35 protein-coding genes and 1 pseudogene (2 of these 36 only partly in view) are annotated in these 57,671 nt (G+C 73.2%); 11 read left to right on the top strand and 25 right to left on the bottom strand.

Annotated features, from left to right (window positions below):
* The 9 genes and pseudogenes from ACFQ6X_RS12930 to ACFQ6X_RS12890 all read right to left on the bottom strand — a co-directional run.
* Positions 1-223, bottom strand: the beginning of a protein-coding gene (locus tag ACFQ6X_RS12930) for an acyl-CoA dehydrogenase family protein (RefSeq protein ID WP_383180266.1). The gene continues 392 nt to the left of window position 1, outside the view; 223 of the gene's 615 nt are visible here — the first part of the coding sequence; its start codon is at positions 221-223; its stop codon lies off the left edge, out of view.
* Positions 220-975 carry a thioesterase II family protein gene (locus ACFQ6X_RS12925; protein ID WP_383180263.1) on the bottom strand — a complete coding sequence of 252 codons (756 nt, stop codon included), beginning with the start codon at positions 973-975 and terminating at the stop codon, positions 220-222. Before ACFQ6X_RS12925 ends, ACFQ6X_RS12930 begins: the two co-directional genes overlap by 4 nt.
* Entirely contained in the window at positions 972-2,048 is a 1,077-nt protein-coding gene (locus ACFQ6X_RS12920) for an HAD-IIIC family phosphatase (protein ID WP_383180260.1), read from the bottom strand. The genes ACFQ6X_RS12925 and ACFQ6X_RS12920 overlap by 4 nt, the downstream gene beginning before the upstream one ends.
* The gene (locus ACFQ6X_RS12915) at positions 2,045-3,199 is read right to left on the bottom strand and encodes an acyl-CoA dehydrogenase family protein (protein WP_383180257.1); all 1,155 of its coding nucleotides are present in this window, start codon (positions 3,197-3,199) and stop codon (positions 2,045-2,047) included. Before ACFQ6X_RS12915 ends, ACFQ6X_RS12920 begins: the two co-directional genes overlap by 4 nt.
* 3 nt (positions 3,200-3,202) lie before the next feature.
* A complete protein-coding gene (locus ACFQ6X_RS12910) occupies positions 3,203-3,460 on the bottom strand; it encodes an acyl carrier protein (RefSeq protein ID WP_383180254.1) in 258 nt (85 codons plus the stop codon).
* Between the two features lie 62 nt (positions 3,461-3,522).
* On the bottom strand, positions 3,523-4,371 hold the full coding sequence (locus ACFQ6X_RS12905; protein WP_383180251.1) for a 3-hydroxyacyl-CoA dehydrogenase family protein: 849 nt from the start codon (positions 4,369-4,371) through the stop codon (positions 3,523-3,525).
* A 58-nt stretch (positions 4,372-4,429) separates the two neighbouring features.
* Positions 4,430-9,328 (bottom strand): SDR family NAD(P)-dependent oxidoreductase, encoded by a 4,899-nt coding sequence (locus tag ACFQ6X_RS12900; protein WP_383180249.1) that lies wholly within the window; start codon positions 9,326-9,328, stop codon positions 4,430-4,432.
* Positions 9,325-14,775, bottom strand: a pseudogene (locus tag ACFQ6X_RS12895) (SDR family NAD(P)-dependent oxidoreductase); the annotation flags it as partial. The gene ACFQ6X_RS12900 and the pseudogene ACFQ6X_RS12895, both read right to left, overlap by 4 nt.
* Before the next feature lie 64 nt (positions 14,776-14,839).
* On the bottom strand, positions 14,840-21,616 hold the full coding sequence (locus ACFQ6X_RS12890; RefSeq protein ID WP_383180246.1) for a type I polyketide synthase: 6,777 nt from the start codon (positions 21,614-21,616) through the stop codon (positions 14,840-14,842).
* A gap of 358 nt (positions 21,617-21,974) precedes the next feature.
* Between ACFQ6X_RS12890 and ACFQ6X_RS12885 the strand changes: the two genes are divergently transcribed.
* A complete protein-coding gene (locus ACFQ6X_RS12885; RefSeq protein ID WP_383180243.1) occupies positions 21,975-23,261 on the top strand; it encodes an NAD(P)/FAD-dependent oxidoreductase in 1,287 nt (428 codons plus the stop codon).
* A gap of 4 nt (positions 23,262-23,265) precedes the next feature.
* Entirely contained in the window at positions 23,266-24,504 is a 1,239-nt protein-coding gene (locus ACFQ6X_RS12880; protein WP_383180240.1) for a saccharopine dehydrogenase family protein, read from the top strand.
* A 58-nt stretch (positions 24,505-24,562) separates the two neighbouring features.
* Here the strand turns inward: ACFQ6X_RS12880 and ACFQ6X_RS12875 are convergent, their stop codons facing one another.
* The 6 genes from ACFQ6X_RS12875 to ACFQ6X_RS12850 form a co-directional block, all read right to left on the bottom strand.
* Positions 24,563-26,074 carry an AMP-binding protein gene (locus ACFQ6X_RS12875; RefSeq protein WP_383180237.1) on the bottom strand — a complete coding sequence of 504 codons (1,512 nt, stop codon included), beginning with the start codon at positions 26,072-26,074 and terminating at the stop codon, positions 24,563-24,565.
* 59 nt (positions 26,075-26,133) lie between these two features.
* Positions 26,134-26,970: a 4'-phosphopantetheinyl transferase family protein gene (locus tag ACFQ6X_RS12870; protein WP_383180234.1), complete on the bottom strand. Its 837-nt coding sequence runs from the start codon at positions 26,968-26,970 to the stop codon at positions 26,134-26,136.
* Positions 26,967-27,917 (bottom strand): hypothetical protein, encoded by a 951-nt coding sequence (locus tag ACFQ6X_RS12865; protein ID WP_383180231.1) that lies wholly within the window; start codon positions 27,915-27,917, stop codon positions 26,967-26,969. The genes ACFQ6X_RS12870 and ACFQ6X_RS12865 overlap by 4 nt, the downstream gene beginning before the upstream one ends.
* A 7-nt stretch (positions 27,918-27,924) precedes the next feature.
* Positions 27,925-28,203, bottom strand: coding sequence for an acyl carrier protein (locus tag ACFQ6X_RS12860; RefSeq protein WP_383180228.1), 279 nt, complete (start codon positions 28,201-28,203; stop codon positions 27,925-27,927).
* Between the two features lie 72 nt (positions 28,204-28,275).
* Positions 28,276-29,205 carry a 3-oxoacyl-[acyl-carrier-protein] synthase III C-terminal domain-containing protein gene (locus tag ACFQ6X_RS12855; protein WP_383180225.1) on the bottom strand — a complete coding sequence of 310 codons (930 nt, stop codon included), beginning with the start codon at positions 29,203-29,205 and terminating at the stop codon, positions 28,276-28,278.
* A complete protein-coding gene (locus ACFQ6X_RS12850; RefSeq protein ID WP_383180222.1) occupies positions 29,202-31,157 on the bottom strand; it encodes a condensation domain-containing protein in 1,956 nt (651 codons plus the stop codon). The genes ACFQ6X_RS12855 and ACFQ6X_RS12850 overlap by 4 nt, the downstream gene beginning before the upstream one ends.
* Before the next feature lie 274 nt (positions 31,158-31,431).
* Here ACFQ6X_RS12850 and ACFQ6X_RS12845 point away from each other — a divergent pair, with 274 nt between their 5' ends.
* Positions 31,432-32,562, top strand: a complete 1,131-nt coding sequence (locus ACFQ6X_RS12845; RefSeq protein WP_383180219.1) for an acyl-CoA dehydrogenase family protein — start codon at positions 31,432-31,434, stop codon at positions 32,560-32,562.
* A gap of 78 nt (positions 32,563-32,640) precedes the next feature.
* Here ACFQ6X_RS12845 and ACFQ6X_RS12840 read toward each other — a convergent pair whose 3' ends face one another.
* From ACFQ6X_RS12840 to ACFQ6X_RS12825, 4 genes are all read right to left on the bottom strand, one after another.
* The gene (locus ACFQ6X_RS12840) at positions 32,641-36,444 is read right to left on the bottom strand and encodes an SDR family NAD(P)-dependent oxidoreductase (RefSeq protein ID WP_383180216.1); all 3,804 of its coding nucleotides are present in this window, start codon (positions 36,442-36,444) and stop codon (positions 32,641-32,643) included.
* 92 nt (positions 36,445-36,536) lie between these two features.
* Entirely contained in the window at positions 36,537-37,289 is a 753-nt protein-coding gene (locus tag ACFQ6X_RS12835; RefSeq protein WP_383180213.1) for an ABC transporter permease, read from the bottom strand.
* Positions 37,282-38,112 (bottom strand): ABC transporter ATP-binding protein, encoded by an 831-nt coding sequence (locus tag ACFQ6X_RS12830; protein WP_383180210.1) that lies wholly within the window; start codon positions 38,110-38,112, stop codon positions 37,282-37,284. Before ACFQ6X_RS12830 ends, ACFQ6X_RS12835 begins: the two co-directional genes overlap by 8 nt.
* A 139-nt stretch (positions 38,113-38,251) precedes the next feature.
* Positions 38,252-40,807 (bottom strand): BTAD domain-containing putative transcriptional regulator, encoded by a 2,556-nt coding sequence (locus tag ACFQ6X_RS12825; RefSeq protein ID WP_383180207.1) that lies wholly within the window; start codon positions 40,805-40,807, stop codon positions 38,252-38,254.
* 744 nt (positions 40,808-41,551) lie between these two features.
* On the opposite strand from ACFQ6X_RS12825, the gene ACFQ6X_RS12820 reads away from it, so the two are divergent.
* The gene (locus ACFQ6X_RS12820; protein WP_383180204.1) at positions 41,552-42,826 is read left to right on the top strand and encodes a hypothetical protein; all 1,275 of its coding nucleotides are present in this window, start codon (positions 41,552-41,554) and stop codon (positions 42,824-42,826) included.
* A 54-nt stretch (positions 42,827-42,880) separates the two neighbouring features.
* Here ACFQ6X_RS12820 and ACFQ6X_RS12815 read toward each other — a convergent pair whose 3' ends face one another.
* Positions 42,881-43,900: a hypothetical protein gene (locus ACFQ6X_RS12815; protein WP_383180201.1), complete on the bottom strand. Its 1,020-nt coding sequence runs from the start codon at positions 43,898-43,900 to the stop codon at positions 42,881-42,883.
* 325 nt (positions 43,901-44,225) lie between these two features.
* On the opposite strand from ACFQ6X_RS12815, the gene ACFQ6X_RS12810 reads away from it, so the two are divergent.
* Genes ACFQ6X_RS12810 through ACFQ6X_RS12800 form a run of 3 tightly spaced genes read left to right on the top strand, consistent with a single transcriptional unit; the run spans position 44,226 to position 47,342 of the window.
* Complete coding sequence (locus ACFQ6X_RS12810; RefSeq protein ID WP_383180198.1) at positions 44,226-44,495, top strand: phosphopantetheine-binding protein; 270 nt, start codon at positions 44,226-44,228, stop codon at positions 44,493-44,495.
* Positions 44,488-46,074: an acyl-CoA ligase (AMP-forming), exosortase A system-associated gene (locus tag ACFQ6X_RS12805; protein ID WP_383180195.1), complete on the top strand. Its 1,587-nt coding sequence runs from the start codon at positions 44,488-44,490 to the stop codon at positions 46,072-46,074. Before ACFQ6X_RS12810 ends, ACFQ6X_RS12805 begins: the two co-directional genes overlap by 8 nt.
* Before the next feature lie 44 nt (positions 46,075-46,118).
* Positions 46,119-47,342, top strand: a complete 1,224-nt coding sequence (locus ACFQ6X_RS12800; RefSeq protein ID WP_383180193.1) for a pyridoxal-dependent decarboxylase, exosortase A system-associated — start codon at positions 46,119-46,121, stop codon at positions 47,340-47,342.
* Positions 47,343-47,388: 46 nt separating this feature from the next.
* Here the strand turns inward: ACFQ6X_RS12800 and ACFQ6X_RS12795 are convergent, their stop codons facing one another.
* On the bottom strand, positions 47,389-48,783 hold the full coding sequence (locus tag ACFQ6X_RS12795) for an FAD-binding oxidoreductase (RefSeq protein ID WP_383180190.1): 1,395 nt from the start codon (positions 48,781-48,783) through the stop codon (positions 47,389-47,391).
* Between the two features lie 127 nt (positions 48,784-48,910).
* On the bottom strand, positions 48,911-50,593 hold the full coding sequence (locus ACFQ6X_RS12790) for a LuxR C-terminal-related transcriptional regulator (RefSeq protein WP_383180187.1): 1,683 nt from the start codon (positions 50,591-50,593) through the stop codon (positions 48,911-48,913).
* 215 nt (positions 50,594-50,808) lie between these two features.
* On the opposite strand from ACFQ6X_RS12790, the gene ACFQ6X_RS12785 reads away from it, so the two are divergent.
* A complete protein-coding gene (locus ACFQ6X_RS12785) occupies positions 50,809-51,990 on the top strand; it encodes a hypothetical protein (RefSeq protein WP_383180184.1) in 1,182 nt (393 codons plus the stop codon).
* Positions 51,991-52,125: 135 nt separating this feature from the next.
* Here ACFQ6X_RS12785 and ychF read toward each other — a convergent pair whose 3' ends face one another.
* A complete protein-coding gene (gene ychF, locus ACFQ6X_RS12780; RefSeq protein WP_329207796.1) occupies positions 52,126-53,214 on the bottom strand; it encodes a redox-regulated ATPase YchF in 1,089 nt (362 codons plus the stop codon).
* Positions 53,215-53,456: 242 nt separating this feature from the next.
* On the opposite strand from ychF, the gene ACFQ6X_RS12775 reads away from it, so the two are divergent.
* Positions 53,457-54,056: a DUF6542 domain-containing protein gene (locus ACFQ6X_RS12775; protein ID WP_383180181.1), complete on the top strand. Its 600-nt coding sequence runs from the start codon at positions 53,457-53,459 to the stop codon at positions 54,054-54,056.
* Between the two features lie 6 nt (positions 54,057-54,062).
* On the opposite strand, the gene ppgK is transcribed toward ACFQ6X_RS12775, so the two are convergent.
* Positions 54,063-54,800: a polyphosphate--glucose phosphotransferase gene (ppgK, locus tag ACFQ6X_RS12770; protein WP_383180178.1), complete on the bottom strand. Its 738-nt coding sequence runs from the start codon at positions 54,798-54,800 to the stop codon at positions 54,063-54,065.
* A 75-nt stretch (positions 54,801-54,875) separates the two neighbouring features.
* Positions 54,876-55,865 carry a 4-hydroxy-3-methylbut-2-enyl diphosphate reductase gene (locus ACFQ6X_RS12765; RefSeq protein ID WP_383180175.1) on the bottom strand — a complete coding sequence of 330 codons (990 nt, stop codon included), beginning with the start codon at positions 55,863-55,865 and terminating at the stop codon, positions 54,876-54,878.
* Positions 55,866-55,951: 86 nt separating this feature from the next.
* On the opposite strand from ACFQ6X_RS12765, the gene ACFQ6X_RS12760 reads away from it, so the two are divergent.
* A complete protein-coding gene (locus tag ACFQ6X_RS12760) occupies positions 55,952-57,295 on the top strand; it encodes an APC family permease (RefSeq protein WP_383180172.1) in 1,344 nt (447 codons plus the stop codon).
* An 88-nt stretch (positions 57,296-57,383) separates the two neighbouring features.
* On the top strand, positions 57,384-57,671 hold the start of the coding sequence (gene xseA, locus ACFQ6X_RS12755) for an exodeoxyribonuclease VII large subunit (protein WP_383180169.1). The gene runs 924 nt beyond the window's last position; 288 of the gene's 1,212 nt are visible here — the first part of the coding sequence; it begins with the start codon at positions 57,384-57,386; the stop codon falls past the right edge of the window.

Raw genomic sequence — 57,671 nt, 5'->3', positions numbered from 1 at the left:
GGAACACCACCCCCTCCAGGGCAGCCATCGGGTGCGGGATCCGGGTGCCCGTCCCGGTCACGGCCGCCGCGGGACGTGCCACCACACCGCCCGGTGCGCCGTGGGCCGGGGCCCGTGCGAGAGCGGCGGCCAGTCCGGCGGCCGGCCCGGCGGTGCGACCCGCGTGTTCGCAGGTGTCGATGGCGTCCCGGGTGAGGGTGGGCGTTCGGCTCGCCGTCGTCATGGGTGCAGCGCCTCACTGATGTACCGGTGGGTCGGGGCCGTCTGCTGGAGGGCCGCGAAGTGGCCGCCCTCCAGGAGGTGCCGCCGGAATTCCGCGCGCGTCTGCCGGTGCCAGCCCGCCGTCGACTCCAGGGGTACCTGTGGATCGCGGGTCGCGGCCAGGACCGTGACCGGAAGGTCCAGGGGCGGTTCCGGAAGGTAGCGGTGGCTCTCCTTGACGGCGAAGTCGCTCCTGAACGGCGGCAGGATCATGCCGAGGGCGGAGGGGTCCCGGAGCACCCACTCCGGTGTGCCGCCCAGCCGGCGCAGCACCTCCACCGTCCGCGGGTCGTCGAGGTCCGCCACGGAGGGGGTGTCGCCGGGGTCGTGGTCGGGGGCGGCGCATCCCGAGACGATGAGGTGGGAGGGCTGCGGCGCGCCGCGGCGGCGGATCTCCCGGGCCACCTCGAAGGCGACCAGTCCGCCGAGGCTGTGCCCGTACAGCGCGTACGGGGCGCTGCCGCCGCAGAGCACCACGTCGGCCAGCTCGGCCACCATGGGTCCCAGGGCGCGGAACGGCTCCTCCCTGATCCGGGTCTCCCGGCCGGGCGGCTGGAGCGGGTACAGGGCGACGCCCGGGATGCGTCCGGTCCACGTCCTGAAGGTCGACGCGGAGCCGCCGGCGTGCGGGAAGCAGTACAGCCGCACCCCGTCGTCGGAGGGCGGGAAGGGGAGCCAGCGGGCGAGCGGTCCGGCCTCGGCGGGCGCCGTCACGTGGTCACCTCCAGGCGGACGTGGGCGGGCGGTTCCCGGTGGTGGCCGAGATCCGCCGCCAGGACGACGTGCGCGCCGTCCCGGGCGATCTCGCGGAACCCGCTGAAGGCGTAGGTGATCTGCATCATCCGGTTGCGTCCGGTCTCCACGAAGTCGGCCTGGAGACCGGCGCCGGCGTCCCGGGCGAGGCCCATGATGTGGTGGAGCAGGACCATGCCGACCCCGCGCGACATCACCCGGCACGACATCAGCAGCATGTTCAGCCGCCAGTCGGGGGCGGACTTCTCCACCAGTGCCAGACCGATCTTGCCGTAGCTCCCGAACCGGTCGGTCAGCGAGGCCACGAGGAGGAGGTGGTCCGGTGACCTGCGCAGGGCGTCGAGGTCGTCGTACGAATAGGTGCGGCCGGTGGAGTTGAGCTGGTTCGTACGGACCGTCAGCTCCTCCGCGCGCTGGAGGTCGTCCCGTTCGGCGCGGGCGATGGTGAACCGCATGTCCAGGGTGGCCAGGAACTCGTCGCCTGTGCCGACGAATTCGCGCTCCAGTTCTTCGCGGGCGAGCTGTTCGCGGTACATGATCCGCCGCTCCGCCGACTCCCCGGTGACGAACCGGGGGGTGAAGGCGGGACCGACGAGGACCTCGTCGATGTCGGCGTCCCGGACCAGGGTCACCTCCGGAAGGACGTGCCCGACCTCCGCGAGCTCGAACTCCTGGTCGTCGACGAAGGCGAACGCGTCCGTCCCGAGATTGAGCCGGCGCGCGAGGTGCCGGATCGAGTCGGACTTGGCGTTCCAGCCGATCTGCGGGCAGAGGAACAGCTCGTCCAGCCCGAACTCGCGCAGCTTGGCCATGGCCGTGTCGTGGTCGTTCCTGCTGGCGACGGAGTGCAGCACGCCCATCGCGTCCAGTCTGCGGATGTGCGCGACGACCGCGGGCCGGGGCACGACCTCACCGTCCTCCAGCAGGATGCCGTCCCACAGGGTGCGGTCCAGGTCCCACACCACACACTTGATGCGGCCGCGCGCCGGTTCCCCGCCCGGGGACAGCGCGTCGGGCTCCGTGGTCACTGTCATCGTTCCCCGTCCCTCCGCGCCTGCTCCGCGATGGTGATCCGCTGGATCTCGTTGCTGCCCTCGATGATTTCCATGACCTTCGCGTCCCTGTAGTAGCGGGCGACCGGGAAGTCCGGGCTGCACCCGTTGGCGCCGTGGAGCTGCACCGCCTCGGACGCGTGCCTGGCCGCCGCCGTGGAGGCGAAGTACTTCGCCACCCACGTCGCCATGATCGTCTCCGGGTCGCCGGCGTCCTTGAGGCGGCCCGCCTCGGCGCACAGCAGACGTGCGGCACGGGTGTCGGTGACCATGTCGGAGAGTTTCGCCTGGATGAGCTGGTGGTCCCCGAGACGCCGGCCGCTCGTGCGGCGCCGGTCGGTGTAGGCCGCTCCCGCCTCCAGGCAGGCCTGGAGGATGCCGACGGAGCCGCAGGCCACGCTGTACCTGCCCAGGTCGAGGGTGCCGGTGAGCACCATGCCGGAGGTGAACCCGGTCGGACCCAGCAGCGCCTCGGGACCCAGTTCCACGTCGGTCAGGGTGAGGGTGGCCAGGAGCGAGGCGCGGGTGCCGAGCATGTCGTGCAGGGGCTCCACGCGCACGCCCGGGTGGTGGCGGGGGACGAGGAAGGCCGCGTTGCCCGTCGCCGTCCTCGCGAACACCAGGAACACATCGGCGCGCCGGCCCCCCGTGATCCACGTCTTCACGCCGTCGAGCCGCCAGCCGCCGCCGAACTTGGTGGCGGTCGTGGCGAGGTTCGCGGTGTCGCTGCCCGCGCCGGGCTCGGAGAGGCAGAACGCGCCGAGCACCTGGCCCGAGGCCATCGGCCGGGCCCAGCTCTCGATCTGTTCCTCGGTCCCCCAGCGCCGCAGCGCCCAGGCGACCATCGTGTGGACGGTGAGCAGGCTGCGCACGGACGAGCAGCCGCGGCCCACTTCCTCGTGCACGGCGCCGAGGGTCACCATGTCGGTTCCCGCACCGCCCAGTTCCGGCGCGAGGAACGGTGCCCAGAGCCCTTCCTCGCCGAGCCGGGCCGGCAGTTCCTCCGGGAGTGTGCCGAGCCGGTCCCACTCGTCGGCGTACGGGGCGATGTGCGTGTCGACGAAGGACCGGGCCGACGCCCGGCCGGGTGCGGCCGGCGCCGTGCGTACCGTCTGCTGACGGGTCGTGGTCATGGGTTACGCGACCGTGGCGTCGACCGGGCGCAGCCGTCCCACGAGGTCGGCTATCGCCTCCACCGTGCGGAAGTTCTCGATGCGCAGCTCCTCGTTGGGGATGGCGACGGCGAACGTCTTCTCGACGAACATCACGAGCTCCATCGCGAAGAGCGAGTTGATTTGGCCGAGGGAGAAGATGTCGTCGGTGTCGGCGATGTCGGCCTGGGGGTACCTGCTGCCGATGAACGCGGTGATCTGCTGGCTGACGGTGCTGGCCATGTCGGTGGTGTCCTCGTCTCCTGCGGAGTTGTGGGTGGTGGGCCGCCGCGGCTGCGGGGCGGTCAGCTGGGGTCGTAGCGGTAGAAGCCCCGGCCGGTCTTGCGGCCGTGGAGCCCGGCGTCGGTCATCTGCTTGAGCAGCGGGCACGGCCGGTACTTGCTGTCCGCGTAGTGGTCGTAGAGGACCTGGACGCTCTGGAGGATGGTGTCGACGCCGATGAGGTCGGCGGTCTCCAGCGGGCCCATGGGGTGTCCGAAGCAGCCGCGGAACACCTCGTCGACGTCCTCGGCGGTGGCCACTCCCTCGTGGACGAGGAACGCCGCCTCGTTCACCGTGAGCATCAGGACCCGGTTGGAGACGAACCCGGACGAGTCCTTGACGTGGACGGCCTTCTTGCCGATGCCGCGCAGGAGTTCCCCGGTCCGTTCCACCGTCCGTGCCGAGGTGTGGAATCCGGGGATGAGCTCGACGACCGGTTTGGCGGGGACGGGGTTCATGAAGTGCACCCCGATCACCCGCTCCGGGCGGGCGTGGAGGGACGCGACCTTGGTGATCGGGATGGCCGAGGTGTTCACCACGACGACCGTGTCCGGGGCGCAGACGGCGTCGAGTTCCTGGTGCACCTGGCGTTTGACGTCCCAGTCCTCCGTGACGTTCTCGATGACGAAGTCGGCCTTGTCCAGGGCCGCCACGCCCACCACGGTGGTGATCCGCGCCAGGATCTCGTCCGGGTCCAGCGCGGGTCCGCCCAGCAGGCGGCTCATCCGGCAGTTGCGTGCGATGGCGTGGCGTGCCCCGGACAGGATCTCGTCCGTGCGGTCGACGAGGATGACCTCGTATCCGTCCTGGGCCAGGTTCTGTGCGACCCCCACTCCCATCACGCCGCTGCCCACGACTCCGACGACGGTCATGACGTCTCCTCTTCTCTCGGTGATGCGTTGTGCACGTGACCGGCCGTTCCGGGCCGGTTCAGCGGCGGCGGCGGGCCGCGGCCTGCAGACCGGACCGGCGCAGGCGGGCCCGGTCCTGCGACCCGGTGCCGGGTCCGGTCCGCGCTCCCCCGTCCTGCGGGGGGTCCACCGTCCGGGCCAGCGCGGCGATGTTCGGCGCCTCGAAGAGGATGTGCGGCGGCAGTTCGACCCCGCCGAGCGTCTCCCGCAGCGTCGCCAGGATCCTGATGCCGAGCAGGGAGTTGCCTCCCAGCTCGAAGAAGTTGTCGTCGACGCCGACGCGTTCCAGGCCCAGCGCGTCGCACCAGACCTCGGCGATCCTCGTCTCGGTCGGCCCGGACGGCTCCTGGTAGGGCGTCATCAGCTCCGGCCGGGGATAGCGGGCTCCCTGCCCGGTCCCCTCGCCGAGGGGGGCGGTCAGGGCGTCCACGGTGTACCAGTCGCTGAAGCGCACCATGGTCGGCAGGTCCTGGGTGGACACCAGCACCTGGGGTTCGCCGGTCGCCAGCGACCGCAGCAGGCTGCGCCAGCCCTCCGCGAAGCCGATGCCGACCTCGGCCCGGTGCGTGCGGAAGAACGCCTCCAGGCTCCGGTCGTACGATTCCAGGCCCTCGTCCCAGGCGTTCCAGGTCCACTCGCCCCAGTTGACGGACAGGACCCTGCGGCCGGGGGCGGCGCATCGCTGCGCGTAGGCGTCCAGGTAGGCGTTGGCCGCACAGTAGGCGACCTGTCCGGGGCCCCCGCCGGTCGCGGAGGTGATCGAGGAGAACAGGACGAGGAAGTCCAGGGGCTGTTCGTCGGGCTCGCCGATCTGCAGGGCGGCGGCGATGGCGCGGGTTCCGGCGAGTTTGGGCGCGAGGACCCGCTCGATGTCGTCCCGCTCCTTGAACTGCATCAGTCCGGTGCCGGCGACGCCCGCGGCGTGCAGGACCCCGTGCAGGGCGCCGAACTCGGTGCGGGCCACGTCCACGGCACGGCGTACCGCGTCGGGGTCGGCGACGTCGCCGACGACGATCTCGACCTCCGCGCCCAGTGCGAGCAGCTCCGTGACCCGGGTGACGCGTTCGCGTACGACCGGGTCGCTCTCCTCCTCGCCGGACGCGACGGCGGCCCAGCGCTCGCGCGGCGGCAGCCCGTTGCGGCCGAGGAGCACCAGCCGGGCGCGGCAGTCCCTGGCCAGGTGTTCGGCCATGCCGAGCCCGATGCCTCCCAGGCCGCCGGTGACGAGGTAGACCCCTCGTTCGCGCAGCACACCGCGGGCGGTGTCGAGGGGGGCGGGCGGGACCGTCCCGTACCCGGACACCCAGCGGCGGCCGGAGTGCAGGGCCACGACCGCAGCGGTGCGCGGGCCCCGGAGTTCCGCCACCACCTGGGCCGCCGCCGTGCCGGGCCGTACGTCGACGAGCCGGGTCCGGACGCCGGGGTACTCCTGGGGGACGACCAGCAGCGGACCGAGCAGGGTCGCGGCCGCGGGGCGCAGCCCGGCCTCGTCGAGCACCCGCTGGGTGCCGGCGGTCACCAGGTCCAGGGACCAGGAGTCCAGGGCGAGTTCACCCGCGGCCCTGGCCAGCGCGAGCACCGTGTGCAGGCCGTGCGCGAGGACCGTGTCGTGGTCCTCCTCGCGGCTCCCGCCGTGCGCGGGCACCGCGGTGCCGTCCTCGGCCCGGTCCGTGAGGGTCCACAGGTGGACGGCGCGCTCCAGGGGGAGACCGTCGGCGCGCAACGCGGTCAGCAGGGCGACCATGTCCTCGGCGCTGCCGGGCCGGACCGTGTAGCCCCCGGGGGTCTGCCGGAAGGCGGTTCCCGGGCGGACGACGGAGACGCGGGCGCCGGACGCCCCGCCGGCGGTGAGGAGCCCGGCGAGGATCTCGTCCGCGGCTCCCTCCTTGCTGAGGACCAGCCAGTGGCCGGGCTGCCGGGCGTCCGGGGCGGGCGGGACGGTCTGCCGCCACACCGGCAGGGACAGCCACTCCTCCTCGGGCAGCCGGGGTATCCGGGTGATGTCCTCCAGCGAGGCGGGCCGCAGCGGGACGGTGTCCGGGGACTCCGTCGTCCCGGTCGTCCCGCCCGCCCCGTCCTCGATCCAGTAGCGCCTGCGCTGGAAGGGGTAGGCGGGCAGCGGGACCGGTGGCGTCGTACCGGCGGCCGCCGCCGGGTCGCCGCCGTGGTGGGCGGGCCAGTCGATCGTGACGCCGGTCAGCCACAGGCGGGCCAGGCAGTCGGCGAGCGTCTCGTCGGCCGGGCGGGGGTCGGTGGCGGCCGGCAGGGTGGCGGTGATGAGCGGCCAGATCTCCGGCGGGCAGCCGAGGCCCCGGACCATGGCGCCGAGGGACGGGCCGGGGCCGATCTCGACGAGGGCGAGTCCGGGGTCGGCCAGGAGGGTGTCGGCGCACTCCGCGAACCGTACGGTTTCGCACATGTGGCGTGCCCAGTAGGCCGGGTCGCACACGAGTGTCCCGTCGACGGGACGCCCGGTGACGTTCGACAGGTAGGGCAGGACCGGCGGGTGCAGCGTGATGTTCTCGGTGACCCACGCCGTGAGCTGACCGCTGAGCGGGGCGAGCATCCGGGAGTGGAAGGCGTGGGTCGTCGCCAGCGGCCGGCAGGGCGTTCCGGCGGCCCGCAGTTCCTCGACGAGTTCCCGTACGGCGCTCTCCGCCCCGGCCACCACGACCGATTCGGGTCCGGCGGCCACCGCGATGTCCACGCCTCGCCGGTCGAGGTCGAAGCGGTCGCCCAGGGCCTTCGGGGAGAGCGGCACAGCGGCCATGGCTCCGGGCGCCACGGTGGCGATGAGCTGTGCGCGCCTGACCACGAGGGCCAGTGCGTCGTCCAGGGAGAACACTCCGGCCAGGCAGGCCGCGACGTACTCGCCGAGGCTGAAGCCGAGCATCGAGGACGGTGTCACGCCCCAGGCCATGAGCGTACGGGCCACGGCGTAGTCCACCGCGAACATCAGCGGCTGGACCACCTCGGTGCGCTGCATCTCCTTCTCCCGCGGATCGACAGTCGTCGCCCGGCCGAGGAGCGCCGCCAGATCGCCGCCGCCGCCGATGCGCGGGCCGACGAGCAGGTCCGCGTGGTCGACGTGGGGCATCAGCCGGGAGAGCCGGTCCAGGCACGCGTCCAGGTGCTCCCTGAACACCGGTTCGCGCCGGTGGAGCTCGCCGACCATGCCCGGGTACTGCTCGCCGACCCCGGCGAGGAGGAACGCCGCGCGTCTGCCCCGGGTGGTGTCGGTCCTGCCCAGCAGGGGCGCCGAACCCTTCTCGCCCGAAAGGGACGCGGCCGCCGCGGCGGTGCTCGCGGCCACCGCGACACGGCGGTGCTCGAAGGTCTTGCGGCCCGTCTGGAGGGTGCGCGCGACCGAGGACAAGGGTGTGCCGGGGGCGGCGGCGAGATGCGCGCCGAGCCGCCGAGCCGCCTCGTCGGCCGCGGCGGGCGCATGGGCCGAGAGCGGGAGGACCCGGTAGCGGCGGCTGCCGGCCGCCGGCCCCGGTGCGGGCCCGTCGGTGCCGGAGGGGGCCGCGGCCAGCACGACGTGCGCGTTCGTGCCCGACCAGCCGAAGGAGCTGACCCCCGCGACCAGGGACCGTCCGGTCTCCGGCAGCCGGAGGAGCCCGTCCGCCGGGCGCAGCGCACCGCTGGGGGGTACGGCCGTGCTGGGCTCCGTCACGTTGAGGTTCGGCGGCACGGTCCCCTTCTCCAGGACCAGCACCGTCTTGATGAGCCCGGCCATGCCCGCCGCCGCCTGGGTGTGGCCGATGTTGGTCTTCACCGCACCGATGTGCAGGGGCCGGGCGGGGGATCTGCGGCCGAACACGTCGTCGAGGGCGCCGAGTTCGATGGCGTCGCCCAGCGCGGTGCCGGAGCCGTGCGCCTCGACGTAGTCCACGTCGTCGGGGGCGACCCGCGCCGCGTCCAGCGCCCGCCGGATCACCTCCACCTGGGCGCTGCGGCTGGGCGCGGTGAGGCCGTTGCTCCGGCCGTCCTGGTTGACGGCGGAACCGGTGAGGACCGCCCGGACGCGGTGGCCGGCACGGCGCGCGTCGGACAGCCGGGTCAGCGCGACCATGCCGCCTCCCTCGCCGAGGAGGTATCCGTCGGCGTTCGCGTCGAACGTCCGGCACATGCCCTGCGGGGAGAGCATCGAGGTCGCGCAGCCGGTGGCGTACACGTCCGGGTGGATCACCAGCGAGCCGCCTCCCGCCAGGGCGACGTCGCACTCGCCGCGGCGCAGGGCCGCTGCGGCCAGGTGCACGGCGACCAGGGAGGACGAGCAGGCGGTGTCCAGGGTGACCGTGGGGCCGTGCAGGTCGAAGTGGTAGGCGAGCCGGCCGGCGACGACGCTCGCGGCGCTGCCCTGCCCGAGGAAGGGGTCGGTGACGACGCCTGCTCCTTGGCGGTCCCCCTGGAGCCGCCCGTACTGGAGGCTGTCGGAGAAGCCGACGAGTACACCCGTCCGGCTGCCCGCGACGGCGGAGGCGTCCAGCCCGGCGCTCTCCAGCGTCTCCCAGAGCAGTTCCATGAGGAGCCGCTGCTGCGGGTCCATGCGGACGGCCTCGCGCGGGGAGACCCCGAAGAAGTCGGCGTCCCAGCCGGCGATGTCGTCGAGGAACGCCCCCCTCTGCGTGTACACGCCGTGCCGGTCCACGTACGGGGTCAGGTCGAACCGTCCGTCCGGCACCTGGTCGGCGGCGGCGCTGCGGCCCTGGGCGAGCAGGTCCCAGTACGCGTCGGGGGTGTCCGCCCCGGGGAACCGGCAGGCCATGCCGATGACCGCGATCGGCTCGTCGCCGGCCGTCTCCGCCTCCGCGAGCCGGCGGCGGGCGTCGGCCAGTTCGGTGGTCGCGCGCCGGAGGTACTCGCGCAGCCGCTTCTCGTCCGTCATCTGTACGCCTCTCGTGGGGCCGCTCATTCGCCGGATCCCTCGGTGAGGTGCTGGTCGATGAAGGCGAAGATCTCTTCGTCGGACGCGGCTCCGAGCTCGACGGGAGAGGGGCCTCCCGCGGAGTCGGCCCTGATGCGGCCGGCGGCGGACTGCAGCGCGGCCGCCAGGCGTTCGCGCTGTCCCGTGTCGTGCTCGTCGAGCAGGGCGGTGACCTGGGCCAGGGCCTCGCGCAGGACGTCCTCCGCGCTCGGCGGGGGCGGGGCCAGCTGTTCGAGGAGGTGTCCGGCGAGAGCCGTGACCGACGGATGGTCGAAGACCAGCGTCGGCGGGAGCTGGAGCCCGGTGTCCGCGTTCAGCCGGGCACGTAGTTCGAGCGCCGCCAGCGAGTCGATGCCGAGTTCGCTGAAGCTCCGCTCGACGTCGAGCGCCTCCGGGTCCCCGTGTGCCAGCACGGCCGCCACGTGCGCGCAGACCGCGGCGACGACGGCCGGGCCCGCTTCCGCGGCGGGCAGCCCCGTGACCTTCTCGGCCAGGCCGGCCCGGCCCCGTCCGGCGGCGGTGGCGCGGCGTGTCCTCACGAGGTCCCGGAGCAGCGCCGGGACGTCGTCGCCTGCCTCGGACCGGGCCCGCAGGGCCGCCTGGTCCCACCGCGTGGCCACGAGCAGCGGATCGCTCATGCCGGACTCGGTGAGCGCCGCGTCGAACAGGGCGAGCCCCTGCTCTGGGGTGAGCGCGGCCACTCCTGCCCTGGCGAGCCGGCGTTCGTCGGCGGCCGTCAGCCCGGCGGCCATTCCGGCCGGGCCCGACCACATGCCCCAGGCGACGGACACGGCGGGCAGCCCTTGGTCGCGCCGGTGGCGCGCCAGGGTGTCGAGGAAGACGTTGCCGGTCGCGTAGTTCGCCTGTCCCGCGTTGCCGAGCACTCCGGCGAGCGAGGAGAACAGGACGAACCTGCGGACGGGGAGGTCCGCCGTCAGCTCGTGGAGCAGCCACGCCGCGTCGACCTTGGGGGCCAGTACCGTGGCGAGGCTCTCGGGGGTCAGCTTCTGCACCATGGCGTCGTCCAGGACGCCCGCCGCGTGGACGACGCCGACCAGGGGCCGGTCCTCGGGCAGCGAGGCGAGCAGAGCGGCCAGGGAGGAGCGGTCGGTGACATCGCAGGCGGCGATCTTCACCGTGGCTCCCGACTCCGTGAGACGCGCGGCCAGTTCGCGCGCGCCGGGGGCGTCCGCGCCGCGCCGCGAGGTCAGCACGAGGTCCCGGACGCCGAACCGCTCGACCAGGCGGGCCGCCACGAGGGCGCCGAGCCCACCCGTGCCCCCCGTCACCAGCACCGTCCCGGTGTCGAGTCCCGCGTCCCGTGCGTCGTCGCCGCTCTCCGGGGTGCGGCGCGCGATCCGCGGGACGACGAGGTTCCCTTCGGCGTCGAGGGCGAACTGCGTCTCGCCCGCGGCGACGCCGGCGGCGAGCGGCCCCCAGGCCCCGAACTCGGGCCCGAGGTCGGCGAGTACGAAGCGCCCGGGGTGCTCGGCCTGCGCGGCCCGCACCATTCCCCAGACGGGGCCCGAGGTGAGCGCGGCCCGTTCGGCGCGCACCACCAGGCGTACGTCCGCGAGGCGTTCGTCGGCCAGCCAGTCCTGCAGCGTGCGCAGTGTCCGGGCCGCGGTGCCGTGTACCCGGGCGGCCAGGGTGTCGTCCTCCCCGGCCTCGGCGGGACAGGTGAGGACCACGAAGTCGGGCCGCTCGCCCGCGTCCACGGCCGCGCCCAACGCGGCGAGCGTGCCGTAGGCGGTGAGCCCTTCGACGGGGGCTCCCAGGGCGGCCCAGCGGGCGGGCCCCTCGGCGCGGTGTGCGCCGAGCGGCGTCCACAAGAGGCTGTGGTGCCCCACGGGTCCGACGGCGCCGCCGGCCGCGGCCGCCAGCGCGGCGGCGTTCACCGCGCGCACCCTGAGTTCCTCGATGTCGAGCACCGGCTGCCCGGAGGCGTCCACGGCCCGCACGGTGAACCCGTCCGGACCGTTCGCGGCGAGGTGGACCCGGAGCAGTCCGGCCCCGGGGGCGTGCAGCCGCACTCCGCGGAAGGCGAACGGCAGCCGCAGTTCCTGCGAGCCGGCTTCGGCGATGTACGGGTGGAACGCGCTGTCCAGCAGGGCCGGGTGGAGGCTGAAGCCGTCGGCTGCGATGCCGTCGGGCAGGGCGACCTCCACGTACAGGTCGCCTTCGTGCCGCCAGGCGGCCCGCACGCCGCGGAACGCCGGGCCGTACTCGTACCCGAGTTCCGCGAGCTGTTCGTACACCCCGTCCAGGGCGATCGGGGTGGCGCCCGTCGGCGGCCACTGCGCGGACCGGCCGGCCGCACCGGGGCCGCCGCCGTCGTCGGGCCGGTCCTCGTCCCACGTACCGGAGGCGTGCCGGGTCCAGGCGGCGTCCTCGTCCTGCCCCTCGGCCCGCGAGTACACCTGTACGGAGCGGTCCGTGCCGTCCAGGACGACCTGCAGCGCCAGGGACTCACCGGCCGGCAGCACCATCGGCGACTCGAAGACCAGTTCCTCGATGCGTCTGCTCCCGCCCGGTCCCACGACTGTCGACGCGAGGTCGAACAGGGCGGTGCCCGGCACCACCACGGTCCCCGCCATGGTGTGGTCCGTCAGCCACGGCTGCAGGTGGGCGGAGATCCGGCCGGTGGCCACGACGCCGCCGTTCGCCAGATCGACGGCGACCGGCAGCATCGGGTGGCCGGTCTGCCGCTGTCCGGCTCCCGCCGCGTCCGCGGCCGGGGCGGAGGACAGCCAGAAGCGTTCGCGGTCGAAGGCGTAGGTCGGCAGGTCGACGACCGCGCCGCCCTCGGCGGCGGCCGACCAGTCGACCGTCGTCCCGGCGACGAAGGTCTCGGCGAGGCAGGCCAGCAGGCCCTCGGGCTCGGCGACACCGCGCCGGCACATGGGCGTCACGGTGGCGGGCCGGCCGTCGAGGCACTCGGCCGCCATGGCGGCGAGCACCGGCCCGGGGCCGACCTCGATGTACGAGGTGACTCCACCGGCGGCCAGCCGGTCGATCATCGGCGCGAACTGCACGGTCCCGCGCACCTGGTCCACCCAGTACTGCGGGTCGGCCCACGACCGGTCGGCGCCGAGGTCGCTCTCGTACGCCAGATGCGGTTCGGCGAAGGCCAGTTCCTTGAGCGTGAGCGCGAACTCCTCGAGCATCGGCTCCATCAGCGGCGAGTGGAAGGCGTGGCTCACCCTCAGGCGTGCCGTGCGCCGGCCCTGCTCCTTGAGCTGTGCGGCGATCGCCAGGCAGGTCTCGCTGTCGCCGGAGAGCACCAGTTGGGCGGGCCCGTTGACCGCGGCGACGGAGACCAGGTGCTCGCGTCCGGCCAGCAGCGGCGCCACCTCGTCGGGCGAGGCCGCGACGGCGACCATCGCCCCGCGCACGGACAGGCGCTGCATCAGGCGGGCGCGGGTGGTGACGAGCCGGGCGGCGGTCGCGAGGTCCCACACCCCGGCGACGTGGGCGGCGGCGATCTCGCCCACTGAGTGGCCGGCCACCCGGTCCGGGTGGATCCCGAAGGAGGTCAGCAGCCGGTAGGCGGCCACCTGGAACGCGAAGAGCGCGGGCTGCGTGTACTGCGTCTCGTCCAGCTCTCCCGAGCCGCTCCCGTCGTCCTCCCACATCACGTCCCGCAGCGGGCGGTCCAGGTGCGGGTCCAGGGCCCGGCACACCTCGTCGAACGCGGCGGCGAACACCGGGAAGGCCCGGTGGAGTTCCCGGCCCATCCCCGGTCGCTGACCGCCCTGGCCGGAGAAGAGCAGGGCGGGAGCCGTCCTGCCCCGCGCGACGCCGGAGACCGCCCCCGCGTCCGGGGCGCCGTCGAGGTGGGCGGCGAGGCCGCGCAGGAGCGCGGCGCGGTCCCCGCCGAGCACGACGGCCCGGTGCTCGAAGACCGCGCGCGTCGTGGCGAGGGAGTGGGCGACGTCCAGCGGGCGGAGTCCTGTGTCGGCCGAGACCCGTTCGCCCAGCCGCTCGGCCTGGTGGCGCAGGGCCGTGGCCGTGCGCGCGCTCAGCACCCAGGCGAGCGGGGCAGCCGTCGGGGTCCCGGTGGCCGGGGACGCGGGTGCGGTCTCCGGCGGCTCCGCCAGGATGAGGTGGGCGTTGGTGCCGCTGATGCCGAAGGAGGAGACCGCGGCCCTGCGCGTCCGCTGCCCTCTCGGCCAGTCCCGTGCCTGGGAGAGCAGTTCGACCGCGCCGGACTCCCAGTCCACCCGGGGGGAGGGTTCCTTGACGTGCAGGGTCTTCGGCAGCTTCTCGTGCCGCATGGCCATGAGCAGTTTGATGACGCCGGCGATTCCCGCGGCGGCCTGGGTGTGCCCGAGGTTGGACTTCACCGAACCCAGCAGCAGGGGCCGGTCCTGCGCACCGCGGCGTCCGTAGGTGGCCAGCAGGGCGTGCGCCTCGATCGGGTCGCCGAGCGGGGTGCCGGTGCCGTGGGCCTCCACCGCGTCGACGTCGTCCGCCTCCAGGCCGGCGTCCGCGAGGGCCTCCCGGATGACCCGTTCCTGGGACGGGCCGTTGGGCGCCGTCATGCCGTTGCTCGCGCCGTCCTGGTTGATGGCGCTGCCCTGGACGACACCGAGGATCCGGCGGCCGTTGCGCTGTGCGTCGGACAGCCGCTCCAGCAGGAGCATGCCGACGCCCTCGGCCCATACGGTGCCGTCGGCGTCCCCGGAGAAGGACTTGCACCTGCCCTCGGGCGAGAGCACCCGCTGCCGGGAGAATTCCACGAACGGGTCAGGGGCGGCCATCACGGTCGCTCCGCCGGCCAGCGCGAGGTTGCACTCGCCGCTGCGCAGGGCCTGCACCGCCAGGTGCGTGGCGACCAGGGAGGAGGAGCACGCCGTGTCCAGCGTGATCGCGGGCCCTTCGAGACCGAAGGTGTACGCGATCCGGCCCGAGCCGACGCTGTCGGTGCTGGAGACGAGCAGCGTGCCCTCCAGGTCTCCGGGCACCGCGCCGATGAAACGGTTCGAGTACGCCTCGTACATCAGGCCCGCGTACACGCCCGTGCGGCTGCCGCGCAGCACCGCGGGGTCGATGCCGGCCCGTTCGAACGTCTCCCAGGTGGTCTCCAGGAGCAGCCGGTGCTGCGGGTCGGTGGCCAGGGCGTTGCGCCGGCTCATCTGGAAGAACGTGGCGTCGAAGTCCGCGGCGTCGTGCAGGAAGCCGCCGCGGGTGAGGTAGGTCGTGCCGAGGGAGTCGGGGTCGCTGTCGAACAGCTTCTCCGCGTCCCAGCCGCGGTCGGCGGGGAAGTCGGTGATGGCGTCGGTGCCGTTCGCCACCAGCTCCCAGAGGTCTTCCGGGGTGCTGACGCCTCCGGGGTACCGGCAGGCCATGCCGATGATCGCGACGGGCTCGTGGGCGCGCGCGTCGGCGTCGGCCAGCTGACGCCGGGCGTCGGCCAGTTCACCGGTGACCCGCTTGAGATACTCGCGGAGCTTGTCCTCGCCTGCCATCTGGAACCTCTCGCCTGTCTGCTCTGCCTCAGAGCCGGTGGTCGGTGTACTCGAAGGTGTCCGCGTCCACGGGGGCGTCCCCGTGACGGCTCCCGCCCGTGTCCGCGGCGGTGCCCGCCTGTCCGGCCGGCGTCCGGAGCTCCGGCGGCCGGAGCCGGCCGAGCAGGTAGTCGGCGAGCGCGTGGACGCTCGGGTGGTCGAAGACGACGGTGGAGGGCAACCGCAGGCCGGTCTCCTCCAGCAGCATCTCCTCCAGTTCGAGGGCGGCCAGGGAGTTGACGCCGAGGTCGTTGAAGGCCCGGTCGGGGTCGACGTCGTCCACGGTGTCGTGTTCCAGGACGGTGGCCACCTGTTCCCGTACGAGGTGGACGAGGAAGTCGCGTCTGCCCCTGGCGTCGAGCACCCCGAGCCGTGCGCCGAGCGGTCCGGTCCACGCCGCGGCGGCCGGGGCGCCCTCCCCGTCCCGTGGCGGAGGGGCCGCCTCGGAGGGGGTGGGTGCGGGAGCCGGCTCCGGGTCGCGGGCCCATCCCGTTCCGTCGCCCGTGGCGAGCGGCCGGAGGGTCACCGCGTCCGCGCCGGCGATCCAGCGCCCGTCCGCGTCGTGGAGGGCCACGGCGCAGGTGCCGTCGGGCTGCCCGGTGAGCCGGGCCCGCAGGGTGGTGCCCGTCGGGCCCGATGCGGTCCGGACACCGCTCCAGCGGAACGGCATCCGCGCCACGGACCCGTGCGCCGGGGGTTCACCGCCGGACGGGGGGTTCTCCGCCCCGGCGAGGAACGCGAGCACGTGCAGGGCGTCGTCCGCCCGGGCCTGGGCGGAGGGTGTGCCGGCGTCCGGGCCCGGCGCGGGCAGCCCGATCTCGGCGTACACGCCGGTGCCGTCACGCCAGGCCGCTTCGATGCCGTGTCCCGGGCCGTCGGCCGGGAACGACGCCGGGTCGATGCGGGTCGCGCCCTGCGGGGGGCCGGCCGGGAGCACTTCGGGCTCCGGTCCGGTGTCCGGGCCGAGCAGCCCGGTCGCGTGCAGGGTCCATTCCTCCGCCCGGCCGGCCGAGGGCCGGGAGTGGACCGTGACCTCGCGCCGGCCGTCCTCGTCGGCTCCGCGCACCGTGGTCTGCACCCAGGTCGCGGGGTCGCCGTCCAGGGGCAGCGGCAGCGGTTCGGTCAGGGTCAGCTCCTCCACCCGGGACAGGCCCGCCGCCCGTGCCGCCCGCAGTGCCAGGTCCAGGACCGCCGTGCCCGGGACGAGGGTGTTCCGTCCGGCCGCGTCGCCGTGGCGTCGCAGCGCGGTGGTGGCAGTGAGCTCTCCGGTCAGGAGGTGACCGCCGGTGTCCGCGACGGGGACCACCGAGTCGATCAGCGGGTGCCGGGGCGACTGCGCCACCGCGGCGCGGGCCGGCGCGGACAGCCAGAAGCGCTTCCGGTCGAACGCGTAGGTCGGCAGCTCCACGTGCCTGGAGGCCGGACCGAGCAGGGCGCTCCAGGAGACGTCGGCGCCCCGCGCGTGGGCCGCGGCCGCCGCGGCGACGAAACGGGGTGCGTCCCCGTGGCCGCCGTACGGTACGACGCGGGCGGTCCGCGCGTCACCGTCCCGTCTGCCGAGAACCGCTTCGATGTCCGCCGCCGACCGTGGTGCCGGGGAGAGTTCGACGTACAGCGAACGGCCCGTGCCGTCGAGCGCCCCGAGCGCGCGGCCCAGCGGGTCGGGGCCTGCGGGCGGCGCGGTCCGGTCACGGCGGGTCAGGTCCTCGGGCGTGACGAGCGTTCCGGTGTCGGCCGACCAGACCTCGGTGTCGGTGGGCCGGACTGACGCCCCGTCGGGAAGCCGGCCGGTGGCGACCAGCCGTACGGCGTCGGCGAGAGTGAGGACGCCCGCCACATGGGCGGCGGCGGTCTCCGCCGCCCCTGCGGCGAGTACTGCCGAGGGTTCGATCCCGGCCGCCCGCCAGACGGCCGCGAGCGCGCACTGCACCGCGAACCACGCCGGTCCGGCGACGTCGGGGGTCTCAGGGCCGGGTGCGCCCGGCGTGCCGAGCAGTACGTCGGCCGTGGACCAGCCGGTGACGGGCGTCAGCACTGCGTCGCAGGAGCGCAGCCGGTCGGCGAACGCGGTGTCGGTGCGCAGGAGTTCGGCGGAGCTCGCCGCCCAGTCCGGGGCGCGGCCGGGAAGCACGAACACCGTCCGGGTGCCGACGGGGGCGACGCCCCGGGAGACGGCGGCGTGCGGCCGGTCCTCGGCGAGCGCGGCGAGCGCGGCACACAGTTCGTCCCTGCTGTCGGCGATCACGGTCGCCCGGTGGGCGAAGGCGGGACGGCGGGCCAGGAGCGGGCCCGTAGCCCGCAGTTCGGGCTCGGGCGCCCGGTTCGCGTGGCGGTGGAGCCGCTCGGCACCGGCGGCCAGCGACGAGGCGGTGCGGGCGGAGAGCGGCCACACCAGAGGTCCGCCGGCCGACGGGTCCGGGGCCGGCTCACCGGTGGGCGGGGCGGCTTCCAGGATCAGGTGGGCGTTGGTGCCGCTGATGCCGAAGGAGGAGACGGCGGCGCGGGCGGGCCTGCCGGCGGCGGGCCAGTCGCGGGATTCGGTGAGCAGGCGCAGTCCGCCGGCGTCCCAGTCGATCTTCGGGGTGGGGCGGTCCACATGGAGGGTCCGCGGCAGGGTGCCGTGCCGCAGGGCCAGGACCATCTTGATGACACCGGCGACCCCCGCCGCGGCCTGGGTGTGACCCAGGTTGGACTTCACCGAGCCGAGCCACACCGGCCGTTCGGGGGTGCGCCGGTGCCCGTAGACGGCTTGGAGCGCCTCCGCCTCGATCGGGTCGCCCAGCGAGGTGCCCGTCCCGTGCGCCTCGACGGCGTCGACGTCGTACGGCTCCAGCCGGGCGTCCGCGAGGGCTCCTCGTATGACGTCCTGCTGGGCCTCCCCGTTGGGGGCGGTCAGTCCGTTGCTCGCGCCGTCCTGGTTGACGGCGGCGCCCCGGATCACGGCGAGGACGGGGTGCCCGGCGCGACGCGCGTCGGAGAGGCGTTCGAGCAGCAGGACGCCGGCCCCCTCGGCGAACGCCGTGCCGTCCGCGCCGTCGGCGAAGGCCTTGGCCCGCCCGTCGGGGGCGAGCCCGTTCTGCCTGCTGAACTCCACGAGGTTGCCGGGGCCCGACATGACGGTCACGCCGCCCGCGAGTGCGAGCGAGCACTCCCCGGTGCGCAGGGAGCGCACGGCGAGCTGGACGGCGACCAGCGAGGAGGAGCACGCCGTGTCGACGGTGAGCGCGGGTCCCCGCAGACCGAAGGTGTACGCGATGCGCCCGGAGGCCACGCTCAGTCCGTTGCCGGTGAGCATGAGTCCTTCGCTGGCGCCCGCGGGTTCGTGCAGCCGTGGCCCGTACTCGGCTGCCATGGCACCGATGAAGACTCCGGTGTCCGAGCCGCGCAGCCCCTCGGGGGCGAGGCCCGCCCTCTCGACGGCCTCCCACGAGGTCTCCAGCAGCAGCCTCTGCTGGGGGTCCATGCCGCGGGCCTCCCGGGGGCTGATCCCGAAGAAGGAGGCGTCGAACGTGTCCGCCCCGCGCAGGAATCCGCCGTGCCCGGTGACGCACCGGGCGGATCCCTCCGGGCCGCCGTCGGGGAGGAGCGCGTCCAGGTCCCAGCCCCGGTCGGCGGGGAAGGGGGAGATCACGTCGGCGCCGTCCGCCAGCAACCGCCACAGGTCGTCGGGGGTCTCGACGCCGCCCGGGAAGCGGCAGCCCATGGCGACGATCGCGATCGGCTCCGAGGCGTGGTCGGCCCGGTCCGGTGCGCTGTCCGCGGCGTCGTCCCGGTCCCCGCCCGTGCCGCCGAGCCTCGAGTGCAGGTGTCCGGCGAGGGCGCGCGGGGTGGGGAAGGCGTAGACGAGCCCGGTGGGCAGTGAGAGGCCGGTCGCGGTACGGAGCCGGTTGCGCAGTTCGACCGCGCCGATCGAGTTGAGTCCCAGGTCCTTGAACGTCCGCTCCGCGTCGACGGCTTCGGCGCCGGAGTGGCCGAGCAGGGCCGCGGCGGTCGCGGTGACCAGCCGCAGGCACGCCCGCCGGGAGGTACCGGCCGGCCCGGCCACCCGGTCCGGCTCGGCGGCCGGCGCGGGAACGCCGGTTCCGGCGGCGGCCGGGCGGTCCGCGAGCGCCCCCGCGGGACCGGCTCCCAGCCAGTGCCGCCGACGCTGGAAGGCGTACGTGGGCAGGTCGGTCAGGCGCGCGCCGGGCACGTCGCAGCGGGTGCGCCAGTCGACGTCCGCGCCCTGCACGAAGGCTTCGGCGAGGCTGCGGAGCACCCGCTGCTCCCCGCCCTCGTCCCGGCGCAGGGTGCCGACCGCGGCGACCTCGCGGCCGGTCTCCTCGGCCGTCTCCTCGATGGCGGGCACCAGCACCGGGTGGGGGCTGCACTCGACGAACAGCCGGGTGTCCAGGTCCAGGGCGTGACGCGTCGCGTCGGCGAACCGGACGGGGTGCCGCAGGCTGCGGAACCAGTAGTCCGCGTCGAGTCCCGCGGTGTCCATCGGCTCACCGGTGAGGGTGGACACGAAGAGCGTGGGCACGGACCGGGGCGCGACCGGGGCCAGGAGGGAGAGCAGTTCGTCACGGATCGCGTCGACGGCGGCGGAGTGCGAGGCGTAGACGACGGGGATGGTCCTCACCCGGCAGCCGTCCGCCTCCAGGAGGCCCCGGAGCAGGTCCAGCCGGTCCGTGGCGCCGGAGACGACGATCGAGCCCGGCCCGTTGACCGCCGCGACCGTCACGCCGTCCACGGAGCGCAGCGTCCGCTCGACCGCGGCCTCGGACGCGCCGCGGACCGACATCATGCCGCCGCCCCGGAGGGCGTTCAGGGCACGGCTGCGCAGGGCGACGACGCGGGCGCCGTCCTCCAGACGGAGCGCGCCGGTCACCGTCGCCGCGGCGATCTCGCCCTGCGAGTGGCCGATGACGAGGTCGGGGGTGACCCCGGCGTGACGCCACACCTCGGCCAGCGAGACCATCACCGCCCACAGGGACGTCTGCGTGACGTCGTTGCGGCCCGGGTCGGGCGCCCCGGGCGTTTCACGGAGCACGTCGAGCAGCGCGAAGTCGGTGAACGGCCGCAGTGCGTCGGCGCATTCGGCGATCCGGTCCGCGAACACCGCGGACTCGTCCATGAGCCGCCGCGCCATGCCCTGCCACTGCGAGCCCTGGCCGGGGAAGACGAAGGCGGTCGGGCCGCCCGCGCCTGCCCGGCCGGTCACGACGGATGCCGCGGGCTCCTGGGAGTGCAGCGCCCGTGCCGCCGCCGTCAGTTCGTCGCGGCCGGAGCCGAGCAGTACCGCCCGGTGCTCGAAGCGGGTCCGGGTGCGGACCAGGGAGAGCGCCACGTCCGCGGGTTCGGCCGACGGGTGCGCGGCGAGGTGCCCGGCCAGGTCCTCCGCCCGGGCCCGCAGCGCGTCGGGGGTCCGGGCGGTCAGCACCCAGGGGGCGCCGGCCGCCGGGGGCACGGGGCGCGGGGCGGCGTCCCGGGGCGGGGCCTCGGCGAGGACGAGGTGGCAGTTGGAGCCGCCCATCCCCCAGGAACTGACCCCGGCCACCAGGCGCTTGTCGGGACGCGGCCAGTCACGCGAGGACGTCACGACCCGCAGCCCAAGGGCGTCCAGGGGGATGTCCGGGGGCGGGGCGGTGAAGTGGAGGCTGGGAGGCAGCTGCCGGTGGACCAGGCCGAGAATCACCTTGAGCAGTCCGGCGACGCCGGCCGCGCCTTCGAGGTGCCCGATGTTGGTCTTGACCGAACCCACCAGCAGCGGGGCGTCCCGCGGGCGGTCCGCGCCGAGCGCGGCGCCGAGCGCCGCCGCCTCGACCGGGTCGCCGACCCGGGTGCCGGTGCCGTGCAGTTCCACGTACTGCACGTCGGCCGGCGCGACCCCGGCGTGCCGGGCCGCCTGCCGGACGACGTCCTCCTGGGCCTGTGCGCGGGGGACGGTGAGGCCGTCACCGCCTCCGTCGTTGTTGACCGCGCCGCCGAGGATCAGGCAGTGCACCTCGTCGCCGTCGGCGAGGGCCGCGGAGAGCGTCTTGAGGACGACCAGCGCACCGCCCTCGCCCCGGACGTACCCGTTGGCGCGGTGGTCGAAGGTGTGGCAGCGGCCGTCCGGGGAGAGGCCTCCGAAGCCGGCGATCATGTCGCTGGTCTCCGGTACGAGGTTCAGGTTGACGCCGCCGGCGAGCGCTGTCCGCGCGTCTCCCCGGCGGAGGCTCTCGCAGGCCAGCTGGACCGCGAGGAGCGAGGAGGACTGGCCGGAGTCGACGGTCAGGCTCGGTCCGCGCAGACCGAGCGCGTACGACACCCGGTTGGCGATCATGCCGCGGTGCACGCCCGTCAGGGTGTGCGGACCGACGGCGCCGGTGCCGAGCCGGTCGTGCAGCAGTGCGTAGTCCCCGGTGATGGCGCCGACGAAGACGCCGGTCGGCGTGGCCTCCAGCGTGCTCGGGTCGATGCGCGCCTGTTCCACGGCTTCCCAGGCCAGCTCCAGCGTCAGGCGCTGCTGCGGGTCCGTCGCGGCGGCTTCGAGGGGGGAGATCCCGAAGAAGTCCGCGTCGAAGCGGTCGATGTCCGGCAGGAAGCCGCCCCTGGCGGGGTGGTCGCCCTGGCCGCTGCCGGACCGGTCGGGCCATCGCCCGGCGGGTACCTCGGTCACCGCGTCGGTTCCCGACCGGAGCAGGTCCCAGAACGAGACGGGGTCGGCGGCGCCCGGCAGTCGGCAGGACATGCCGATGACGGCGACGGGTTCCTGGACCGGGAGTTCAGCCTCGGGAGACATAGGACTCCCCCACACGCTCGTTCTTGACCTTGACCACGTGAAGTTCCGCTCGTCTGGGTGACACGGGAATCCGGTTCACGCCCTGGAGAATCGAGTTACCGTTCGAATGAGGAACAGAAAAGCGTGGTCAGTCTTGAACGGGCCCCTCACCCGGTCAACGGCCGTACCGGTGGCCACAATCGGTGGCCGGAAGTGGCCGCCGGGCCCCTCTGGACTCCACGGCGGGCCCCGCACAGGCTCGGTTCCCGATCGGTGTGGTGTGCGCCCCGGGCCCGCCCTCCGGCACGTCGCCCCTGTCCCGCGTGTGCCGTTCTCCGGTCAACCCCGCCCGCAGGCACCGACCACGAAGGACCAGACCATGCAGCCCAGCAAACCCCGCGTCGCCGTCGTCGGCGCCGGAGTGGCCGGAATCTCCGCCGCCTACGCCCTTCGCGAGCGGGCCCGGATCACGCTCTTCGAGGCGAACGACCGCCTCGGCGGTCACGCCAACACGGTCGAGGTCCAGGACGACGGCCGGACGCTCGGCATCGATTCGGGATTCGCCGTGTTCAACCCCCGCGACTACCCGAACCTCTGCGCGTTCCTCGAGGAACTCGGCGTCGAAGCGGTCGTGCACCGCGGCGCGTTCAACTTCTACGACCAGGACACCGGCCTGGTCTACGGAACCGCCGAACTGGGCCTCGAGGAGGAGGAAGTGGCGGCCCGCTTCTCCCCGGAGTTCCTGAACATCTGGCGCGAGGCCAGGCGCTTCCGCGCCGAGGGCCGGCGGGACTACTACCGCAGGCGTTCCGACGTCCCGCTGGGCGAGTACCTGGACCGCGGCGGATACAGCCAGGAGTTCCGCCACTCGTACATGATCCTGCTGATCTCCGCCGTCTGGTCGGTGCCGGCCGAGCTGGTCTGGGAGATGCCCGCCCGGACCACGATCGGCTTCTTCGTGAGCCACGGGGAGGAGGGGCTGGGCGGCGGTCACGTCGACTGGCGCACCGTCAGCGGCGGTTCGATCTCCTACGTCCGCAAGGCGGTGGCCGCCATCGGCCCCGAGCTCCGCACCGGCGAGCCGGTGACCGGGATCCGGCAGGAGAGCGACCACGTCGTGGTGACCACCGACCAGGGATCGGAGCGATTCGACTACGTCGTGGTGGGTACCCACGCCGACGAGGCCCTCGCGATGATCACCAACCCGAGCGAGCGCCAGAAGCACGTCCTGGCCGCGGTCCGCTACAACGCCTCGCCCATCGTCGTGCACACCGACGCGTCCCTGCTGCCGCCCGAGCGGTCCCGCTGGGAGGCGTGGAACTACGGCAAGGTCACGGTCGACGGCGCCGCCCGCACGTACGTCACCTACTACTCGAACATGCTGCACGACTTCACGTCCGAGAAGGACTACTTCGTCACGCTCGACTACCCGGCCGACATCGACCCGGCCTCGGTGATCGCGGAGTTCCGCTACACGCACCCGATCATCGACAACAGCGTGTGGGAGGTCCAGAAGGACATCTACCGGCTCAACGAGGGCACCCGGCTGAAGCTCTGCGGCTCCTACTTCCACGTCAAGGAGACCGAGCTGGACAAGCTCGGCTTCCACGAGTCGGGGCACGTCTCCGGCAAGGAGGCCGCGGCGCAGCTCCTCCGGGAGCTGTGATCCGGTGGCAGCGGCCGACCGCGCGCTTCCCGGCCCCGAGTTCGACCTGATCCTCTGGGGAGCGACCGGGCACGCGGGCCGCTTCGCCGCCGAGGCACTCGCGAGCAGACCCGGACTCCGCTGGGCGATCGGCGGCCGCGACGAAGCTGCGCTGCACGCGCTCCGCGAGGAGCTGGGCGCGCCGGCCGGGAACGCGGTGATCGTCGCCGACGCGCGGGACACCGCCGCGATGCGCGCGCTGGCCGGGCGGGCCGGAGTCGTCCTCAGCGCCGTCGGACCGTACCGGCTGTACGGCTCCCCGCTCGTCGAGGCGTGCGCGATGACCGGCACCGACTATGTGGACCTGAACGGCGAACCGCTGTGGATGCGCCGCATGATCGACCGGTTCCAGGAGCAGGCGCGGCTCAGCGGTGCGCGGATCGTCTTCTCGTGCGGTTTCGACTCCCTGCCGATGGAGACGGGCGTGCAGGTGCTCCAGGACGCGGCCCTGCGCAGATGGGGCGTGCCGCTGCCGCGGGTCGACTGCCGCATCGAGTTCATCCGCTCCGAGGGCTTCTCGCCGGGGACGGTGGCCTCGCTCCGTGACTCCGCGGCGGCCGCCGCGGCCTCCGGACAGCCGGACGCGGAAGGCCCTTTCCTGCTGGCCCCCGGTTTCCGCGGCCCGGCGCACACGCCCGCCGTGCGCCCCCGCTTCGACGGGGAGCTGGAGCTCTGGACAGCGCCCTGGGCCATGGCGGGGGTGAACACCCGTGTCCTGCACCGCTCCAACGCCCTGCGGGACCACGCGTGGGGTACGGACTTCGTGTACGACGAGACGGTGATCGCCGGCCCCGGACCGGACGGACGGGCGGCCGCGCGGTCCCTCGCCCGTGCTCTGGGCGGCACGGCGGACGGCGTCGGCACCGTCACCGCCGGCGCCGACCGCAACCACCCGGAGGCCGCGTACCGGCTGTCGCTCACCGGGCACGCCGGCGACCGCCGTCTGTACGCGACGGTCGCCGGCACCGGGGACCCCGGATACCGGTCCGCGGCCCGGATGGCGGTCGGCGTGGCGGACTGCCTCGTGGACGGCCGCCCCGGCCCGAACGGCGGCATGTGGACGCCGGGCGCGCTGCTCGGTGACGCCCTGACGGAACGCCTCGTCGCGGCGGCGGACATGACCTTCACGGTCTCCCCGCCCGGCGCGGACGGCACCTGGCACAGGTCCGGCCGCCCCGGCGGCACGACCGACGCCGCGCGCTGACATCCCGTACGCCCCGTACGCCCGGCAGGCCGTGACTCTGCCGGGCGTACGGGAGGGTCTAGGCGTTCTGGGCTGCCCGTTCGGTCAGCGCGCGCCGGTCGATCTTCCCGTTGCCGTTCAGGGGCAGCGCCTCGACCCGTTCGATACGGCGCGGGATCAGCGCCTTCGGCAGGATGCCCACCAGTTGCTCGCGGAGCGGCGCCGGATCGCCGCCACCGGTCACATAGGCCAGCAGCACGCCGTCGACGGCCAGGACGACCGCCCCGTCCACGCCCGTGCAGCGGCGCAACGCGTACTCGACCTCGCGGAGTTCGATCCGTACACCGCCGATGTTGACCTGCTGGTCGTCGCGGCGCAGGTAGCAGAACTCGCCGTCCGGCAGTCGGCGGACCACGTCGCCGGTGCGGTACCAGCGCTCGCCGTCGACGTGGAGGAAGCGTCCTTCGTCGTCCGCCGGGTCCAGGTATCCGCCGAGCATCTGCGGTCCGCTCACGCACAGTTCCCCGGTCTCCGGCGGGCCGCCGTCCGGTGCGAACAGGACGTGGCGCAGCCCGGCATGGAGACGTCCGATCGGGACGATGCCGTTCACGGCCGCGGCCCGGGACGCGGCCGGGTCCCAGGTGTGCGTGGCACAGGACACCGTGAGCTCCGTCGGGCCGTACAGGTTGTGCAGCGCCGAGAGGTCGGCGGCCTCCAGCCATGCCTCGGCGTCGTCCACCATGAGGGGCTCACCGCAGAAGAGACTGCGGCGCAGGGTGGGCAGCGCACCGCCCTTGAGGCTCCCCGTCCGGCGGGCGGTCGCGATGACGCTGGGGGCCGAGAACCAGACGGTGAGGCGGTGCCGGGTGATGAAGTCGGCCAGCCGGACGTAGGCGCCCGCGGGGACCGCCACCAGGGTTCCGCCGCACCCCCACGCCGCGAACATGTCGAACAGGGCGAGATCGAACGTCAGGCTGTTGGCCTGCGAGAAGACGTCGTCGGCGGTGAAGCCGAACTGCTCGTGGACGACCGACAGATAGTGCCCGATGTTCGCGTGCGAGATGGGGACGCCCTTGGGCCGCCCCGTCGAGCCGGACGTGAACATGATGTAGGCGGGCCGGTCGGCGACGGCGGGCGGCGGCCCGGCGACCGGGGACGCAGCCCCGGTCGCCGCTTCCACGACGGCGATTCCGTCGAGTACCTCGGCGAGTTCATCCAGCCGCTCCGCTCCGGCGTCGTCCACGACGAGGGCGGTGACGGCGGCCGCGGAGATCATGGCGCGGAGCCGCTCCGCCGGGAAGTCGGGCTGGAGCGGCACCACGGCCGCGCCCGCGTAGAGGCCGGCCAGGAACCCCGAGTAGGCCTGTTCGCTGTGGTGGGCGAGCACGCCGACGCGCGTCGTGCCCGGGCTGCGGTCGAGCAGCTCCCCGGCCACGGTCCGGGCGCTCAGGTCGAGTTCGCGGTACGTGCGCACGGCGCGGCCGACCCGCAGCGCCACTCCGTCGGGGGACAGCGCCAGGCCGCGCAGGAACCAGCCCAGCAGCCCCGCACCCTCCCCGTCCCGCGGCACGGTCTCATCGGGTTTCGTCATCGCCCTCTCCGTTTCCTCTTCCTCGAAGCCGCGCTCCCTGGGGGGCTTCCGGCCGGACATCATGCGGACGTTCCTCGCCCGTACGACGCCCCTGCCTCCGTGCCGTCGGGCCACAGGTGCACGACGGGCGGGCAGGGGGCGGCGCCGCGCACCGCGACGGAGCCGAGCCGGCCGTCCGGCACGGGGACGTCGTACACGGTGGCGGGCCCGGCGAACCCGCTGACCCGGATGCCGTCGGCCCGGTCCCGGCCGGTTTCCCGGAGCTGCCCGACCGGTACGTGCAGTCCTTGGGCCAGGCGGCCTCCGGCGGCTTTGACGTACGCCTCCTTGCGCGTCCAGAGGCGGACGTAACGCCGTACCCGTTCGTCCTCGGTCAGTCCGGGCTCGCACACCCACGCCCGCTCCTCCACCGGGTAGAACCGCTCGGCGAGCCGGGCCGCGGGCAGGTCGCTGCGGGGCTGCTCCACGTCGACGCCCACCGCCCGGTGGCGGGCGACGGCCAGGAGCGCCAGCTCGCCGGAGTGCGACACGTTGAAGGTCAGTCCGCCCGGCGCCCCGACGAGCTCCGGTTTCCCGTGGATTCCCGCCCGCAGTCGCAACCCGCCGGGCGGCAGGCCCGTGTACGCGGCGAGGATCAGCCGGACGGCGCCCCTGGTCCGCACGAACCGGCGGCGCGTGCCGGGATCCGTCAGCAGGTCGGCGCGGTCACGGTCGGCGCGGTCCAGCCGGTACTCCGGCGCCCGGTCCGTCCGGTGGAGGGGGTGGTCCAACGGAATGTGCCAGACGTGCACGGCGTCCGGGCCCGGCGCCGGCGGGACGGGCGTGTGCGCGGCGGCCCCTGGGCCGACGGTGTCCCGGAGCTCCACTGAGGCCCGGGGAAAGGCGGGCGGACTCATCGGCGGGCCTTCGGCGTCGCGAGCGCGCACACATAGCCGAGGTCCGGGTCGAACGCGGCCACGACGACGGCCCCCGCCCCGTGTCCGGGGCCCGGGGTCCGGCCGGCATCCGCTGCGGTCAGCTCGTGCAGCACCGACCAGACGGAGGTGCACACCCGGCCCACGACGTCCCCGTCCACCCGTTCGTCGACGGCCGCGGAGACGGCCGGGGAGACGAGCCGGTCGCCCGCGACGAGGGTGACGGGCCCGCCGAAGCGGGCCCTCACCTCGGCCAGATGAGCCGTCAGCACCTCCTGGGCCGCGGCGGCCGACGGGACGGCGGCCTGGCACAGGAGAAGGCCGTCCGAGGGGTCGGCGGGTTCGAGGAGAAGGCCGACCGCGGTGTCCCGGTCGGCCGTCGGCGTTCCGGGAGGCACGGCCCACGGCAGGACTCCGGGATCGAGGACGAGCACCAGGCCCCGTTCGCCGTCGGCCCGTCCCAGGTACTCGGCCATGAGCCGGACGGCGGAGAACGGCACGGTGGTCCCCTGGTCCGAGAGCGAGAACACCAGCGGATCGCCGTGTGCCACGTAGGCCAGGTGGCAGGCCGCGGAGAGGTGCGCGTCGCAGTCCGGGGCGGCGTGCGCCAACAGGATGTGCCCGATCCTGCCCGCCGGCCCGGCTCCGCCCGCCGGTCCCGGCCCGCTGCCCAGTGCTTCGGCGTCGCGCAGCAGCGGGAGCGCCATGTCCGTGAGCGAGGTGGCGCGCCGGCCGGCGAGCAGGTCCCGGTCGTACGTCACTCCGTAGCCCGCCGCCACCGCGCCGAGATAGGTGTGGGCTTCCGGACCGTAGTCCCGCTCGGTGCCACGGAACTCCCGGTCGGACGTGGCCACGAGGCGCACGGGCAGGCTGCGGGTCCGGGTGCCGGCCCGCACCGCGGCGATGGCGGGGGGACCCGCGCGGTACACGAGGCGCCTACCGGTCGGCCTGGGCGGACAGTGTGTCGGCCAGCGACCTGACGCTGGCGAAGTGTTCCTGGTCCAGGAAGTCCACTTCGAGCTCGATGCCGAGCTCGTTCTCCAGCTCGATGACGAGTTCCAGCGTGCCGGTGGAGTCCAGGCCCAGGTCCTCGAAGAGCCGGGTGTCCGCGCTGATTTCGTGGACGTCGCGCAGCAGGACGCGGGCCAGGACCGTGGAGACGCTGGTGATCATGGCCTCGTTCGCGAGGGCGGGTCCGGTGTCGGATGCGCTCATGGAGCAGGTTCCCTTCGGTTCCGGGCCGCGACGGGCGGCCTCGGCGGACGGTGAGTCGGCGCCGGGACGGTGCTAGTGGCGGAAGACCATGGCGGAGAAGGTGGCCCCCAGTCCCACCGCGGCCATCAGGTACAGATCGCCCTCCTTGAGCCGCCCGAGCTCCCGCGCCGTCCCGTACGCGATGAACGGGTCGGCGCAGAAGCAGTGGCCGAGGACGGGCAGGTTGTCGAGCAGCAGCCGGTCGACGGGGTAGCCGAGCTTCCGGCACAGGCGCGTCCACGACGTCCTGTTCACGTTCTGCGGCAGGAGGAGCGCGACGTCGGCGAGCGCGACACCGGCCGTCCCGACGGCGGCGAGGACGACCTCGGCGAACGCGTCCTGGTAGAGGCTCCGGTACTCGGCGGTGAGCTCGGGGCCCAGGTGCTGCCCGGCGCTGAACTGGCCGTGCGTGCGGGTCGCGTACCCCAGCATCCGGTCGCGGCCGCCGCCGGCCCGTACCAGCACGGCCGCGGCTCCCTCCCCCATGAACGCGACGTCCGGCATGATCTGCGCGCTGGCGGTGAACGCCTTCTCGCCCGTGAGGACCAGGGCCAGCGCGTCGGGGTCGCCGTCCGAGGCCAGCAGCCGGCCGGCCGTCTCCAGGGCGAGGAGGCCCGAGGCGCAGGCGTGCTGGGTGACGGCGAAGGCCACGGCGTGGTCGAGGCCGAGGGCGTCCCGCACCTCGTGGAGCGGGTTGGCCGGATGGGGGGCGACGAGTTGCAGGGTCCGGGCGTGGATCAGGTAGCGCACCCTGCCGCGTTCGCTCCGCGCGAGCACCTTGTCGGCCGCGCCGACGAGCAGGTCGGTGAGTGAGGCTCCGGGGTCGTAGCAGACGGTCTCGAAACCGTAGAACCGTCGGTAGACGCGCATCTGGCCGGCGTCCACGCCGAGGCGGGGTCCGAGTTCCGAGACGGGCACCCGCTGGGGCGGCAGGTAGGCGGAGACGGCCTCGATCGCGGTCACCGGCCGGCCACGCGCCCGGCCGGGGCCGCGTCCGCCGGGCCGCTGGCCCCTGGGCGGCCGGCGGCGGCTGCGGGCCGGGGGGTCAGCCGGCCGGCGACGGCCGCCAGCGGCGTCGCGCCGCAGAGGTCGTCGAAGGAGACTCCGTCCCAGCCGGCGGCGCGCAGCTCCCCGAGCAGCCGGGGGATGCGCAGTACCCGTCCGCCGGCCGTCACATAGCTCTCCGAAGCGGCGGGCGCAGTCAGCCCGTTGACCCGTGCCACCAGGTCGAGGAGCAGTCGCGTCGCTGCCTGCCCACCCGTGGGTCCACCGGCCGGTGAACCCACGGCCGGCGGCGACGGGACGGCGATCCGGAACACGTCGGGGCACCGCACCCCGGGACGCGTCAGCAGCGCGGCGAGCACATGGGCGCGCAGTGCGGCGGGCGGGACCGGCTCGTGGGCCGTGATCTCGGCGACGAGTCCGCCGCCGGCACCGCTCCCGGACTCCGCTGCCGGTACGACCCGTGCGGAGCGCACGGCGGGATGGCCGGTGAGCACCGCTTCGGTCTCCGCACAGTCGGCGAGGTCCTGGCCGACGCGCACGAGGCGCCGGGAAGCGGCCGGTGCGAAGGCCGCCCGCCGTGCGACGTCCGTGACCCGGACGTCCGCCGAAGGGTCCCGCTGGGTCTCCAGGAGCCACGCGTAGCCCTCGATGAAGCGCCGTACGGCGTCCCTGTCCATGACCGCGTCGAGAGCGCGCAGGGTGAGCGTGGTGCCGTCCTGCCACTCCTGGCAGCGGAGGTAGGTGTCGGTGCCGGACCCCGACCAGGCCACCGGTTGTGGGTTCCAGGCGAAGCGGGCGCGGTTCACCCCGCAGGAACGGGAGTGGTCGGTGAGGAAGTTCACCTCGGACGCGGGGGTCAGGGAGCCTGCCCGGACGAGCTGGCCGCGCCGGAAGCTCTCCCGGGCGGACGCCTCGACGATCTCGTCGTACGGGACGTAGCCGTGCGGCCGTGACGCCTCGATCGCTTCGGACACCCGCTGCAGCAGTTCGCCGAAGGCCGGGTCGCCCGACACGTCCACCCGGAGCGGCGACGGGCTGAACATGCAGGTGAGCAGGGACGGATGCCCGCTCGGCTCACGCTGGCTGACGAAGCGCTGGACGGCCACGACCGGCTCGTCGCAGTAGGCGGCCATGAGCATGGTGTAGGCGGCGAGGTGCACCTCGGACGACCAGACGTGGTGGCGTCGCACGAGGTCCCGGACCGCGTCGGAGATCGCGGGGGAGGTCAGGGAGGCGCTCCAGGAGGCCGTCACTCCGGGGGTCCGGGTACGCCGGCGCGCGAACATGTCGGCGGGCAGCTGCCGCAGTTCGCTCTCCCAGTGTTCGAGGGACGCCGCGCGCGCCGCCGCCGGACGTCCGGACTCCCGCGCCGCCAGGTCCACCGGCTGGTGGGACACCGGAGGCAGCGCGGCGGGGCGGCCCGTCACGGCCGCGGTGAGCGTCTCCTCGAACTCGGACCGGAACAGCTCCAGGCTGCGGTTGTCGAAGGCGACATGGCTGAACGCGGTGACCAGTGTCCGGGGCTCTCCGCCGACGGTGAGCAGACACACCCGGAAGGGGCGTTCGTGCGCCATGTCGAAATCCGGGACCGTGAGTTCCGCGACGGCCTGCGCGGGGGTGACCGAGCCGTCCTGCTCGGTCGTCACGATGCGCAGCTCGACCGGGGCGGGCGGCAGCACCCTCTGCAGCGGCCCCGGCGCCGCCCCGGCGTCGTACACGGTGCGCATGCCCTCGTGGCGCCGTACCAGGTAGTTCAGGACTTTCCGGACCCCGGCCAGCGAGACGCCGGGCGGCAGCGGGTGGTGCGAGACGATGTGGGTGTCGTGCCGGGAGGCCGGGGACATCCGGTGATACCTCAGCCACATGTACCGCTGGGCCCAGCCGAGTTCCGCACTCTTCACTGCGGGCACTTGTCTCACGCCTCCGTCACAGCGCCGTCGCCGGGCGTCCCCGGCCGATGTCCCCTGATTTTGGCGATCCCCGTACCCGAGCGGCAGGGCACGGCGATGGCCGTTAGGGGCGTCCGGAACCGGCCACCGCCGCGCCGTGTCCCCGCGGGACGCCCGCCTCGACAGTGGTTTCCGGCGCCGGTCAAGTGTCGGCGCGGACCGCCCTGCGGCCACCGGCCGCGGCGCCCGCCGCGTGCTTCGGGCCCAGGACTCTGAACCACCGGGAAGGTGTGGCATGCGGGAACTCGACGCCGAGCGGCGAGCTGTACGGGACATGTGCCGGGAGGCCGCCGCGGAGCTGCGCACGCGCGGCGCGGCCGTGGACGCGAACCCCCTGGAGCTGGCGGACCACCTCGATGTGCCCGTCCTGCGGATGGCACGTCTCGCCAGTACGCCGAAGGCCTACCGCGGTTCCTCGACGGCGGCCGGCGTGACACCGTCCGAGGGATGCCTCTCACGGGCCGTCGCGAGCCTGGAGCTGTCCCGGGGGGACGCCGGACTGGTCGTGGGGAACACCGGGCCCGCACTGGCTGGCCTGGTGGTCGAGGCACTGGGCAGCGACGCGCAGCGCGAGGTCTTCTACCGGGCCCTGGAGGACGGCAGGACCTGGTCGTTCTGCGCCGTGTCGGAGCCTCGTCACGGCAGCGACGCCACGGCCCTGGAGACCGGGCTCCTGCCGGACCCGGACGGCGGGGGCCACCGCCTGCACGGGAGCAAGAGGTACATCACGAACGGCTCGCGGGGCGCGGTCGGCGTCGTGCTGGCCCGCACCGGCCCGTCGCCGCTGTCCATCCGCGCCGTGCTGGTCCGCTGCCCGGCTCCGGGGTTCACCGCACGGCCCCTGGACATGGTCGGGCTACGGGCCGCCGAATTCAGCGAACTGTCCCTGGACGGGATGCGCGTCGCTCCCGAGATGCTGCTCGGCGGTCACCTCCGTGCTTCCCGCAGGGGTGTCTGGGGCCTCAGCCGCGCGTTCAACCAGACCCGGCTCCAGGTCGCCGCGATGGCGCTGGGGGTCGCGTTCGCGGCCTACGACTACGCGCGCGAGCACCGCCCGGGGCACGAGGGGCACGAACTGCTCGGCGAGCGGCTGGATGCCGCACGGTCGCTGCTCTACGACGCGGCGGCGGAGGCCGACCATGCCCCGGACGCGCTGCGGGCGCCGTCCATGGCGAAGCTGCACGCGACGGATCTGGCGGTCCGGACCGTCCGCCGGGTGGCGGACGTGCTCGGTCCCGGCTCGTTGCTGACGCACCCGCTGCTGGAGAAGTGGTCGCGGGACGTGTGCGCGTTCGAGTTCATGGACGGCACCAGCAACATCCTGCGCCTCCACATCGCGGCCACCGCCGCCCCGGCCGGGGTCTGATTCCGCTCGGCCCGCGGGGAGAACCGGCCCTCCCGCCCGGGTACGGTGCCGGCCGGCTCCGTACCCGGGCGGCGGGTCTCACCGGGCCGGGGACTGCCCGCCCTCCCTCTCGATCAGCTCCGCGAGTTCCCGGACCGTCGGGTAGGCCAGCAGGGCAGGCACCGGGAGCTGGATCGCCAGGGCCGCGCTCATCCGGGTCGCCACCTGGATCGCGATCAGTGAGTGACCGCCGAGTTCGAAGAAGTTGTCGTTCCTGCCGACCCGGTCGAGCCGCAGGGTCGCCGACCAGACGTCGGCGAGCGTGGTCTCCAGTTCCGATTCGGGCGCGGCGTACGACGTGGCGAGCTCCGGCCTCGGGTGCCGCTCCCCGTCGTCCGCCACCGGGGTCCCCTCGTCCGGCCCCCCGGTGACCCACTGGCGCAGCCGGGGCTCCAACGGCCCGGTGGAGACCACGATCTGGGCGTGCCGGCTCCCCGCCGCCAGGATCCGCTCGAATACCTCCGCCCCCTCCCCGGGGGACATCCCGTACGTACCGGGGGCTCCGGGCTGCCCGGTCCCGCGCTCCGCCGACCAGGTGTCCCAGTCGACGGTGGTCCAGCGGCCCTCGCCGGCCAGCCGGGCCGCTCGCGCGTAGGCGTCGAGGGCGGCGTTCGCCGCCGCGTACGGGCCGAAGGTGATCCCGCCGAGCACGGCTGCGATCGACGACAGGGTGATGCGGCGGTCGGCGGCCTGCTCCCCCAGCACGGACTGGAGCACGTGGAATCCGTGGACCTTGGCGCGGAAGTGGGCGTCGCAGACGGACCGGTCGGACGTGCTCGACAGCCCGAAGAAGGCCGGGTCCTGCGCGCCGCTGCCGTGCACGACCACGTCGATCCCGCCGAAGCGGGCGACCGCGGTGCGCACCACCTCGCGCATCCGGTCCTCGTCGGTCACGTCCGCCGCCATCACCAGGACCTCGGCGCCCTGTTCCTCCAGGTCGAGGACGGCACGGATCTGCCGGGCTGTCCGGCCGGACGCGTCTGCTGCCAGGTGCTCCTGCCACCGCTCGCGCGGGGGCAGACCGCCGCGGCCGGTGAGCACCAGCCGGCACCCGTGGGCGGCCGTCAGGTGGCGGGCCAGGGTCAGGCCGACGGCACCGAGGCCGCCGGTGATGAGTACGGTCTCCTCCGGCCCGACGAGCGGCCGTTCGGCCTCGGGGGCGGGCAGCGGGCACGGTTCGTAGTGCCGGCCCCAGGCCTCGCCGCCGCGGACGGCCACCGGGCCCTCGTGCGGTCCCACGACCGAGGCGAGGACCTGTTCGATGTCAGCGGGTCCCGCGTCGCGGTCCAGGTCGACGTGCCGGCAGGAGAGGCCCTGGTTCTCCTGGGCCAGGCTGGGCGCGAGCGCGGCGAGCGACGCGTGTTCCGGATGCACCAGGTCGGCGCCCACGACACCGGTGGCACCGGAGGTGAGCAGCACGAGGTCCGCCGGGCCGGGCAGCGGGTTCTCCGCCAGCGCGCGGACCAGGGCGAGCGCCGAGTGGAAGCCGCGGTCCTGCTCCGCCTCGAAGTGGGCGGTGCCCCGGCCGTCGGCGGCGGCCAGGCTGTACCCGTGGACGAGGGTGCGAGGGGCCACCATGTGGGCCCGCAGCACCTCCGCCAGGTCGCCCGGGTGGCCGGGCCGGGCGGTGAAGTCCCCGTTGTCCTCCTCGGCGAAGCCGTCGCCCGGACGCACGGCGACGACGTCGGCCCCCGCCCGGACGAGCCGCTCCACGAGGCGTTCGCCCCTCTCCTCCGCCACGCACAGCAGCCACGGCCCCGCGGCCCGCAGCGCTGCGTCCGGTTCGGTGTCGCCGCCCACCTGGCGCTGCCGCCACACCGGCCGGTACGTCCAGCGCGCCGTGTCGTCGACGCGCCCCTCCGCGTCCTGCTGCCCGGACGACGGGTTCACCCAGTACCGCCGGCGCCGGAAGGGGTAGGCCGGCAGTTCCACTCTCCTGCCGCGGCCCCGGTGCAGTGCGGGCCAGTCGATGACGGCGCCCGCCTCCCACAGAGCGGCGACGACCGCGAGGGCGAACTCCTCTGCGGGCCGGGCGGCCGGACCGGCCGTCAGGTCCGCGGAAGCGGCCCCGGCGGCGTCGCCCCCCGCCGTGAACTCCACCCGGCCGCCGAGCCGGGTGACCGTCTCGTCGAGGGCGGCCAGGGCCGCGGCGCGGTCCGTCGCCGCGGGCGGGCGGGAGTCCGTGACCGGAGGGAGCAGCCCGCTGACGGCGAGGGCGAGCCGGGACCACCAGGGTTCCGGCACATCGTCGGGTACGGCTATGCGCAGCCGGGGATCACGGCTCCGGACGGAGCCGTCGATCCAGCGTCCGGGGTCCCCCAGCGCGGCGACCGCGTCGGCGTGGTCGCGGCAGATCAGCGCCCGGCGGAGCGCGAGGTGGCCCCGGGAGACCTGGAGGGTGAAGGCCACGTCGGCCAGGTCCTCTTCGGGGTGGTCCGCGATGTGCTGCCGCAGGCGGTCGGTGAGCGCGTCGAGCGCGTCCGGCGAGGCCGCCGAGAAGGTCAGCAGGTGGGGTCCCGGGGACGCGGGCCGGTCCTCGCGGGCGGGCGCCTGCTCCAGCACCACATGGGCGTTGGTGCCGCCGAGGCCGAAGGAGCTGACCCCGGCGCGGCGCGGCGCGGGCCCTTCGGGCCAGGGGCGGTTCTCGGGCAGGACGGTGAAGCGGTTCCCGGCTGCGGCCAGGGCCGGGTTGGGTGTCCGGTAGCCGGGGGTGCCCGGAAGGACTCCCTCGCGCAGGCTGAGCGCCGCGCGCATGAGTCCCGCGACGCCGGCCGCCCGGTCCAGGTGCCCCACGCTCGGCTTCAGGGAACCCAGCACGCAGGTGGCGTCGGTGTCGGCGCCGAACACCCGGCTCATCGCCGCGAGTTCGATGGAGTCCCCGAGGTGGGTGCCGGTGGCGTGGCACTCTACGTAGCCGATCGACTCGGGCTTGACGCCGGCGACGGCGAGCGCGGTCTCGACGACCCGGGCCTGACCGTCCACTCCCGGTGCGGTGTACCCGACGCGTTCGCGGCCGTCGTTGTTGACGGCGGTGCCGAGGATCACGGCGTGGACCAGGTCTCCGTCGGCGATCGCGTCGGTCATCCGCTTGAGCACCACGACACCGGCCGCCGACCCCATCACGGTGCCGGCGGCGTCCTCGTCGAAGCTGCGGACGACGCCGTCCGGGGAGAGGATGCCGCCCGGCTCGTAGAGGTACCCCGTGGTCTGCGGGAGGGGCAGCGACACGCCTCCGGCGAGGGCGAGGTCGCATTCGTACGTCAGCAGGCTCTGGGCGGCGAGGTGGACGGAGACCAGGGAGGTGGAGCAGAAGGTCTGCACGGTGAGGCTCGGACCGCGCAGTCCGAGCTTGTAGGAGACGAAGGTGGCCAGGGAGTCCCGCTCGTTGCCGACGGCGAGCACCATCGAGCCGCCGGGCTCCTTCGTCAGGTGCCCCACGTTGTCGAGCATGTAGTCGGGGAACCCGCAGCCGGCGAAGACGCCGACCTGGGCTGCGGGGTCGACCGGCGGGTAGCCGGATCTCTCCAGGGCCTCCCAGGAGCACTCGAGGAACAGCCGGTGCTGGGGGTCCATCGTCTCGGCCTCGCGGGGGTTGAGCCCGAAGAGGGACGCGTCGAACCGGTCCACCCCGTCGACGGGCCCGCCCACCCGCACGTAGCGGGGGTCGGCCAGCGCTTCCGGCTCGACGCCCGCGGCGGTCAGTTCCTCCTCGGTGAGGTCGCGCAGCCCGGGGACGCCCGCCAGGAGGTTCCGCCAGAGCTCGTCGACATCGGCGGCGCCCGGGAAGCGCCCGGCCATGCCGATGACCGCTACCGCGGACTCGTACGTCGTGTCGTCAGTCATGGTGATCTCCCCGTTCACGGGCTCGGTTCACAGCATCAAAGGGTGTGCGCCGAAGCCGCGCCCGCCGTGGCACGGCTCCGGCCCTTGCGGGCTCACAGCAGGTGGCTGCGGCCCCAGCCGCGAGCGAGGCGGGAGGTCGCGAACGCGCCGGCGGCCAGGCCGATGCCCAGGCACACCAGGGCCGGCCGCACCATGTCCCCGGTGTCGCCCTCGAGTCCGGCGCGGAGCAGGTCCATCGCCCAGTAGCCCGGCGAGAAGGGCGCGATGGCCTGGGCCCATCCGGGCATCAGGCTCACCGGGGCCAGCGCGCCGCCGATCGAGCTGACCGCCATCGCGCCCACGTCCGACACCAGGGCCAGATCGCCCCGGCTGCGCACGATCGTGGCCAGCGCGGCGCCGATGGCCAGCAGGGTGAACCCCCAGATGGTCACCGCGGCCGCGAGGGCGAGCATGTTGCCCGGCAGCGGCAGCCCGATGACGAGGCAGCCGAACAGCAGCAGGACGAACTGCTGGAAGACCAGCAGCACGAGGACCGGCACCGTCTTGCCGAGCAGCAGTTCCGTGCGGGACGACCTGCTGGCACGGAGCTGGTCCCAGGTGCGCCACTCCCTCTCCAGCAGGATGGAGTTGCCGACGATCGACAGGGCGAAGACGGAGAACATGACCAGCGGACCGGTGACCGCCTGCATGGTCCCGCTGTCGAGCGCCTCCACGTACAGCGACCTGAGGACCGACATCAGCACCATCGGCAGGACGATGTAGCTGATCAGCTGCCCCGGGTCGCGGAGTCTCAGCACGGTGTTGTGCTTGATCAGGATGCCGGTTCTGCGGAGGGACTCAGTCATCGTCGACCGCCAGGGACCGGTAGAGGTCGTCGAGGCTGGCGTGGCGGATGTCGACGGACTCGACGGGCCGTCGCGCGTCCCTGAGCAGTTCGACCAGGGTGGCCGTCGGATCGGTCGTGAACACCTTGATCTCCTCGTCCGCGAAGGTGACCCGCACCTCGCCGGGCAGTCCGCCGAGCAGTTCCTCACTGCTGCCCCGGGCGATGACGCGTCCTCGCCGGGCCACGGCTATGGACGCCTGGAGTTCGGTGAGTTCGGTCAGGTAGTGGGTGATGTAGAGGACGGCCGTGCCCTCGGCGGAGCGCTGTTTGACCATGTCGAGCAGCGCCTGCCGGGTCTCCGGGTCGGCGCCCGCGGTCGGCTCGTCGAGCAGGAGCAGCGCGGGCCGGTGGATCAGCGCGATCGCGGCCTGGGTGCGGCGCTGCTGGCCGCCGGAGAGCAGGCCGACGCGGCGGTCGAGGAACTCGCCGAGCTTGAGGGCGGAGACCAGGTCGTCGATCACGGACGTCAGCTCGGCCCGGCGCAGCCCGGCGAGCCCGCCGAAGAGCCGCAGGTGCTCGCGCACGGTCGTGGGCGGGTACAGCGCGATGTGCTGGGGCGACACGCCCACCGCGGACCGTGCGTCGACCGGCGGCTTCCCTCCGATGAGTACGGTCCCGGAGTCCGGCTGGATCAGCCCGGACACGATCTCGGTGAACGTGCTCTTGCCCGCTCCGTTGTGCCCCACCAGGCCGGTGATCTCGCCGGCCTCCACCTGGAGGTCGAAGCCGGCGAGGGCCGTCACCTCGCCGTACCGCTTCACAAGACTGGCGACTTTCAGCAACCTACCGTTCCCTTCCATCTGAACTTCCGTCTGATGCGGACTGGTCGTGCCGTCGTAGGGCGCCGCCGATGCCCGTCCGGGCGTCGGAGCCCGGACGGGCCGGCCGCCCGGCGGGCGCCGCCGGTCCGCCGGACGGCAGTCAGTCCCCGTCGCCGTGCGCGGGAACGGTCCGGGGGCGCGGCAGGGGGAGCACGACGAAGCCGGGTGCGTCCGGCGGGGCCGCGTGGGTGTGGGACCGTGCCTGCTCGCCGTCCGCCCCGCCCCGCAGGGTGGTGAACCGCCGGCCGGGCAGATTCACGCGGGGCAGCGCCGGACGCGTCCGGTCGGTCCGTGTGCTGTCGCCGGCACGGTCCGGTTCGGTGCTCGCCGCGCTCTGCGCGTCCTTCAGCCGGCGCATCTCCTCCAGCGACCGGACGACGAGACGGCACCAGCGGGTCTCGCCGAGCTGCTCGAACACGCTCAGCGCCAGGTCGAATTGGGCCTGTGCCCGGTCCGGGCACCGCTCCCGCAGGTCCAGTGTGCCCAGGGAGTGCAGGAGGGCGGCCTCGCCCAGCCGGTCCTTCCCCTGCCGTGCCACGGCGAGGGCGTGCTGATGGCTCTCCCGCCAGTCGTCGTAGTGGTAGAGGGCCTCGGAGAGCGAACCGATCATCAGGGCGAGGTTCCAGCAGTACGCGGAGTTGCCGCTCCGGTAGCGCTGCCGCACGATCGCGAGCAGGCTCGCCCGTTCCGCCTCGTACCAGGAGGACGGGTCCGCGAGAACGGAGTTGACGATCGCCTCGGGTAAGACCTCGGGGGCCATGAGGTCGTACGGCACCTCGTGGCCGACCGCGTTGCGGCGTCGCGCCTCGTCGGCCAGGTGGAGCCAGGCGGCGAGGATCCGCTCCTGCGCGGCGGTCCGCTCGGCCGCGGGTTCCTCCCGTGCGAGCATGCCCCGCGCGTAGATCCGGGTCAGACCGTCCAGCCGGTAGCGCGCGGCGGTGCCGGTGTGGTGTCCCACCTCCACCAGCCGGGCGTCCACCAGGCTCTCCAGTACGTCCAGGGCGGCCCAGTGGTCGAGGTCGAGCAGCGGATCCGCGACCCAGGCGGCGAAGTCGTCCGTCTCCAGCAGGGCGAGCCGCAGGAGCAGGCGCCGCGCCGGCGGTGTCAGGCTCTCGCACACCGACTCCTGCATGGGCAGCACGCCGATTCCCTGGTACGTCAGCACCTCCAGGCGCTCGTCCTCGTGGCGGAGGCGCTCGGTGATGTCGCTGAGCATCCAGTGCGGCCGCGCGGCCAGCCGGGTGGCGGCGACGCTCAGCGCGAGCGGGAGGCCGCCGCACAGCTCGACCAGTTCCAGGGCCTCGCTGGGCTCGACCGTCACACGGCCGTGCCCGATCGTCCTGGACAGCAGGTCGATCCCCTCGGCCGTGCTCATCGCGTCGAGTTCGTACACGCACACGCCGGCCAGGGCGGAGGGCCGGGCACGGCTGGTGACCAGCAGCCGGCTGCCCGGGGCGGAGGGCGCCAGCGCCCGTATCTGTTCCTCGTCCACGACGGCGTCGACCACGACGAGCAGCCGCCGTCCGGCGATCGCGTCGTGGAAGAGCGCCAGCCGCTCGGCCCGGTCCGCGGGGATCGCGGATGCGGGGTGACCGAGGTCGCCCAACAGGGTTTCCAGCACTACGCGCACGCCCTCCTCCCGGCCGGCGCCCCGGGGCATCACGGCATGGAGCTGGCCGTCCGGGAAGGCGGGCGCGAGCTCGTGCGCCAGCTGGGCGGCGAGCGCCGACTTCCCGGTTCCGGCCCCGCCCGCGATCACGGCCGCGTGCGGGACTCCCCGGCCGGGGGTGTCCGGCGGCCCTCCGGCCAATTGCCTCCGCAGCGCTTCGAACACTTCCGCGCGGCCGGTGAAGTCGGGCGTCCTCGGCGGCAGGACCCGAGGGGTCGACGGGGAGGGCGGTGCGGGCCGCGAGGCGGACGGCAGGTCCATGCCGGCGCCGCCGGTCAGGATCATGTGCTCCAGCTGCCGCAGCGACGCGCTGGGTTCCAGACCCAGTTCGTGGATGAACGCCTGGTGCACCTTCCGGTACGCGGCGAGCGCCTCGGCCTGCCTGCCGTCGCGGTAGAGCGCGGTGATCAGTTGCCCCGCGAGCCTCTCGCGCAGGGGGTGTTCGGCGGCGAGCGCCTTGATCTCACCGACCACCTGGTGGTGCAGTCCGAGACCGAGTTCGGCCTCGATGCACTCCTCCAGCACCTCGATGCGCTGCTCCTCCATCCGGATGGCCACGGCGCGCACGACACCGCTGTCGAGGCCGGACAGGGGCTCTCCGTAGCAGAGGGAGAGCGCCTCCCGGAAGGCGGCGCGACTCTCCTCCAGCGATGTCGCGGCCCGGCCGCGCGCCACCAGTTCGGTGAAGACGTGCAGGTCGAGCTGGCCGGGCTTCACCTCGATGACGTATCCGCGCCCCCGGGTCTGGATGGACCCCCCGAGGCCTGCCGAGGAGAGGGAGCGGCGGATGGCCGAGATGGCGGTCTGCACCTGGGCGTGCGCGGTGGTCGGCGGGTTCCCGTCCCACACGGCTCGGATCAGCCGCTCCAGCGGCACCACCCGGTTGGCGTTGAGCAACAGTGTGGCCAGTACGATCCGCTGACGCTGAGCGGTGATGGTGACGGCGCCGCCGAGCACCTCCAGGGAACCGAGTACCCGGAAGCACATGCCCCCCACCGGATGTTCCGCCGGTTCCCACGCCTCCTGTACTACGCCCCCCACAGACATATCCCCTCGCGACAGCTGACTACGGCTTCGACGGTGTGTCCCGGGGCGGAACAGCTCTCCCGCTCCCCACGGCCGGACTGTCCGGAAAACCCACAGCCCCGTCGGCTGTCGCACCCCGTGACCGGCAAACGCATCATGAATCTGGCAGGCATAAGAACGAACGGGCTCGTGCCGGGCTTCACACCCGGCCTTTCCCCGTGCCGCCGCCGAATTTCCGGCGACAGGAGTTGAAGCCACCGGTCGGGCCGGAACGGGTCTTCCCCGATCGGCCGACCCCCCATTTCCGGCCCGTCGGGCCGGGAGGCACCGCCCCCTCACGCGATGCCGGAAGGGCACTTCCACACCTTCCCGGAAAGCGCTCTCCCGGCTAGGACCGTAAATCACCTGTTCGATCAGTGTCAACCCAATTCCTTGACGGAGAACGCCCGTTGGAGGGAAATCCGGGAATGCACGGGGCGCGGCGGAAACAGGACTCGGAACAGTCCTGTGGATCAACTCCGACCCCTTGACACGAGCGCAACCCATCGTTCAACTTCTAACGTCATCGACTGCTCGCCGCTGCGAGCGGCGAGTACGCGGGGCGCCGGCGCAGCCCTCCGGGGAAAAGCGCCGTGGACGTCTCACCCGCACTCGCCATGTCACCGCTGCCCGCGCCGTACCGGCGGCGAACCACTGGGAGACAGAATGCGCGATTCCACTTCGGGTGAACTCGCATCGGCACAACTTCAGTTCTTGTACGACCAGTTGGAGTTTCCCGACAACAGCTGGGTCTCCATAGCCAAAAGGGTCCCGACGGGCGCGCATCTCACCGAGCGGCAGGCCCGCAACCTGGTGGGATCCCTGGCCCTGCGCTGGGAGGCCCTGCGGAGCCGCATCGTCACCGACCGTGATGGAACGTTCCGGCAGGAAGTGGTCGGCCTGGAGGAGTTCTTCGCGACGAGCTTCCGTTACACGCGTTCCGACGTGCCGGTCGACGCCCCCGATCTTCCGGTGACCTCGGTGGACGGCTTCGTCCAGTCGACCGTGTTCGCGGTGGTCGCGGAACCCGCCGGCGCGACGTTCTACTACCTCGCCCACCACTCGTTCTTCGACGCCTCCGCCACGCAGATCCTCAGCGCCGAGATCATGCGGGCCGCCGGGGACCCCCGGGCCCTCGACGCCCCCGGACCTCTCACGGCGGACGGCGGCGCCGAAATCCAGCCCCGGCACATCAAGGCGTACGAGGACCAGCCTCGCGGCCTGCGCGCCACGCGGACCTGGCTGGACTTCCACCAGCGGGTGATCAGCACTCCGTGGGAGCACTGCGTCCCCGACCCCTCGGGCCGGAACACCGAGAACAAGGTGTCCTTCGCTCTCGGACCGAAAACCGCGGGCCGGCTTCACGACGTCGCCACGTCGCTCTCCGTCTCCGTGCCCGCGATGATCAATTCCCTCGTCTGCGGCTATGTGGGAATGGAGTTCGGGCTTCCGCACGTCACGCTGAAGACCATCTGCGCGAACAGGTTCGCCCCGGCACTCCGCACCTCGGTGTCCAGTCTCGCGACGGAGACCTGGATCGACCGCGGGACGGCGGGCGCGGACAGCCCGGAATGGCACCGGTCGTTCTTCGGCGCGCTGCTCAACTCCTACCGGCACGGCATCTACGACTGGGACCGGGTCCGTACGTCGCCGAATTTCCACAGCCCTTTCCGCTCCAGGGAGACCGTCTCCACGAACATCGCCTACTGGGACGACGTGGAGCCGGAGCCCGCGGCGGATTCCGCTCCCGTCCTCGAGGTCCACGAGGCACTGACCGTGCCGCGGTCGCTCGGGCACGACCTCGCGGTCTTCGCGGGCATCGGCGCGGACGATGTACGGATCTCGGTGAAGACGGCCCGGCACTGCGCGGACGAGGCCGCCACCGTGGAGCTGGCCGGCGGGCTCCACGCGTACGTGATCCGGCAGCTCGACGCGTTCTGAACCCGGAGACCCCCTGCGGCAGGGGGTCTCCCTTCCACCCTCCACGGAGCGGCCTCAGCCCTCGAACGCGTAACGCCGCCCGGCCCGCACCCCGGCCTGGAAGCGGCTCACCGAGTCGAGCTCCCGGCAGAGGGCGGAGATGTGGCGCCGGCAGGTTCGGATCGACATGCCGAACTTCCTCGCCACCACCTCGTCCGTGTACCCCTGCGCCAGCAGGCCGGCGATGGACTGGTGGAGGTCGCTCACGATGTCGGCGTACCCCGGCTCCGTCAGGTCGAGCGGGGACGCCTGCTCCCACAGCTGGTCGAACATGTCGATGACGAACCGGGCCAGGCCGTCGTCGTGGAACCGGCGCGCCGACACCTCGGAGCCGTCCCTCGGAAGGTGGAGGACGACCGCCACCGAACGGTCGAAGACGACGGCGGCCTGCGGGACCTGACTGAGTGTCCGCACGCTCGCACCGCCCTCGACGAGGCGCTTCGACTTGGCGCGCTCCGTGAAGGAGGAGCGGCTGCGGTGAGGGCTGATCACCCGCACGGAGACGTCCCTGTCGAGCACGCCGAAACAGGCGTCGAGGATCTCGTCGACCGTCTCGTCCCCGTCCCCGTCCTGACCGCCGCGGAGCACCGCGAGCTCCTCACGGCACACGTCGCCGGCGAGCTTCAGCATCCCGCGGATCTCGGAGACGCTCTCCAGCCGGGTGATGGCGCCGACCGTCGCCGGACCGTGCTCCACGGACCGGGTGACCTCCTCGATGCTCTCCTTCAACCGGTCCGCGTGCTCCCGGCGTTCGAAGATGGCGCGCTCGATCGGTGAGGTCAGCTCGGCCACCGCGTACTCCGGGTCCACCGGCAGGAGACGGCCGGGCCGGCGGCCGTCCTCGCGGAGCAGGCGCAGCTCCGTCAGCCGCGTCAGCGCGTCACCGATCTCGTACCGCGTGAGTCCCAACACGGCGGCGGCCCTGTCCGGCGACTCGATCACCCCGCAGCGCACCGCGTAGCGATAGACATCGGTCACATGATCCCCGGCCACCGCTTCGCGGCCGGGCGGTGCCGTGGCTGCCGTCGACGACATGACATCCCCCATGGAATAGACGTGTGAACGAGTGGCGCTGCTCGGCCCGGTGTCCTTGCCCGGTCACCGGCGGCATCCCCGGCGTCCCCGCGGAGCAGACGCTGCCCTGCCGATCCGCCCAGACTGGCAGCAGGGATTGTCGGGTCGCTATCGCCGGTCGATCCGGGCCCGCGGGGGAGGTGCACGGCGCAGTAGCGGATGAGTAGGGGAGCGAGAGCGGCCCGTGGTGAAGTCGGTCCCACGGCGCGGCCGACCGGCCCGCCACGAGAAACCCGCTGCGCTCGCGCCCCGCCGGACGGCGGGGTGCCGATGAGGAATGGCGATCGTGACGACGGTAGACCTGCCTGTTCCCTTCCAGGAGATCCTCCTGGCCCATCTGCCCTACGCGAAGGACGGCTCCGTCACTCCGCAGGACGAACTCCCGGCCCTCGGCCTGGACTCGATGGGGATGCTCCAGCTCCTGACGGCGCTGGAGGACCACTACGACCTCGACTTCCCCGACGAGCTGCTCAACGAGGACACCTTCGCGACGGTCGGATCCCTCTGGTCCACCGTGTCGAAGCTGCTCGCCCCGGCGTCGCACGGCGATGGCTGAGGGCCGCGTCGGCTTCCGGTCCTGGAGGCCGCCGCCGGTGCGGCTCGACCAGCTCACCGGACACGGCGACCCGGAGCGGCCGGCCCTGACCTTCCGCTCCCGGACCCTCACGTACGCCGACCTGGCCGACCGGGTGACACGGGCGGCGAACGGTCTGCGCGGACTGGGGGTGCGCCGCGGCGACCGGGTGGCGGTGTACTCGGAGAAGCGGATCGAGGCGGTCGTCGCCTTCCTGGCCGTCTCCGCGGCGGGTGCGGTGCTCGTACCGGTCAACCCGGTCTTCAGGACCCGCCACCTCGCCCACATCCTCTCGGACTCCGGCGCCCGGACGCTGATCACCACGGCGGAGCGGCTGGACACGGTACGGGCGGCGGTCGGCTCGTCGCCGGTCGACCACGTGGTGCTGGTCAACGGGCCGGACGCCCGGCCGCCGGACGGCGGAGGGCCCGTGACGGTCCCCTGGTCCGTACTCGCCGAGGCCGAGCCGGCCCCCGTGCCGGATCCCGGGCTGACCGACGCGGACATCGCGGCGATCCTGTACACCTCCGGAAGCACCGGTCCCCCCAAGGGAGTGGTGCTCTCGCACCGGAACATGATCGCCGGGGCGGAGAGCGTGGCCGGCTACCTCGGCCACACCGAGCAGGACGTGATCCTCGCGGTGCTCCCCCTCAGCTTCGACGCCGGCTTCAGCCAGCTGACCACGGGCCTGATCGCCGGAGCTCATGTGGTGCTGGCGGACTTCCTGCTCCCCGGGGAGATCGTCCGGCTCTGCGCCGCGCACCGGGTCACCGCCCTCACCTGTGTGCCGCCCCTGTGGATCCGTCTCGCGGGACAGACGTGGCCGGCCGAGGCCACGGCGCACCTGCGGTACTTCGCCAACACCGGGGGGCGGATGCCCCGGACCACGCTGGCCGCCCTCCGTGCGGCGTTCCCCAAGGCGAAGCCCTACCTCATGTACGGGCTGACCGAGGCGTTCCGCTCCACCTATCTGGACCCGGAGCAGGTGGACGACCGCCCCGACTCGATCGGCAGGGCCGTCCCGAACGCCGAGGTCCTCGTCGTACGGCCGGACGGCTCCCCGTGCGCGCCGGGCGAGCACGGCGAACTAGTGCACCGCGGACCGCTGGTGGCCCTCGGCTACTGGAACGCCCCCGAGCTCACCGCGCGTCGTTTCCGTCCCTCACCCGGCGGGGCCGGCGGTGTGGACGCCGATCGCTCGGTCTGGTCGGGCGACGTCGTGTACGGCGACGACGAGGGCTACCTGTACTTCGTCGGGCGCGACGACGACATGATCAAGACCTCGGGCTACCGGGTGAGTCCGACCGAGATCGAGGAAGCCGTGTACGCGACGGGCCTGACGGAGGAGGCCGTCGCACTGGGCGTCGACGACGAGCGTCTGGGGCAGTGCGTCGTGCTCGCCGTCAGCGGGCCGTGCGACGTCGACTCCCTGCACAGGGCGCTGGCACGGGAGTTGCCGCGGTACATGGTGCCGGCCCGCACGGTCGTCCTCACCGGGCTGCCCCGGTCCCCGAACGGAAAGTTCGACCGGGTGTCGATACGAGAGCAGGTCTCCCAGTGACGGTGGAAACCACGTCGGCGGCGGAACCCACGTCGGAACACCCCGTGCCGGCGCCGGGAGCGGCCTCCTTCGGGCGGGCCGACGGGCAGCTGGCGGTCGGCGGGGTCGCCGTGGGCCGTCTCGCCGAACAGGTGGGCAGCACCCCCTTCTTCGCGTACGACAGGGATCTCGTCACCGCGCGCGTCGCCCGGGTACGGGCGGCGCTCCCGGACGGCATCGACCTGAGCTACGCGGTCAAGGCCAACCCGATGCCCGCCCTGCTGCACCACATGAGCGGCCTCGTGGACGGCTTCGACGTGGCCTCGGCCGGCGAGATGCGGCACGCCCTCGACACTCCGATGACCGCCTCGCACATCAGCTTCGCGGGCCCCGGCAAGACCGACGCCGAACTGTCCCGCGCGGTGGCGGCCGACGTACTGATCGAGATCGAGTCCCGCAACGAGATCCGGCGCGTGCGTTCCGTCGGTGAGCGGCTCGGCGTCACCCCCCGGGTGGCCCTGCGCGTCAACCCGGAGTTCGCGTTGCGCGGCGCGGGGATGCGGATGGGCGGCGGGCCCCAGCAGTTCGGGATCGACGCCGAGCTGGTGCCCTCGGTCCTTGCGGAACTGGACTCGTTCGAGCTGGACTTCCACGGATTCCACGTGTTCGCCGGTTCGCAGAACCTGCGGGCCGAGCAGCTCTGCGAAGCCCAACGGGCCACGGTCGACCTGGTGACGAGGCTCGCCGACGCCGCACCCCGGCCGCCCAGGTACTGCAACCTCGGCGGCGGGTTCGGGATCCCCTACTCCGACCGCGACCGTCCCCTCGACCTCGGGATGATCGGCGACAACCTCGCCGGCCTGGTCGACGGGCCCCTCCGCGGCCGGCTGCCGGAGGCCAGGGTCGTCATCGAGCTCGGCCGGTACCTGGTGGGCGAGGCGGGCGTCTATGTGACCCGGGTGGTCGACCGCAAGGAGTCGCGCGGCAAGGACTACCTCGTCGTCGACGGAGGACTGCACCACCAGCTCGCCGCGTCCGGGAACCTGGGCCAGGTCATCAGGCGCAACTACCCCATCGCCGTGGCCCATGCCCCCGACGGCCGGGATCCGGAGACGGTCACCGTCGTCGGCTGCCTGTGCACACCCCTGGACCTGCTGGGCGCCGACGTGGCCCTGCCACGGGCGGACGTCGGCGATCTGATCGTGCTGTTCCAGGCCGGGGCGTACGGGCTGACGGCGAGCCCCACCGCCTTCCTGGGGCACCCCCCGCCGGTCGAGGTGCTCGTCTGAGGCGAGCCCGTTCCCGCGACCGGACCGGCCCGTCCGTCGGTCCGGTTCACGGGGCGATGTTGTGATTCAGTCGGAACAGGTTGGAGGGGTCGTACCGCCGCTTGACCGCCGTCAGCCGGTCGTAGTTCTGCCGGTAGTTGGCCCGGACCCGGTCCTGGTCGTCCTCGCCCATGAAGTTGACGTACGCGCCCTCCATCGAGTGGGGTCGCAGCGCCGCGGCGAAACGGCGCACCCAGTCCATGTTCGCCACGCATTCGTCGCGCGTGGGGAGGGTGGGGCTGAGCGCGGTCGAGAAGTCCGCGTCGCGGTAGGCGAACGCGGTGTCCTCGGGTGCGACCCGGTGGCAGGCGCCGTCGATGGGGAACACGACGGTCGAGCTCTGGATGGAAGGGGTGTCGGCACCGAACTCCACGTACGCGTCGATGGCCCCGTCCGGCAGCCCCTTGCTGAACGTGCCCTTCCAGTAGTGGAAGAGCCCTGCGGGGAGCAGCTCGTCGAAGAGGGTGTTGATCACGGGGTACGGCATGCGTCCGACGTACTGCCCGAGAACCGGGCCGAGGCCTGCGAGGCGGGCGCGGATCTCGTCGTCCTGCGCCTCGGGCCCGGCCCAGCAGGCGACGACACCGCACAGCGGCCGCCCGTGCCAGCGCTCGGGCAGGAACGGGAGCGGCGGGCCGAGCCCGACGACCAGCAGTGCTCCGAGCCGTTCGTCGGACTCGGCGACCAGCTCCCGGTACCGCCGCAGTACGTCGCCGTCGAGCGGGTAGAACGTCGGGCCGCCCAGGATGTCGGCCACCGGGTGCAGCCGGTAGGCGAAGGACGTGACGACGCCGAAGTTGCCGCCGCCTCCCCGCAGCGCCCAGAAGAGGTCCGCGTTCTCGTCGTCCGGCTCCCCCGTACAGGTCAGGAAGGATCCGTCGGCCACGACCACGTCGGCCGAGACGAGGTTGTCGCACACCAGCCCGCAGCTCCTGGCCAGATGGCCCATGCCGCCGCCGGTGGTGAGCCCGCCGATGCCGGTGCTGGAGACCACTCCCCCGGTGGTGGCCAGGCCGAAGGCGTGCGTGGCGTGGTTGACGTCCGCCCAGGTGCAGCCTCCCTCGGCCCACGCGGTGCGCGTCGTGGGGTCGACCCGGGTTCCGCGCATCCCCGAGAGGTCCAGGACGACCCCGTCGTCGCAGGTGCCGTAGCCGGAGACGCTGTGGGAGCCGCCCCGTACCGCCAGGTCCAGGTCCTGCTCCCGGGCGAGGTTCACCGTGGCGATGACATCGCCCGCGTCTGCGGCCCTGACGACGGCCGCGGGTCTCTTGTCGATCATCGCGTTGTAGACCGTGCGGGCCTCGTCGTAGCCGGGTTCGCCGGGCTGGACGATGTCGCCGTGCACGGCCTCCCTCAGCCGCTCGGCGGCTGCGCCGTCCAGAGCTCGCGCATAGGTGGTCATGACCGCCACCGCTCTCCTGTCCTCGGATGTACGGGTTCAGCTCCGTACTTCCGTTGTAGTCCGCAAGCGCCTCGCGTTCATCGTCCGAACTGCCCATCCGGTCGGAAGGCGGCATGGGCAGAACGGCCTATGCGCGGGGTGCCACCAGGCCGTGTGTGTACGCGTACGCGGTGGCGGCGGCCCGCGAGGACACGTCGATCTTGGCGAAGATGTTGTTGAGGTGCCGGGCGACGGTGTGTTCGCTGATGGTGAGTTCGGCGGCGACGGCCCGGTTGGTCCGCCCGCCGGCCACCAGCCGGAGTACCTCGACCTCCCGTCCGGTGAGCCGGCCCGGGAGCTTGAGCAGGGCCGCCGCCCTGCGCGCGTCGGGTACCGCCCCCAGCGCCTCGAAGGCCGCATGCGCGGCGCGCAGCTCGAGAAGCGCACTCTCGTCGTCTCCCGCTGCCCGGTCGGCGGCGGCCAGGGTCATCCGGGTCTGCGCCGCCTCGTAGGGGACCTCCAGGTCGAGCCAGAGCGCCAGCGCCCGGTGCAGCAGCGGAAACGCGCGCCGCAGGTCGTGCTCGGCGAAGGCGACGGCGCCGCCCGCCCACGCCGCGGTCGCGTGCGGCGGAGTGCGGTCGGACTCCCGCCGCAGCTGCCACTCGCGCGCGAGGGCCGCCAGCTCGTCCGCCACCGCGCGGGCCTCGTCGAGCCGGCCGAGGGCGAGGAGGATCTCGACCTGGGCCGCGAGCAGCCGCCCGCGGTGCCGGCCTCCGTCGGCGGCGATCGCGACCCGCAACGCGGCTTCCGAGGCACCGGTCCTGCCCTGGGCGAGGAGGAGCAGAGCGAGGCCCGGCTGCGGGTCCCGGCCGAGTTCGTGCGCGCGGGCGTACGAGCGCCCGGCGGCAGCCGTGTCACCGCACCTGCGCTGGATCTCGCCCTCGAGGTACACCGCCTCGGCTGCCGACAGCGCCTCGTACGGCAACAGCTCCTGGCAGGTCAGGGCCGCCTCGGCAGCAGCCTCCGACCAGGAGCCGCGCAGCTCGAGCACCTCCACCCGGTGTACCCGGCACAGACCGCGGAAGTTGTTCTCCTCGGGCATCGTGGCGCACCAGGCCATGGCCGCTTCGGTCCACTCGGCGGCCCGGTCGAGGTCGGCGCAGGCCATGCACTGCTGGAGGCCGAGACAGAAGATCCACCCGGTGAAGAAGGCGCTGAGCTCGCCCGCCGCGACGGCGCACATCACGTCGTCGAGCCGGTCGATCCCCTCGGCGACCCGCCCCTCGGCCAGCAGGACACCCGCTTCGGCCTCGGTGCTCAGGGCCAGGAGGTCCGCACTGCCGCAGCGCCGCGCGATGCCGGCCATCCGGCGGGCGTGGTCCATGGCCTCACCGAAGGCACCGCGGTTCTGCGCCTCCTCGGAATCGACCCACGCCAGGTAGCACTGCTCGACGCACTCGGGCTCGCCCCCGAGCCGCTGCCGCGCACGGTGCAGCCAGCCGGCGGCCGCGGCGTTCCGTCCGGCCTGCTGGTGCTCGTAGAAGAGCAACCACGCACAGTGACCCGCCTGCCGGGACGCACCCCTGTCCACGTAACCGGAGTACGCCTTCGTCCGCACCGCCACGGACTCGTCGACGCGGCTGGTCCACCAGGCGGCATCGGCGAGAGCGGCGAGATCGTCGGCATCGAGGAGCTCAGGGTCGATGCCGTGCAGCATGCGGTAGGCATCGCCCCACGCCTCGCGGGAGACGGCCTCCCTGGCCCGGTCGAGAGCCCGAGGGCGCTCCGGCCCGGCCGGGGCCTGCCGGGTGCCGCTGATCCACTCGGTCATGGGCAGCTCCCTTCGCGCTCGCCGCGAGTGCGTCTGCCCTCCCACCAGCATAGAAGCGAAGGCCCGGGTCGCGCCGGACGGCACCTGTGCCCCGGGTGCGGTTTCGAAGAGATCGTCGACGAACTCGCCGCTCACGAAAAGGCGATGACCTCTCCCGATCACTCGGGGCCGTCCGGCCGGGCCGGGTTGTCAGTGGTGCCTGCTTCCATGACGCCATGAGCACCGTGCACGAGATCGCCGCCCTCCTTCCCGACCCCGCCGAACTCCGCGCCCACCTGCGCGCGCTGGCCGTCCTGGAAGCCGCGATCTGCGACGATCCGCAGTTCTGCTCCTACACCTTCGACGCCACCTGGGGCCCCGACGAAGAGGCAGCCTTGATGGACAACGGCTCGGGGGACGACTTCTCGGTCCTCTTCACCCCGGCCGGCACGCTCATACGCGGGTTCGCTCACGAGTCGGGGATGAGCCCGTACGGGACGGACGACGATCAGGTCTGGCCCGGCGTCCTCGACGACGTACCCGCCGCGCTGCGCCCGCTCCTGGACGAACCCGCCTTCCGCGACGAGGACATCGACGCCCCTCTCGTCACCGCCTGCCTGTGGCGGGAGGCCGACGACACGGCCTGGCGCACCGGCCCGGCCATCGTCTTCCCGCCCGGCAGCGAGGACCCCGACGGCTCCGGCTCCCTCTTCGGCCTCCTCGCCGACCGCTCCCCCGAGGCCGTCCGCGCGCACTTCGAGGACTACTACGAGCGCCCCGTCCCTCTCGACGCCGTCCGCCACGTCCTGGCCGGACATCCGCTCACCCCCGCGATCACGGCAGCCCTCAACCCGGCCGCCCTCCCGGACGACGACGCCCTGCTCGAACGGATCGCCGCGCATCCCGAGGCCGCTTCCTACCTGGCCTGCGACGGAGAGTTCGACCTCGCCCGCACCGACCCGATCGAGCCGATCGCGCTGCCCAACGGCCTCCCGGTCGAGCCCGTCGCCGGCTGCAACGCGGGCGGCACCCACTACCTCTGCGGCCCGGCCGTCCCCGGCGGCCCCCGCCCCGTCCTCTACACCGACTCCGAGGGCCGGGCCACCCTGATCGGCGAGTCCCTCGCCGAGGCCCTGACCCTCGCTGTCGTCCTCCCCTCCTGGCACGACGCCCTGGCGGGCTTCCGGCCCCCGGCCCTCAGCTCCGACTACCTGGCCGACCACCCGGACCACCCCGCGGCCTGCGAACGCCTCCTGGCCGCCCTGGGACTCCCTCCGGCCACGGAACAGGAAGTCCTCGACCGCCTGATCACCACGGCCGCCCGCACCGTCCCGGACGGCTTCCTCCCCTACGTTCCCGACGACGAGGAGCCCGCGTTCGAGCCGATGCTCGAACTGCCCGCCGACCAGCCGAGGTGACGGTGCGTCAGGACGCCCGGAGCCCTTCCCGCAAGGGAACGGCGCGGGAAACAGCGAGGGGCCGGCCCCCGGAAGAGCCGACCCCTCGCCATCTGCGTACCTGGCGGAACACCCAGTACCGCAGTAACGGACCGATCACACGTTGAAGCGGAACTCCACCACGTCGCCGTCCTGCATGACGTAGTCCTTGCCCTCCATGCGGGCCTTGCCCTTGGCGCGGGCCTCGGCGACCGAGCCCGTCTCGACCAGGTCGTCGAAGGAGATGATCTCCGCCTTGATGAAGCCCTTCTGGAAGTCGGTGTGGATCACACCGGCCGCCTCGGGGGCCGTGGCGCCCTTCTTGATCGTCCAGGCGCGGGTCTCCTTCGGACCTGCCGTGAGGTAGGTCTGCAGGCCCAGCGTGTCGAAGCCGACGCGGCCGAGGGTCGCCAGGCCGGGCTCTTCCTGGCCCATGGACTGGAGGAGCTCGAGTGCCTCGTCGTCGTCGAGCTCGATCAGCTCGGACTCGATCTTGGCGTTGAGGAAGATGGCCTCGGCCGGGGCGACGAGGGCGCGCTGCTCGTTCTTGAAGTCCTCGTCGACCAGCTCGTCCTCGTCGACGTTGAAGACGTACAGGAACGGCTTCGTCGTGAGCAGGTGCAGCTCGTGCAGGAGCTGTCCCTTCTCCGTGGCCGCGGTGATGCCCACGGAGAAGAGCGTGTCGCCCGCCTCGAGGATCTTCTGGGCCTCCTCGACCGCGGCGAGGACGGCGACCTTCTCCTTCTGGAGGCGGGCCTCCTTCGTCAGGCGCGGGACGGCCTTCTCGACGGACTGGAGGTCGGCCAGGATCAGCTCGGTGTTGATCGTCTCGATGTCGTCCTTGGGCGAGACCTTGCCGTCGACGTGGACGACGTTCTCGTCCTTGAAGGCGCGGATGACCTGGCAGATCGCATCGGACTCGCGGATGTTCGCGAGGAACTTGTTGCCCAGGCCCTCACCCTCGCTCGCGCCGCGCACGATGCCCGCGATGTCGACGAAGTCGACGGTGGCGGGGAGCAGCTTCTGCGAACCGAAGATCTCGGCGAGCGTGTGCAGGCGCGGGTCGGGGACACCCACGACTCCGACGTTCGGCTCGATGGTGGCGAACGGGTAGTTGGCCGCCAGCACGTCGTTCTTGGTCAGGGCGTTGAACAGGGTCGACTTGCCGACATTCGGCAGGCCGACGATTCCGATCGTGAGCGACACGTTGGCGACTTCCTGGAGTGAGGACGATGAGTGAGCTGAGGGGCTGTGGCGGGCGGGCCCGGGGTGGACCGATTCTCCAGTTTACGGGCGGGGCGGGGCGGCCGGTCACGGGTCCGGGGCGGGGCGGGTGTGCGGCCGGACGGGGCGGGTTTCGGCCGTGCGGTATCGAACGCAGAGCCAAGGTCGGCCAAAGCGCGTGTCCAACGCCCGAAAGGACCCGCACCGCGACCTAGGTTGTCCAGGTGGAGCAGCACAGGACACGTACCCCGCAGCGCAGGCAGCCCCAGCAGGCCCCGCTGTCCCCGCCGGGCGGCCTCGGCGAGGCCGCGGCCTGTCCGGTGCCGGCAGGCGTGGGAGTTGCGGTCGCACCGGGGCCGGCACCCAGGTCCCGCACCGTCGCACCCGTGGTGCTCGCGCTGCGCAGGTTTCCCAACCCCCGGCTGACCGGCATCGGCGCCGGGCTCTTCGCGGCTCTGGCCATGTTCCTGCTGGCCTGCCTGGACCGGTTGCTCCTCGGCGGTTCCGAGGTCGTCTACGGGGTGCTGTTCCTGCCCGTCAGCGCGCTGACGGCGCTCTGGGTGCGGCCCGCCGACCTGGTCACGGCACCGATCAGTGTGCCCATCGCCTTCGCCGTCGGCGTGATCCCCGTCGCCGGGGGCACGGGCGGCTTCGGCGGGCAGACGATGGCCGTCGTCACCGCGCTCGCCGTCCATGCCGGCTGGCTGTACGGCGGCACGCTCATCGCCGGGATCATCGCGACCGTCCGGAAGGTCCGGCACATGCGGGAGCGGCAGCGGTACCTGGCCAGGACCGGTCAGGGTGCGCGCCGCCCCCGCTCGTAGCCCGGGTCAGTTCCCCGCGGCCGCCATGGCCGCGCCCACGATGCCCGCGTTGTTCTGCAGCTCGGCCGGAACCATCTCGGCCCGTACGTGTTCGATGAGGGGGAGGAACTTCTCCGCCTTGCGGCTGACTCCCCCGCCGATGATGAAGAGCTCGGGCGAGAACAACATCTCCACGTGGACCAGGTACTTCTGCACCCGGTGCGCCCAGTGGTGCCAGCTCAGGTCCTCGTCCTCCTTGGCCTTCGTGGAGGCGCGCTTCTCCGCGTCGTGCCCGTGCAGCTCCAGGTGGCCGAGCTCGGTGTTGGGGACCAGCTGACCGCCGGTGAAGAGGGCGCTGCCGATTCCCGTACCCAGGGTCAGCATGATCACCGTGCCCTTGCGGCCGCGGCCCGCGCCGAAGGTCATCTCGGCGATTCCGGCCGCGTCGGCGTCGTTGAGGATCGTGACCGGCTGCCCGATGCGGTCGCTGAGCAGCGCACGGGCGTCCGTGTCGATCCAGTCCTTGTCCACGTTGGCCGCGGTCCGCGTGATGCCGCCCGTGACCACCCCGGGGAACGTGATGCCGACCGGGCCCTGCCAGTCGAAGTGGCCGACGACCTCGGCCACACCGTCGGCCACGCTCGCGGGCGTCGCCGGATGCGGTGTCAGTACCTTGTGGCGCTCCCGCGCCAGCTCTCCGCGGTCCAGGTCCACGGGAGCACCCTTGATCCCTGACCCGCCGATGTCCACACCGAAGATCTCCATGGAATCCACGGTACGGGCAGGTGGCACGGATCACTTCCCGGGGAGGGGATCCGTGCCACGCGGGGTGCGTTCCCGTTACTCGGCGGAGAGTGCCGCCGCCTCGGCGCGCAGGTCCCTGCGGAGCTCCTTGGGCAGCGAGAAGGTGATCGACTCGTCCGCGGTCTTCACCGTTTCCACGTCGCCGTAGCCCCGCTCGGCCAGCCACTCCAGCACTCCGTCGACCAGGACGTCGGGGACCGAGGCACCCGAGGTGAGGCCGACCGTGGTGACGCCTTCCAGCCAGCTCTCGTCGATCTCGGCGGCGAAGTCCACCAGGTGCGCGGCGGGCGCTCCGGCGTCCAGGGCGACCTCGACCATGCGGATCGAGTTCGACGAGTTCTTGGAGCCGACGACGATGACGAGCTCGGCGTCCTCGGCCAGCTTCTTCACCGCGATCTGACGGTTCTGCGTGGCGTAGCAGATGTCGTCGCTCGGCGGGGAGATCAGCTTCGGGAACTTCTCCTTGAGCGCGTCCACCGTCTCCATCGTCTCGTCGACGGAGAGCGTGGTCTGGGAGAGCCAGACGACCTTCGACTCGTCGCGTACGGAGACGCCCGCGACGTCCTCGGGGCCGTCGACCAGCGTGATGTGGTCGGGGGCCTCACCGCTCGTGCCGATGACTTCCTCGTGGCCCTCGTGGCCGATCAGGAGGATGTCGTAGTCCTCCTTGGCGAAGCGGACGGCTTCCTTGTGGACCTTGGTGACGAGCGGGCAGGTCGCGTCGATGGTGGCGAGCTTGCGCTCGGCGGCCTCCGCGTGGACGGTCGGCGCGACGCCGTGGGCCGAGAACATCACGATGGAGCCCTCGGGGACCTCCGCGGTGACGTCGACGAAGATCGCGCCCTTCTTCTCCAGGGTCTGCACGACGTACTTGTTGTGCACGATCTCGTGCCGGACGTAGATCGGGGCCCCGTACTGCTCCAGGGCCTTCTCGACGGCGATCACGGCACGGTCCACGCCCGCGCAGTAGCCACGGGGCGCGGCGAGAAGGACACGGCGGGCAGGAGTAGCAGTCATGCGTCCCATCGTAAGGCCGTACCGAACAGGCGCGGGCTCGGCGGGGTCGGGAGACTGAAGCCCTGTGCGGCGGGCAGGCGAGCGACGGAGGACTCATGGCGGGCAGCAGCGTGGACGGCGGAAGGCTGCGACGCACGCTTGGCTTCCGGGATTTGGTGGTCTACGGGCTGCTGTTCATCGCCCCCATGGCCCCGGTCGGCGTGTTCGGCACGCTCGACGCGAAGTCCGACGGCGCCGTCGCGCTGGTCTATGTCGTGGCGACGGTGGTGATGGCCTTCACCGCCTTCAGTTACGCCCAGATGGTGCGCGTGGCCCCGCTGGCGGGTTCGGTCTTCGCATACGCCCGCAAGGGGCTCGGGGAAGGGCCGGGCTTCATCGCGGGCTGGATGGCGATGCTCGACTACCTGCTCATTCCGGCGGTCGCCTACCTCTTCTCCGGCATCGCGATGAACGCGCTGGTCCCGGAGGTGTCGCGGTGGGTGTGGACGGCGATCGCGGTGGGCGTGACCACGCTGCTCAACCTGTGGGGGGTGCGGGCGGCGGCCCGGGTGGGCTTCGCGGTGCTCGCCATGGAGATCGTGGTGCTGCTGGTGTTCGTGGTGTCGGCGGTGGTGGTGCTGGCCAGGGACGGTGCGCAACGCGGCTGGCTGACGCCGTTCACCGGGGACTCCGGTTTCTCGATGACGGCGGTGCTGGGGGCGGTGTCCGTCGCGGTGCTGTCGTATCTGGGCTTCGACGCGATCGCCTCGTTCGCGGAGGAGGTGACGGGGGGTTCGGCGAAGGTGGCGCGGGCGGTGCTGTTCTGTCTCGTGCTCGCCGGGGTGCTGTTCGTGGTCCAGTCGTACCTGGCGGCGCTGCTGGAGCCCGTGAGCTCGGCGGAACTGGCGGCGAACCCGGTGATGCAGGGGTCGGCGTTCTACGACGCGGTGGACGCCTCGGTCGGGACGTGGCTGCACGATCTGGTGGCCGTGAGCAAGGCCATCGGTGCGGCCTTCGCCGCGCTGGCCGGGCAGGCCGCGGCCGGGCGGCTGGTGTTCGCCATGGCCCGGGAGCACCGGCTGCCGTCGTTCCTCGCCCGGGTCGACGGCGGGTCGGGGGTACCGCGCGTCGCGATCGGGGGCGCCGCGATCGTGACGCTGGTGGCGGCGGTGTGGGCGGCCCGGCGCGACGACGGGCTCGACCACCTGGTGTCGGTCGTGAACGTGGGCGCCCTCACGGCGTTCGTGCTGCTGCACGCGTCGGTGGTGGGCTGGTTCGCCGTACGCCGGATGGAGGGCCCGCCGAACTGGTGGCGCCATGTGCTGCTGCCAGTCGTAGGCGCCGGCGTGCTGATCGCGGTGATCCTGGAGGCGACGACGAGCGCCCAGCTGGTGGGGCTGTGCTGGCTGGGGATCGGTCTGGTGGTGCTCGGGGCCCAGTGGGGGCGGCGGGCGGTCTGAGGGGCGTGGTGGGGGCGGGTGCCGGCCTGCGGGCCGGGAGGGGGCCGGTTCCCCCGTCGATGTCCGTCCCGGCCGATACGCTCGCCGCATGGCTCTCACTACGTCCCCGGAAGCTCCGCTGCCCGTCGGCGACGTGTCACGGCTCATCGGGGGGTGGATCGACCGGCTCGGTGCGGTCTGGGTCGAGGGGCAGATCACCCAGCTGTCACGGCGCCCGGGCGCGGGCGTCGTCTTTCTGACCCTGCGCGACCCGTCGCACGACATCTCGGTGAGCGTGACGTGCTTCCGCCAGGTGTTCGACCGGATCGCCGATGTGGTGACGGAGGGCGCGCGCGTCGTCGTCCTCGCCAAGCCCGAGTGGTACGCGCCCCGTGGC

It is taken from the genome of Streptomyces sp. NPDC056452, from assembly GCF_042796085.1.
Taxonomy (GTDB): Bacteria; Actinomycetota; Actinomycetes; order Streptomycetales; family Streptomycetaceae; genus Streptomyces.
The sequence above is the reverse complement of the archived record's forward strand: the minus strand, read 5'-3'. Positions and strand labels throughout refer to the sequence as shown.

What these genes read in the sequence shown, in the direction of transcription:
- ACFQ6X_RS12820 (WP_383180204.1), top strand. Translation starts at nt 41,552, where the DNA reads ATGCGCGATTCCACTTCGGGTGAACTCGCATCGGCACAACTTCAGTTC.
- ACFQ6X_RS12885 (WP_383180243.1), top strand. Translation starts at nt 21,975, where the DNA reads ATGCAGCCCAGCAAACCCCGCGTCGCCGTCGTCGGCGCCGGAGTGGCC.
- ACFQ6X_RS12815 (WP_383180201.1), bottom strand. Translation starts at nt 43,900, where the DNA reads ATGTCGTCGACGGCAGCCACGGCACCGCCCGGCCGCGAAGCGGTGGCC.
- ACFQ6X_RS12890 (WP_383180246.1), bottom strand. Translation starts at nt 21,616, where the DNA reads ATGTCTCCCGAGGCTGAACTCCCGGTCCAGGAACCCGTCGCCGTCATC.
- ACFQ6X_RS12790 (WP_383180187.1), bottom strand. Translation starts at nt 50,593, where the DNA reads ATGACCGAGTGGATCAGCGGCACCCGGCAGGCCCCGGCCGGGCCGGAG.
- ACFQ6X_RS12765 (WP_383180175.1), bottom strand. Translation starts at nt 55,865, where the DNA reads ATGGGACGCATGACTGCTACTCCTGCCCGCCGTGTCCTTCTCGCCGCG.
- ACFQ6X_RS12845 (WP_383180219.1), top strand. Translation starts at nt 31,432, where the DNA reads ATGCGGGAACTCGACGCCGAGCGGCGAGCTGTACGGGACATGTGCCGG.
- ACFQ6X_RS12785 (WP_383180184.1), top strand. Translation starts at nt 50,809, where the DNA reads ATGAGCACCGTGCACGAGATCGCCGCCCTCCTTCCCGACCCCGCCGAA.
- ACFQ6X_RS12900 (WP_383180249.1), bottom strand. Translation starts at nt 9,328, where the DNA reads ATGAGCGGCCCCACGAGAGGCGTACAGATGACGGACGAGAAGCGGCTG.
- ACFQ6X_RS12760 (WP_383180172.1), top strand. Translation starts at nt 55,952, where the DNA reads ATGGCGGGCAGCAGCGTGGACGGCGGAAGGCTGCGACGCACGCTTGGC.
- ACFQ6X_RS12905 (WP_383180251.1), bottom strand. Translation starts at nt 4,371, where the DNA reads ATGACCGTCGTCGGAGTCGTGGGCAGCGGCGTGATGGGAGTGGGGGTC.
- ACFQ6X_RS12910 (WP_383180254.1), bottom strand. Translation starts at nt 3,460, where the DNA reads ATGGCCAGCACCGTCAGCCAGCAGATCACCGCGTTCATCGGCAGCAGG.
- ppgK (WP_383180178.1), bottom strand. Translation starts at nt 54,800, where the DNA reads ATGGAGATCTTCGGTGTGGACATCGGCGGGTCAGGGATCAAGGGTGCT.
- ACFQ6X_RS12795 (WP_383180190.1), bottom strand. Translation starts at nt 48,783, where the DNA reads ATGACCACCTATGCGCGAGCTCTGGACGGCGCAGCCGCCGAGCGGCTG.
- ACFQ6X_RS12840 (WP_383180216.1), bottom strand. Translation starts at nt 36,444, where the DNA reads ATGACTGACGACACGACGTACGAGTCCGCGGTAGCGGTCATCGGCATG.
- ACFQ6X_RS12875 (WP_383180237.1), bottom strand. Translation starts at nt 26,074, where the DNA reads ATGACGAAACCCGATGAGACCGTGCCGCGGGACGGGGAGGGTGCGGGG.
- ACFQ6X_RS12835 (WP_383180213.1), bottom strand. Translation starts at nt 37,289, where the DNA reads ATGACTGAGTCCCTCCGCAGAACCGGCATCCTGATCAAGCACAACACC.
- ACFQ6X_RS12915 (WP_383180257.1), bottom strand. Translation starts at nt 3,199, where the DNA reads ATGACCACGACCCGTCAGCAGACGGTACGCACGGCGCCGGCCGCACCC.
- ACFQ6X_RS12860 (WP_383180228.1), bottom strand. Translation starts at nt 28,203, where the DNA reads ATGAGCGCATCCGACACCGGACCCGCCCTCGCGAACGAGGCCATGATC.
- ACFQ6X_RS12870 (WP_383180234.1), bottom strand. Translation starts at nt 26,970, where the DNA reads ATGAGTCCGCCCGCCTTTCCCCGGGCCTCAGTGGAGCTCCGGGACACC.
- ACFQ6X_RS12825 (WP_383180207.1), bottom strand. Translation starts at nt 40,807, where the DNA reads ATGTGCTTCCGGGTACTCGGTTCCCTGGAGGTGCTCGGCGGCGCCGTC.
- ACFQ6X_RS12920 (WP_383180260.1), bottom strand. Translation starts at nt 2,048, where the DNA reads ATGACAGTGACCACGGAGCCCGACGCGCTGTCCCCGGGCGGGGAACCG.
- ACFQ6X_RS12805 (WP_383180195.1), top strand. Translation starts at nt 44,488, where the DNA reads ATGGCTGAGGGCCGCGTCGGCTTCCGGTCCTGGAGGCCGCCGCCGGTG.